At 69.9% G+C, this 56467-nt stretch carries 54 protein-coding genes, 1 pseudogene and 1 riboswitch (1 of these 56 running past the window's edge); of the genes and pseudogenes, 35 read left to right on the top strand and 20 right to left on the bottom strand.

Features of this window, described 5'->3' with window-relative positions:
- Positions 1–22: 22 nt before the first annotated feature.
- Positions 23–2044: a beta-galactosidase gene (locus OP79_RS04080; protein ID WP_033318536.1), complete on the top strand. Its 2022-nt coding sequence runs from the start codon at positions 23–25 to the stop codon at positions 2042–2044.
- A 113-nt stretch (positions 2045–2157) separates the two neighbouring features.
- The gene (locus tag OP79_RS04075) at positions 2158–3720 is read left to right on the top strand and encodes a glycoside hydrolase family 53 protein (RefSeq protein ID WP_033318535.1); all 1563 of its coding nucleotides are present in this window, start codon (positions 2158–2160) and stop codon (positions 3718–3720) included.
- Positions 3721–3784: 64 nt separating this feature from the next.
- Here OP79_RS04075 and OP79_RS04070 read toward each other — a convergent pair whose 3' ends face one another.
- On the bottom strand, positions 3785–4369 hold the full coding sequence (locus OP79_RS04070; protein ID WP_033318534.1) for a PadR family transcriptional regulator: 585 nt from the start codon (positions 4367–4369) through the stop codon (positions 3785–3787).
- Positions 4370–4424: 55 nt separating this feature from the next.
- Between OP79_RS04070 and OP79_RS04065 the strand changes: the two genes are divergently transcribed.
- From OP79_RS04065 to OP79_RS04015, 11 genes are all read left to right on the top strand, one after another.
- A complete protein-coding gene (locus OP79_RS04065; protein WP_033318533.1) occupies positions 4425–4817 on the top strand; it encodes a nuclear transport factor 2 family protein in 393 nt (130 codons plus the stop codon).
- 52 nt (positions 4818–4869) lie between these two features.
- Positions 4870–5343 (top strand): fluoride efflux transporter CrcB, encoded by a 474-nt coding sequence (gene crcB, locus OP79_RS04060; RefSeq protein ID WP_033318532.1) that lies wholly within the window; start codon positions 4870–4872, stop codon positions 5341–5343.
- Complete coding sequence (locus OP79_RS04055) at positions 5340–5723, top strand: DUF190 domain-containing protein (RefSeq protein ID WP_033318531.1); 384 nt, start codon at positions 5340–5342, stop codon at positions 5721–5723. The genes crcB (OP79_RS04060) and OP79_RS04055 overlap by 4 nt, the downstream gene beginning before the upstream one ends.
- Entirely contained in the window at positions 5720–6094 is a 375-nt protein-coding gene (gene crcB, locus OP79_RS04050) for a fluoride efflux transporter CrcB (RefSeq protein WP_033318530.1), read from the top strand. Before OP79_RS04055 ends, crcB (OP79_RS04050) begins: the two co-directional genes overlap by 4 nt.
- Before the next feature lie 71 nt (positions 6095–6165).
- On the top strand, positions 6166–6918 hold the full coding sequence (locus tag OP79_RS04045; protein ID WP_033318529.1) for a FadR/GntR family transcriptional regulator: 753 nt from the start codon (positions 6166–6168) through the stop codon (positions 6916–6918).
- Positions 6915–8357, top strand: coding sequence for an amino acid permease (locus tag OP79_RS04040; RefSeq protein ID WP_033318528.1), 1443 nt, complete (start codon positions 6915–6917; stop codon positions 8355–8357). The genes OP79_RS04045 and OP79_RS04040 overlap by 4 nt, the downstream gene beginning before the upstream one ends.
- Positions 8354–9385, top strand: coding sequence for an asparaginase (locus tag OP79_RS04035; RefSeq protein WP_245685211.1), 1032 nt, complete (start codon positions 8354–8356; stop codon positions 9383–9385). Before OP79_RS04040 ends, OP79_RS04035 begins: the two co-directional genes overlap by 4 nt.
- A gap of 54 nt (positions 9386–9439) precedes the next feature.
- Positions 9440–10849, top strand: a complete 1410-nt coding sequence (gene aspA, locus OP79_RS04030; RefSeq protein WP_033318527.1) for an aspartate ammonia-lyase — start codon at positions 9440–9442, stop codon at positions 10847–10849.
- A 91-nt stretch (positions 10850–10940) separates the two neighbouring features.
- Positions 10941–11882 (top strand): glutaminase, encoded by a 942-nt coding sequence (locus tag OP79_RS04025; protein ID WP_033318526.1) that lies wholly within the window; start codon positions 10941–10943, stop codon positions 11880–11882.
- A 133-nt stretch (positions 11883–12015) separates the two neighbouring features.
- Positions 12016–13413 (top strand): polyprenol phosphomannose-dependent alpha 1,6 mannosyltransferase MptB, encoded by a 1398-nt coding sequence (mptB, locus tag OP79_RS04020; protein ID WP_033318525.1) that lies wholly within the window; start codon positions 12016–12018, stop codon positions 13411–13413.
- Positions 13410–14681 (top strand): glycosyltransferase 87 family protein, encoded by a 1272-nt coding sequence (locus OP79_RS04015; RefSeq protein ID WP_033318524.1) that lies wholly within the window; start codon positions 13410–13412, stop codon positions 14679–14681. Before mptB ends, OP79_RS04015 begins: the two co-directional genes overlap by 4 nt.
- 81 nt (positions 14682–14762) lie before the next feature.
- Here the strand turns inward: OP79_RS04015 and rho are convergent, their stop codons facing one another.
- Entirely contained in the window at positions 14763–15911 is a 1149-nt protein-coding gene (gene rho, locus OP79_RS04010) for a transcription termination factor Rho (RefSeq protein ID WP_033318523.1), read from the bottom strand.
- 283 nt (positions 15912–16194) lie between these two features.
- The gene (locus tag OP79_RS04005) at positions 16195–17025 is read right to left on the bottom strand and encodes a class I SAM-dependent methyltransferase (RefSeq protein WP_425428549.1); all 831 of its coding nucleotides are present in this window, start codon (positions 17023–17025) and stop codon (positions 16195–16197) included.
- Between the two features lie 157 nt (positions 17026–17182).
- Here OP79_RS04005 and OP79_RS04000 point away from each other — a divergent pair, with 157 nt between their 5' ends.
- From OP79_RS04000 to OP79_RS03980, 5 genes are all read left to right on the top strand, one after another.
- The gene (locus tag OP79_RS04000) at positions 17183–17917 is read left to right on the top strand and encodes an SgcJ/EcaC family oxidoreductase (RefSeq protein ID WP_033318521.1); all 735 of its coding nucleotides are present in this window, start codon (positions 17183–17185) and stop codon (positions 17915–17917) included.
- Positions 17914–18255, top strand: a complete 342-nt coding sequence (locus OP79_RS03995; RefSeq protein WP_033318520.1) for a YciI family protein — start codon at positions 17914–17916, stop codon at positions 18253–18255. Before OP79_RS04000 ends, OP79_RS03995 begins: the two co-directional genes overlap by 4 nt.
- A gap of 316 nt (positions 18256–18571) precedes the next feature.
- Positions 18572–19819, top strand: coding sequence for an RNA polymerase sigma factor (locus OP79_RS03990; protein WP_033318519.1), 1248 nt, complete (start codon positions 18572–18574; stop codon positions 19817–19819).
- 281 nt (positions 19820–20100) lie between these two features.
- The gene (locus OP79_RS03985) at positions 20101–20826 is read left to right on the top strand and encodes a class I SAM-dependent methyltransferase (RefSeq protein ID WP_033318518.1); all 726 of its coding nucleotides are present in this window, start codon (positions 20101–20103) and stop codon (positions 20824–20826) included.
- A 43-nt stretch (positions 20827–20869) separates the two neighbouring features.
- Complete coding sequence (locus OP79_RS03980; RefSeq protein ID WP_245685210.1) at positions 20870–21598, top strand: CPBP family intramembrane glutamic endopeptidase; 729 nt, start codon at positions 20870–20872, stop codon at positions 21596–21598.
- 106 nt (positions 21599–21704) lie between these two features.
- Here OP79_RS03980 and OP79_RS03975 read toward each other — a convergent pair whose 3' ends face one another.
- From OP79_RS03975 to OP79_RS03960, 4 genes are all read right to left on the bottom strand, one after another.
- On the bottom strand, positions 21705–22670 hold the full coding sequence (locus OP79_RS03975; protein WP_033318516.1) for an acetylxylan esterase: 966 nt from the start codon (positions 22668–22670) through the stop codon (positions 21705–21707).
- A gap of 104 nt (positions 22671–22774) precedes the next feature.
- On the bottom strand, positions 22775–23359 hold the full coding sequence (locus OP79_RS03970) for an Rv1733c family protein (RefSeq protein WP_033318515.1): 585 nt from the start codon (positions 23357–23359) through the stop codon (positions 22775–22777).
- Between the two features lie 210 nt (positions 23360–23569).
- Positions 23570–24325, bottom strand: a complete 756-nt coding sequence (locus tag OP79_RS03965; protein WP_033318705.1) for a ferredoxin reductase — start codon at positions 24323–24325, stop codon at positions 23570–23572.
- A 25-nt stretch (positions 24326–24350) separates the two neighbouring features.
- Positions 24351–24956: a sulfite oxidase-like oxidoreductase gene (locus tag OP79_RS03960; protein WP_033318514.1), complete on the bottom strand. Its 606-nt coding sequence runs from the start codon at positions 24954–24956 to the stop codon at positions 24351–24353.
- A gap of 121 nt (positions 24957–25077) precedes the next feature.
- On the opposite strand from OP79_RS03960, the gene OP79_RS03955 reads away from it, so the two are divergent.
- The 4 genes from OP79_RS03955 to OP79_RS03940 all read left to right on the top strand — a co-directional run bounded on the left by OP79_RS03955 (position 25078) and on the right by OP79_RS03940 (position 29741).
- Positions 25078–25998 carry a quinone oxidoreductase family protein gene (locus OP79_RS03955; RefSeq protein WP_033318513.1) on the top strand — a complete coding sequence of 307 codons (921 nt, stop codon included), beginning with the start codon at positions 25078–25080 and terminating at the stop codon, positions 25996–25998.
- A 225-nt stretch (positions 25999–26223) separates the two neighbouring features.
- Complete coding sequence (locus tag OP79_RS03950) at positions 26224–27012, top strand: putative protein N(5)-glutamine methyltransferase (RefSeq protein ID WP_033318512.1); 789 nt, start codon at positions 26224–26226, stop codon at positions 27010–27012.
- Positions 27013–27105: 93 nt separating this feature from the next.
- Entirely contained in the window at positions 27106–29121 is a 2016-nt protein-coding gene (locus OP79_RS03945) for an NADPH-dependent 2,4-dienoyl-CoA reductase (RefSeq protein WP_033318511.1), read from the top strand.
- 50 nt (positions 29122–29171) lie between these two features.
- Complete coding sequence (locus tag OP79_RS03940) at positions 29172–29741, top strand: PadR family transcriptional regulator (protein ID WP_033318510.1); 570 nt, start codon at positions 29172–29174, stop codon at positions 29739–29741.
- Here the strand turns inward: OP79_RS03940 and OP79_RS03935 are convergent, their stop codons facing one another.
- The 4 genes from OP79_RS03935 to dhaK all read right to left on the bottom strand — a co-directional run bounded on the left by OP79_RS03935 (position 29742) and on the right by dhaK (position 32633).
- Entirely contained in the window at positions 29742–30317 is a 576-nt protein-coding gene (locus OP79_RS03935) for a hypothetical protein (protein WP_033318509.1), read from the bottom strand. It abuts the gene before it with no gap.
- Positions 30318–30574: 257 nt separating this feature from the next.
- Positions 30575–30985, bottom strand: coding sequence for a PTS-dependent dihydroxyacetone kinase phosphotransferase subunit DhaM (locus tag OP79_RS03930; RefSeq protein ID WP_033318508.1), 411 nt, complete (start codon positions 30983–30985; stop codon positions 30575–30577).
- Positions 30978–31577 carry a dihydroxyacetone kinase subunit DhaL gene (gene dhaL, locus OP79_RS03925; protein ID WP_033318507.1) on the bottom strand — a complete coding sequence of 200 codons (600 nt, stop codon included), beginning with the start codon at positions 31575–31577 and terminating at the stop codon, positions 30978–30980. Before dhaL ends, OP79_RS03930 begins: the two co-directional genes overlap by 8 nt.
- Before the next feature lie 63 nt (positions 31578–31640).
- Positions 31641–32633: a dihydroxyacetone kinase subunit DhaK gene (dhaK, locus tag OP79_RS03920; protein ID WP_033318506.1), complete on the bottom strand. Its 993-nt coding sequence runs from the start codon at positions 32631–32633 to the stop codon at positions 31641–31643.
- Positions 32634–32805: 172 nt separating this feature from the next.
- Between dhaK and OP79_RS03915 the strand changes: the two genes are divergently transcribed.
- Complete coding sequence (locus tag OP79_RS03915) at positions 32806–33177, top strand: four-helix bundle copper-binding protein (protein ID WP_211270730.1); 372 nt, start codon at positions 32806–32808, stop codon at positions 33175–33177.
- Positions 33178–33254: 77 nt separating this feature from the next.
- On the opposite strand, the gene OP79_RS03910 is transcribed toward OP79_RS03915, so the two are convergent.
- Positions 33255–33824: a histidine phosphatase family protein gene (locus tag OP79_RS03910; RefSeq protein ID WP_033318505.1), complete on the bottom strand. Its 570-nt coding sequence runs from the start codon at positions 33822–33824 to the stop codon at positions 33255–33257.
- A 111-nt stretch (positions 33825–33935) separates the two neighbouring features.
- Positions 33936–34096: riboswitch (cobalamin riboswitch) on the top strand.
- 36 nt (positions 34097–34132) lie between these two features.
- Between OP79_RS03910 and OP79_RS03905 the strand changes: the two genes are divergently transcribed.
- The 3 genes from OP79_RS03905 to OP79_RS03895 all read left to right on the top strand — a co-directional run bounded on the left by OP79_RS03905 (position 34133) and on the right by OP79_RS03895 (position 36521).
- Positions 34133–34366, top strand: coding sequence for a CbtB domain-containing protein (locus OP79_RS03905; RefSeq protein ID WP_033318504.1), 234 nt, complete (start codon positions 34133–34135; stop codon positions 34364–34366).
- 25 nt (positions 34367–34391) lie between these two features.
- The gene (locus tag OP79_RS03900; RefSeq protein ID WP_033318503.1) at positions 34392–35156 is read left to right on the top strand and encodes a CbtA family protein; all 765 of its coding nucleotides are present in this window, start codon (positions 34392–34394) and stop codon (positions 35154–35156) included.
- Positions 35157–35342: 186 nt separating this feature from the next.
- The gene (locus tag OP79_RS03895; protein ID WP_033318502.1) at positions 35343–36521 is read left to right on the top strand and encodes an acyl-CoA dehydrogenase family protein; all 1179 of its coding nucleotides are present in this window, start codon (positions 35343–35345) and stop codon (positions 36519–36521) included.
- 144 nt (positions 36522–36665) lie between these two features.
- Here OP79_RS03895 and OP79_RS03890 read toward each other — a convergent pair whose 3' ends face one another.
- From OP79_RS03890 to OP79_RS03880, 3 genes are all read right to left on the bottom strand, one after another.
- Positions 36666–37949: an NAD(P)/FAD-dependent oxidoreductase gene (locus tag OP79_RS03890; protein ID WP_033318501.1), complete on the bottom strand. Its 1284-nt coding sequence runs from the start codon at positions 37947–37949 to the stop codon at positions 36666–36668.
- A 56-nt stretch (positions 37950–38005) separates the two neighbouring features.
- On the bottom strand, positions 38006–38689 hold the full coding sequence (locus tag OP79_RS03885; protein ID WP_033318500.1) for a haloacid dehalogenase type II: 684 nt from the start codon (positions 38687–38689) through the stop codon (positions 38006–38008).
- A 614-nt stretch (positions 38690–39303) separates the two neighbouring features.
- On the bottom strand, positions 39304–40521 hold the full coding sequence (locus tag OP79_RS03880; RefSeq protein ID WP_033318499.1) for a PucR family transcriptional regulator: 1218 nt from the start codon (positions 40519–40521) through the stop codon (positions 39304–39306).
- 298 nt (positions 40522–40819) lie between these two features.
- Between OP79_RS03880 and OP79_RS03875 the strand changes: the two genes are divergently transcribed.
- Together OP79_RS03875 and OP79_RS03865 are read left to right on the top strand one after the other, a co-directional pair.
- The gene (locus tag OP79_RS03875; RefSeq protein WP_157857277.1) at positions 40820–41011 is read left to right on the top strand and encodes a hypothetical protein; all 192 of its coding nucleotides are present in this window, start codon (positions 40820–40822) and stop codon (positions 41009–41011) included.
- Between the two features lie 396 nt (positions 41012–41407).
- Positions 41408–44434: an aminotransferase class III-fold pyridoxal phosphate-dependent enzyme gene (locus tag OP79_RS03865; RefSeq protein WP_033318496.1), complete on the top strand. Its 3027-nt coding sequence runs from the start codon at positions 41408–41410 to the stop codon at positions 44432–44434.
- 132 nt (positions 44435–44566) lie between these two features.
- On the opposite strand, the gene OP79_RS03860 is transcribed toward OP79_RS03865, so the two are convergent.
- Together OP79_RS03860 and OP79_RS58000 are read right to left on the bottom strand one after the other, a co-directional pair.
- The gene (locus tag OP79_RS03860) at positions 44567–45193 is read right to left on the bottom strand and encodes a class I SAM-dependent methyltransferase (RefSeq protein WP_033318495.1); all 627 of its coding nucleotides are present in this window, start codon (positions 45191–45193) and stop codon (positions 44567–44569) included.
- A gap of 541 nt (positions 45194–45734) precedes the next feature.
- Positions 45735–45869, bottom strand: coding sequence for a hypothetical protein (locus tag OP79_RS58000; RefSeq protein WP_281193146.1), 135 nt, complete (start codon positions 45867–45869; stop codon positions 45735–45737).
- Positions 45870–45968: 99 nt separating this feature from the next.
- Between OP79_RS58000 and OP79_RS56770 the strand changes: the two are divergent.
- The 4 genes and pseudogenes from OP79_RS56770 to OP79_RS03845 form a co-directional block, all read left to right on the top strand.
- Positions 45969–46130 (top strand): annotated as a pseudogene (locus tag OP79_RS56770) (IS982 family transposase); the annotation flags it as partial.
- Positions 46131–46776: 646 nt separating this feature from the next.
- Positions 46777–47589, top strand: coding sequence for an oxidoreductase (locus tag OP79_RS03855; RefSeq protein ID WP_211270738.1), 813 nt, complete (start codon positions 46777–46779; stop codon positions 47587–47589).
- A 65-nt stretch (positions 47590–47654) separates the two neighbouring features.
- The gene (locus OP79_RS50330; protein WP_051744399.1) at positions 47655–48173 is read left to right on the top strand and encodes a nuclear transport factor 2 family protein; all 519 of its coding nucleotides are present in this window, start codon (positions 47655–47657) and stop codon (positions 48171–48173) included.
- 200 nt (positions 48174–48373) lie between these two features.
- Positions 48374–49531 carry an L-dopachrome tautomerase-related protein gene (locus tag OP79_RS03845; protein ID WP_051744398.1) on the top strand — a complete coding sequence of 386 codons (1158 nt, stop codon included), beginning with the start codon at positions 48374–48376 and terminating at the stop codon, positions 49529–49531.
- Between the two features lie 130 nt (positions 49532–49661).
- Here the strand turns inward: OP79_RS03845 and OP79_RS03840 are convergent, their stop codons facing one another.
- Positions 49662–50495: a PIG-L family deacetylase gene (locus OP79_RS03840; RefSeq protein ID WP_033318493.1), complete on the bottom strand. Its 834-nt coding sequence runs from the start codon at positions 50493–50495 to the stop codon at positions 49662–49664.
- Between the two features lie 389 nt (positions 50496–50884).
- Between OP79_RS03840 and OP79_RS03835 the strand changes: the two genes are divergently transcribed.
- From OP79_RS03835 to OP79_RS03825, 3 genes are all read left to right on the top strand, one after another.
- Complete coding sequence (locus OP79_RS03835) at positions 50885–51454, top strand: TetR/AcrR family transcriptional regulator (RefSeq protein WP_033318492.1); 570 nt, start codon at positions 50885–50887, stop codon at positions 51452–51454.
- 551 nt (positions 51455–52005) lie between these two features.
- On the top strand, positions 52006–52707 hold the full coding sequence (locus OP79_RS03830; protein ID WP_033318491.1) for an SDR family oxidoreductase: 702 nt from the start codon (positions 52006–52008) through the stop codon (positions 52705–52707).
- Positions 52708–52900: 193 nt separating this feature from the next.
- Entirely contained in the window at positions 52901–53875 is a 975-nt protein-coding gene (locus OP79_RS03825) for an NmrA family NAD(P)-binding protein (protein WP_033318490.1), read from the top strand.
- A 238-nt stretch (positions 53876–54113) separates the two neighbouring features.
- Here OP79_RS03825 and OP79_RS03820 read toward each other — a convergent pair whose 3' ends face one another.
- Complete coding sequence (locus OP79_RS03820) at positions 54114–55796, bottom strand: bifunctional 3-(3-hydroxy-phenyl)propionate/3-hydroxycinnamic acid hydroxylase (protein ID WP_051744397.1); 1683 nt, start codon at positions 55794–55796, stop codon at positions 54114–54116.
- A protein-coding gene (locus tag OP79_RS03815) for an alpha/beta fold hydrolase (RefSeq protein ID WP_033318489.1) crosses the window boundary here: on the bottom strand, positions 55793–56467 show its 3' portion. The gene runs 198 nt beyond the window's last position; 675 of the gene's 873 nt are visible here — the last part of the coding sequence; the start codon falls outside the window, past its right edge; the stop codon is at positions 55793–55795. The genes OP79_RS03820 and OP79_RS03815 overlap by 4 nt, the downstream gene beginning before the upstream one ends.

The raw sequence follows: 56467 nt of genomic DNA, 5'->3' as shown, positions 1-56467 counted from the left end.
ATCGATAAACCGGGAGAGATCCATGCCGGAGACCACCCCCAAGGGCCTCACCAGGCTCGCCTTCGGTGGGGACTACAACCCCGAGCAGTGGCCGGAAAGCGTCTGGCACGAGGACGTCCGGCTGATGCGCGAAGCGGGCGTCACGATGGTGAGCGTCGGGATCTTCTCCTGGGCCCTGCTCGAACCCTCACCCGGGGCCTACGAGTTCGGCTGGCTCGACCGTCTCCTGGACCTGCTGCACGAGCACGGGATACGCGCCGACCTCGGTACGCCGACGGTGGCGCCGCCGGCCTGGTTCTACCGGGCGCACCCCGAGTCGCTGCCGATGGCCGCCGACGGGACGCGGTACGAGTTCGGCTCGCGCGGCGCCATCTGCCACAGCAACCCCGACTACCGCGAGGCCGCCGCCGCCATCACCACCCGGCTCGCCACCCGGTACGCCGACCATCCCGCGCTCGCGCTGTGGCACGTCCACAACGAGTACGGCGTCCCCGTGTCGGCCTGCTACTGCGAGTCCTGCGCCGCGCACTTCCGCCGCTGGCTGGCCGCGACGTACGAGAGTGTCGACGCGGTCAACGAGGCCTGGGGAACCGCCTTCTGGGGCCAGCGGTACGCGGACTTCGACCAGATCAACCCGCCCCGCGTGACCCCCACGGTCGGCAATCCGGCGCAGGCGCTCGACTACAAGCGCTTCGCCGACGCCACCATGCGCGAGAACTTCGTGACCGAGCGCGACATCCTGCACCGCCTCTCGCCCGGCATCCCGGTCACCACGAACTTCATGACCGCCCTCAGCCAGTGCGACTCCGTCGACTACTGGGCCTGGGGCCGCGAGGTCGACCTCGTCACCAACGACCACTACCTGATCACCGACGGCCGCCGTACCCACGTCAATCTCGCCATGGCCGCCGACCTCACCCGCTCCGTCGCGGGCGGCGCCCCCTGGCTGCTGCTCGAACACTCCACGTCGGGCATCAACTGGCAGCCCCGCAACCCCGCCAAGGCACCCGGCGAGATGGCCCGCAACTCCCTCGCACATGTGGCCCGCGGCTCCGACGGCGCCCTGTTCTTCCAGTGGAGGCAGTCGCGGCGCGGCGCGGAGAAGTTCCACTCGGCGATGCTGCCGCACGCGGGCACGGACTCGCGGGTCTGGCGTGAGGTGGTCGAACTCGGCGCGTCCGTGGGCGCGTTGGCGCCGATCCAAGGCACACGCACCGTCGCCGACGTGGCCGTGCTCTGGGACTGGCACTCCTGGTGGGCGCAGACCCTCCAGTGGCGCCCCAGCGAGGACCACGACCCGCGCGAGCGCGCCGACGCCTTCTACGAAGCCCTCTTCGACCGCCACCTCACCGTCGACTTCGCCCACCCGGAAGCCGACTTGTCGGCCTATCCACTCGTCGTCGTGCCCGCGCTGTACCTGATGACGGAAGCCGCCGGGCAGAATCTGCAGGAGTACGTCGAGAACGGCGGCACCCTCGTCGTCTCGTACTTCTCCGGCATCGTCGACGAGCACGACGCCGTGCACGACGGCCCCTACCCGGGCCCCCTGCGGGACGTACTCGGCCTGACCGTCGAGGAGTTCTCGCCGCTGCTGGCGGGCGACCGGGTGCAGATCGCAGGGCCCGACGGCTCCGAACTCACCGGTGACGTGTGGTCGGAGTTCGTGGTGCCGCGCGGCGCCGAGACCGTGTGGACGTACACCGACGGACTCACCGCCGGCCACCCCGCCGTCACCCGGCACCGGCTCGGCGACGGCACGGCCTGGTACGTCTCCACCCGCCTCGGGTCCGACGGCCTCGACGCCCTCGTGGGCTGGGCCGCCGAGGACGCCCGCATCGCGCCGCGCGCCGACCTGCCGCGCGACGTCGAAGTGGTGCGCCGCACCGGCGAGTCCGGCACCTACCTCTTCGCGATCAACCACACCTCGTCGGACGCCAAGGTGCCGCTGGAGGCGCACGGCACCGAGCTGCTGACGGGCGAACGCGCCGCGGGCCGCCTCGCGGTTCCCGCGGGAGCCGTCCGGGTCGTACGACTCGACGGCTGAGCCGACTCCCTCCGCCCGTGCGAGCCGCACGAGCCGCGGGCGGAGGGGCTTCCCCTCCGCCATCAGGAGGGGCACCCCCCATACCCATCACGTCGAAGGGACGACGGACGACGATGTTCCATCCCAGACGCACACTCAAGGCCCTGCTGCTGCCGCTCGCAGCCGGGCTCGCCCTCACCGCCCTGCCCGCACAGTCGGCGGTGGCGGCGAGCACGCTCCAGAACACCGGCTTCGAGTCCGACGGTTCCGGTGTCGCCGCACCCAGCGGCTGGTCGGAGTACGGTTCCACCGGCGCCTCGTTCGTGGAGTCCGGTGGCCGCAGCGGCAGTTACCGCCTGTCGCACTACGCCTCCTCCGCATACAAGGTGGAGACGTACCAGTACCTCTCCGGGCTGACCAACGGGAACTACACCCTCAGTGCCTGGGTGCGCTCGGGCGGCGGGCAGAAGTCCGCGTACCTGGCGCTCAAGAACTGCGGAAGCGCCGAGCAGCGCACCGATCTGCCGGTCTCCAGCAGCGGCTGGATACGCATAGTCGTCCCCATCAGGGTGACGAACAGCCAGTGCACGATCAGCATCAACTCCGATGCGAACGCGGGCAACTGGATCAACGTCGACGACCTGACGTTCACCTCGGGCACGACCAACGGCCTGGCCATCAAGGGCTCCGACGTCTCGTCACTCGCCAAGAGCGAGGCCAAGGGCGGCGTCTACCGGACGAGCTCCGGCAGCACGGGGGACGCCCTCGCCATTCTCAAGTCCCACGGGCACAACTACGCCCGCCTCAAGGTGTGGGTGAACCCGGCCGACGGCTACAACAACAAGGCCCGCGTCCTCGCGATGGCCAAGCGCGTCAAGGCGCAGGGCATGAAGCTCCTCGTCGACTTCCACTACTCGGACTTCTGGGCCGACCCGGGCCGCCAGGACAAGCCCGCCGCCTGGGCCGGACATTCGTACAGCCAGCTGAAGACGGACGTCTACAACCACACGTACGACGTCCTCAACGCCCTGAAGGCGCAGGGCACCACGGCCGACATGGTGCAGGTCGGCAACGAGACCAACGGCGGCATGCTCTGGAACGAGGGCTCCACCGACAACTGGGGCCAGCTCGCCGGGCTGCTCAACTCCGGCTACGACGCGGTCAAGGCGGTCAACTCGTCCACGACTGTGGCGCTGCACCTCGCCAAGGGCGGCGACCTCGCGGGCACCCGCTGGTGGTTCGACAGCGCACGCTCGAACGGTGTGAAGTTCGACGTCATCGGCCTGTCGTACTACGGCTACTGGCACGGCTCGCTCACCGACTTCCAGACCACCCTGGACGACGCGGCGACCCGCTACGGCAAGCCGGTCTACGTCGCCGAGACGGCCTACCCCTTCCGTCTTGGCAGCGAGGACGCGCACGAGGACATCATCAACACGAGCGGTGAGCTGGTGGCCGGATACCCGGCCACCACGGCCGGGCAGACCGCCTGGTTCCGCGACATCATGAACATCGTGGAGGCCGTCCCGAACAACCGCGGCCTCGGTGTCTTCTACTGGGAGTCCACCTGGACCGCGGTCAACGGCAACGGCTGGGACCCGACCGACCCCTCGTCGGGCAACGCCTGGGAGAACCAAGCCCTGTTCGGCTACGACGACCGCCCGCTTCCGGCGATGTCACTGTTCAACCGCCGGTGACGCACTGACGGACACCGGCTGACCGAGGGCCCGCCCGCGCGCGAAGCGTGGGCGGGCCCTTTCGTCACGTACCGCCGCGGCCGTCGCTACTGTCGGCCTTCGCCCGCCGCTGAAGGATCACCAGCACCTGCTCGCCCCAGCGGACGGCGGCCTCCTCGAACTCGATACCGCCCAACAGCGTGAGATAAGGGCCCACACGCTCGGACCGGGTCAGATGCTCGTCCTCGCTGCGACCGTCGAGCAACCGCAGCCGGAGTCGTTCGTACCGGGCCAGTTTCGCCCGGGCCCATTCAATGCGCTCCTCGACGGCAGCGCGTACGGCCGTGCCGTCACCCTCGTCCACCGCCTGCAGCTTGACCAGCAGCTCGTCGCGGATCGCGGTGGGCCGGGGCGGGGCGGCCGTGAAGTCGTACAACGCACGCCGGCCCGCCTCCGTCAGCGCGAAGAGCCGCTTGTCCGGCCGGCATTCCTGGCGTACGACCCTGGCCTCGATCAGCCCCTCGGACGCCATGCGGTCCAGCTCGCGGTACAGCTGCTGGGGCGTAGCCATCCAGAAGTTGGCGACCGACGCGTCGAAGGTCTTCGCCAGGTCGTAGCCGGAGGCCTCGCCGTCCAGAAGCGTGGCCAGCAGAGCGTTGCGCAGTGCCATGCGAGGAGCGTACTGTCCGACACACCTAATCAACAAATTGACTATGAGGTGGACCATGAACCCCTTCCGCAAGGCCGTCGAGGACGGCGACCACGAGGCTGTCGTCGCCCTGCTCGCCGAGGACGTCGTGTTCACCAGCCCGGTGGTGTTCAAGCCGTACGCCGGAAAGGCGATCACCGCGGCGCTCCTGGGCGCCGTCCTGCGTATCTTCGAGGACTTCCGCTACGTCCGCGAGATCGCGAACCCGGACGGCCGCGACCTCGTCCTCGTCTTCGAGACGCGCGTGGGCGACCGGCAGCTCCAGGGCTGCGACCTGCTGCACTTCGACGAGGACGGCCGGATCGACGAGCTCACGGTCATGGTCCGCCCGCTGTCCGGTGCCCAGGCGCTCCAGCAGGCGATGGCGGACCGGTTCGAGAGCATCGAACGAGAGGCGGCGGGCACCTGAGAACCCCGGAGAGTTAGCCTGATCTCCTGCCACGACCAGGAGATCTACGTTCATGACAGCGCTCCGATCCGAGAAGGTGGACGGGCCCGGGAAGCTCCGTGTGCCCGCCGGGCGGCCGTCGCCGTGGCACGGACAGGGACCGGTCGTGGCGGTGGTCGCGGCCGGTGGCGCGCTGGGCGCGGCCGCACGGTACGGGGCCTCGCTGATCTGGCCCACGCAGACCGCCGCCTTCCCCTGGACCACACTCTTGGTCAACGTCATCGGGTGCGCCGTGATCGGCGTCTTCATGGTCGTGATCAGCGACGTGTGGGCGGCGCACCGGCTGGTCCGGCCCTTCTTCGGCACCGGCGTCCTCGGCGGCTTCACCACCTTCTCGACGTACGCCGTCGACATCCAGAAACTGGTCGACGAGGGCCGCCCCAGGACCGGCCTCGCCTACCTCGCCGCCACCCTCGTCGCGGCGTTGGTGGCGGTGTGGCTCGCGGTGGTGGCGACCCGCAGGGTACTGGCATGGAGGCGGCGATGACGACGAGACTGACCGGCGATGCCCTACGGCTGACGATCTTCATCGGCGAGAACGACACCTGGCGCCACAAACCGCTGTACTCGCAGATCGTGCACCGGGCGCGCGCGGCGGGACTTGCGGGCGCGAGCGTCTTCCGGGGCATCGAGGGATTCGGCGCGTCCTCGCTGATCCACACCTCGCGGCTGCTGTCGCTGAGCGAGGACCTGCCGGTGGCCATCGTCATCGTGGACGCGGAGGAACGCGTACACGCCTTTCTGCCGGAGCTCGACGAACTGGTGGGGGAGGGGCTGGTGATCCTCGACGACTGCCAGGTCATCAGGTACGTAGGCCGCGAGGACAGCCCGGCCTCGACAGGTAGGAAAGGCAAGAAGCCCTCGTGAACTGGCTGTTGGTGATCGCCGGCGGCATGGTCGGCGCACCCCTGCGCTACCTCACCGACCGCTCGGTGCAGTCCCGTCACGTCACGGTCTTCCCCTGGGGCACCTTCACCGTGAATGTCGTCGGCTGCCTGATCCTGGGCACACTCACCGGCGCGGCCTCGGCCGGAGCGGCCTCCTCGCATCTCCAACTGCTGCTCGGCACCGGCCTGTGCGGCGCGCTCACCACGTACTCCACGTTCTCGTACGAGACCCTGCGGCTGGCCGAGGACGGGGCCCGTTTCTACGCCGCCGTCAATGTGATCGCGAGCGTGGTCGCGGGGCTCGGCGCGGCCTTTGTGGGGGTTTCGATCGCTGAGGCTCTGTGGGCGTAGCCGATCGAGTCGCGCGGCGGTCCGTCTCGAACCCTTGACAGTCACCTCCCGTTCCCCGCAGGATCACCCCCGTGAACCTGTCAGACAGCCAGACAGGTGGCTCGGTCCCGCGGCGCGTCAGCGCGATGGAAGCGGTGCTCAGTCATCTCCGGAGTGCGATCGAGCGCGGCGAGTACGCCGTGGGGGACAAGCTGCCGTCCGAGGCGGAGCTGTGCCGGAGCCTCGAGGTCAGCCGTCCCGTGTTGCGGGAGGCGTTGCGGGCCCTGCAGACGATGGGCCTGACCGTGTCCCGTACCGGCAAGGGAACGTTCGTCGTCTCGAACGGGCCGGTCGTCGACCCCACCTTCGGCGACTACGCGGCCAGCGACCTGATAGAGGTCCGGCGCCATGTCGAGATCCCCGTCGCGGGCTACGCCGCCGCCCGCCGCACACCCGAGGACCTCGACCATCTCGCCCACCTGCTCGACCGGATGGAGCACGAGACCGACACCACCGCCTGGGTGGCCATGGACACGCTCTTCCATCTCGCCGTCGCGCAGGCCGCCCAGAACCCGGTCTTCCGTCGCGTCATCGAGGAGATCCGTGACGCGCTGGCCCGCCAGTCGGCGTTCCTGAACGAACTCGGCGGCCGTCGCGAGCAGTCCAACCGAGAACACCGGGCGATCGTCGAGGCGTTGATCGACGGCAGCGAGCGCGACGCGACCGAAGCCATGGCCCACCACCTCGACCGCGTCGAGACGACCCTCACCGCGATCGTGCGGCCCGAGGGCACCGAAAACACCGACAGCACAGACACCCCCACAGAAGGCGAGACCCCGGCGTGAGCGAGCAGTCCCTCGACGAAGAGATACGGAAACCGGCCGCTCACGTCGACGCCGGAGACGCGGGATACAGCAAGTCCCTGAAGTCCCGGCACGTCAACATGATCGCCATCGGCGGCGCCATCGGCACCGGCCTGTTCCTCGGCGCCGGCGGACGGCTCGCCGACGCCGGCCCCTCGCTCTTCATCGCGTACGCCGTCTGCGGAATCTTCGCCTTCCTCGTCGTCCGCGCCCTCGGCGAACTCGTCCTGTACCGGCCCTCCTCCGGCGCCTTCGTGTCCTACGCGCGGGAGTTCCTCGGCGAGAAGGGCGCGTACATCGCGGGCTGGATGTACTTCCTGAACTGGGCGACCACCGGCATCGCCGACATCACCGCGGTCGCCACCTACACCCACTACTGGGGCATGTTCTCCGACATCCCGCAGTGGGTGATCGCGCTCATCGCACTCGCCGTCGTCCTCACCGTGAACCTCATCTCGGTGAAGTACTTCGGTGAGCTGGAGTTCTGGTTCGCGATCATCAAGGTCGGCGCCCTGGTCGCCTTCATGTTCATCGGCATCTTCCTGCTGGCCACCCAGCAGCCCGTGGACGGCAACACCCCCGGCCCGTCCCTGATCACCGACAACGGCGGCCTCTTCCCCAACGGCCTGCTGCCGATGCTGCTGATCGTCCAGGGCGTCGTCTTCGCCTACGCCTCCGTCGAGCTCGTCGGTGTCGCGGCGGGTGAGACGGAGAACCCGGAGAAGATCATGCCGAAGGCGATCAACTCCATCATGTGGCGCGTCGGTCTCTTCTACGTCGGCTCCGTGGTGCTCCTCTCGATGCTGCTGCCCTGGTCGTCCTACAGCGGCAAGGAGAGCCCCTTCGTCACGGTGCTGTCCAACATCGGCATCCCGGCCGCGGGCGGCGTGATGAACCTGGTCGTGATGACCGCCGCCATGTCCTCGCTGAACTCCGGCCTGTACTCCACCGGCCGCATCCTGCGCTCCATGGCGATGTCCGGCTCGGCGCCGAAGTTCACCTCGGTGATGAGCCGCAGCCAGGTCCCGTACGGCGGAATCCTGCTCACCAGCGGTATCTGTGTACTCGGTGTCGGCCTCAACTTCGTCGTCCCCGCCGACGCGTTCGAGATCGTGCTGAACTTCGCGGCCATCGGCATCCTCGCCACCTGGGGCATGATCATGATCTGTCACCTGGTCTTCTGGCGGAAGACACAGGAAGGCGAGCTGGAGCGCCCCAGCTACCGCCTGCCGGGCTCGCCCTGGACCGAGCTCGTCACCCTGTTCTTCCTCGCCTCCGTGCTGGTGCTGATGTACGCCGACGGGGGAGCAGGACGTACGACCGTGATGTGTCTGCCGCTGATCGTGGCGGCCCTGGTGGCGGGATGGTTCGCCGTACGGGGCAGGGTGGCGGCCGTACGCAAGTCCGGAGCCGACGCGTGAGCTGCCTCAAGATCCTTGCCGAACAGGGCAGTTCACTGGCCGAGGCGCCCACGATCCGGGAGCCGCTGCACGCGCCCGTCGCCCAGCTCGTACGCGGCGGTGTCATCGAGGGCATCCACTACGGCTCGGTCGTCGTGCTCGGCGCCGACGGGACGGTGGAACTGCAGATCGGCGACATCGAGGCGGCCTTCTATCCGCGCTCGGCGCTCAAGCCCGTACAGGCGGTGGCGATGCTGCGGGCCGGGCTGCCGCTCGACGGGGAGCTGCTCTCGCTGGCCGCGGCCAGCCACTCCGGCGAGGAGCGGCATCTCGCCGGAACCCGGCGGATCCTGGAGCAGGCCGGGCTCCCCGAGGAGGCCCTGCGCAATGTGCCGGACCTGCCGTACGACCCGGTCGTACGGGAAGCCTGGGTGCGCGAGGGGCGGCTGCCGTCGCAGCTCGCGCAGAACTGCTCGGGCAAGCACGCGGCGATGCTCTACACGGCGCACCTGAACGGCTGGTCGCTCGACGACTACCTCGACCCCGCGCATCCGCTCCAGCAGGCGATCGCGGAGATCGTCGAGGACCTCACCGGACAGGCCATCGCACACGTGTCCGTCGACGGCTGCGGTGCGCCCTTGTTCTCCATTTCGCTGCACGGGCTCGCGCGCGCCGCCGCCCGGATCACCACCGCCCCGCCCGGTACTCCCGAGGCGCGGGTCGCCGACGCGATGCGCGAGCACGCCGAAATGGCGTCCGGCTCCGGCCGCGACGTCGCCGCGCTGATGCGGGCCGTGCCGGGGCTGCTCACCAAGGACGGCTTCGAGGGCGTACACGTCGCGGCGCTTCCCGACGGGCGGGCGGTCGCCGTGAAGATCGCGGACGGGGCGGACCGGGCCCGGCTGCCCGTGGTCGTCGCCGCCCTTGCACGCTGCGGCGTCGACCCGGCCGTGCTCGCCGAGTTCGCTCAGGCGCCGCTGTTCGGGGGCGGGGAGGTGGTCGGGAGCGTCCGGCCGGCCCGCGCACTGGAACCGCTGACCGAGTCCTGATCCGCTCACGCAGGCCTGATCCACCCCTTCTCCTGAAAGAAGAGCCGCACCGACATGACCGCCGCCGCAGCCCATCGCAGCGAGCACGACCTGCTCGGCGACCGTGCCGTCCCCGCCGAGGCGTACTGGGGCATCCACTCCCTGCGCGCCAAGGAGAACTTCCCCATCACGGGCACCCCGATCTCCGCCTACCCGCACCTGATCGACGCACTGGCCGCCGTCAAGGAGGCCGCCGCCCACGCCAACGAGGAACTCGGCCTGCTGGAGCCGGCCAAGGCGGCGGCCATCGTCGAGGCCTGCCGGGAGATCCGGGACGGGAAGCTGCACGACCAGTTCGTCGTCGACGTCATCCAGGGCGGCGCCGGGACCTCGACCAACATGAACGCCAACGAGGTCGTCGCCAACCGGGCGTTGGAACTCCTCGGACATCCGAAGGGCGCGTACGAGTTCCTGCACCCGAACGAGGACGTCAACCTCGGCCAGTCCACCAACGACGTCTACCCGACCGCCGTCAACGTCGCCACCATCTTCGCGGTACGCGGGCTGCTCCAGGCCATGGCCGTGCTGCAGGACGCCTTCGCCGCCAAGGCCGTCGAGTTCCGCGACGTGCTGAAGATGGGGCGTACGCAGCTGCAGGACGCGGTGCCGATGACGCTCGGTCAGGAGTTCTCGGCGTACGCGGTGATGCTGGACGAGGACCGCAGCCGGCTCGCCGAGGCCGTCGCGCTGATCCACGAGATCAACCTGGGCGCGACCGCGATCGGCACCGGGCTCAACGCGCCCGCCGGATACGCCGAGGCCGCGCGTCGGCACCTCGCGGACATCACCGGGCTGCCGCTGGTCACCGCCGCCAACCTCGTCGAGGCCACGCAGGACTGCGGGGCGTTCGTGCAGATGTCCGGGGTCCTGAAGCGGATCGCGGTGAAGCTCTCCAAGAGCTGCAACGACCTGCGGCTGCTGTCGTCCGGGCCGCGCGCGGGTCTGAACGAGATCAACCTGCCGCCGGTACAGGCCGGTTCGAGCATCATGCCCGGCAAGGTGAACCCGGTGATTCCCGAGGTCGTCAACCAGGTCGCCTTCGAGGTGATCGGCAACGACGTCACCATCACGATGGCCGCGGAGGCGGGACAGCTCCAGCTCAACGCCTTCGAGCCGATCATCCTGCACTCCCTCTCCGAGAGCATCACGCATCTGCGCGCCGCCTGCCTGACGCTCGCAGAGCGCTGCGTCGCCGGGATCACGGCCAACGAGGACGTGCTGCGCGAGGCCGTCGAGAACTCCATCGGCCTGGTCACCGCGCTCAACCCGTACATCGGCTATGAGGCGGCCACCGGTATCGCGAAGGAAGCCCTCGCGACGGGACGCGGAGTTGCCGAACTCGTCCTGGAGAAGGGCCTATTGCCTCCCGACCGGCTGGCCGCGCTGCTGCGGCCGGAGGTACTGGCGGGCTCGCGGGCCAACTGAGACGCGCGGGTGCCCGCGGTGTGCTGGTCGGGCACACGATGATGGCGCGGGCACCCGTGCCCACCCGCCTCGGCGGGGACCGAACGGCAGAATGGTGATCATGGCAGTGTCTTCGTCGTCCCTCACCTTCCAGCCCGTCCTCGACCGCATCGCCGCCGAGATCGAGAACATACCCGCACGTGGTCGGCCCGCCGACTACATCCCGGCGCTCGCGGCCTGCGACCCGCGTCGGTTCGGCATGGCCGTCGCGGAGTTGGACGGCACGGTGTACGGGGTGGGGGACTGGCGGCAGCCGTTCTCCGCGCAGTCGCTCACCAAGGTCTTCACCCTCGCGCTCGTCCTGGCGGGCGGGGGCGACGCCCTGTGGGAGCGCGTCGGACGCGAGCCCTCCGGCAATCCCTTCAACTCGCTGGTGCAACTGGAGTACGAGAACGGCATCCCGCGCAATCCCTTCATCAACGCGGGTGCCCTCGTCGTCACCGACCGCCTGCACACCCAGACCGGCGACGCGGCCGGCACCCTCCTCGACTTCCTGCGCGCGGAGAGCGGCAACGCGCAGCTCGCCATCAACAAGGACGTCGCCGCCTCCGAGTCCGCCCACGGCGACCGCAACGCCGCCCTCGGCCACTTCATGGCGTCGTACGGAAACATCGGCAACCCGGTCCCGGCGCTCCTGGACCAGTACTTCCGGCAGTGCTCCATCGAGGCGTCCTGCGCCGACCTCGCCCTCGCCACCGGATTCCTCGCCCGCCACGGCGTACGGGCCGACGGCACGCGCCTGCTGACCCGCAGTCAGGCCAAGCAGGTCAACGCGGTCATGCTGACCTGCGGCACGTATGACGCCGCGGGCGAGTTCGCGTACCGGGTCGGCCTGCCCGGCAAGAGCGGCGTCGGCGGCGGCATCATCGCCGTCGTTCCCGGCCGCTGCACGCTGTGCGTGTGGAGCCCGGGCCTGGACGAACGGGGTAACTCGGTGGCGGGCGTCGCGGCCCTTGAGCGTTTCACGACGCTGACGGGATTGTCCGTGTTCTGAGGCGGTTGTTCTCAGGTGGATTTGAGGGGTGGTCGCCGTTCGGTCAGACGGCGGTCACACGGCGGCTGCCGATCAGAGAGACGCATGTCGCTTTCCGGCCACCCGGCGTTGACACGCTTCCCGAGTGTTGGCCATGGGTTTCTCCGTCGATCTGCGTCGCTGTCAGGTGCTCGGACTTGTGGGTTCGGGCTTTCTCGCGGCGGGGGGTGAGACGGCCGGGGCCCTGCCGGTGCGGGAGCTGCTGGCCCCGGCCTCGGCGCGGGCGGCGCTCGGCCTGGTCGGTGTGTACTTCGGGGTGGTGCTGCTGATCGCCGCCTGGGCCCTGCTGGGGCGGGTGATCCGAGGGCCCGAACCGCCAACTCCGCGCGCTCTGTTGGTAGTTCTCGGCGTGTGGGCCGCGCCGTTACTGCTCGCGCCGCCGCTGTTCAGCCGGGACGTGTACAGCTACCTCGCGCAGGGCGCCATGGTCGACGCGCACATCGACGTCTACACCCACGGCCCCGCACGGCTCGGCGGGCCGCTCGCCGACGAGGTGGCGCCCGTGTGGCAGCACACCGCGACGCCGTACGGTCCCGCCTTCCTCGCCGTCGCCTCCGCGCTCTCCGGGCTGACGCGGGGCGAAGTACCGGCCGGGTTGTTCGGGATGCGGGTGGTCGCACTGCTCGGCGTGGCGCTGATGGCCGCCGCCCTGCCGAGGCTCGCCCGGCACAGCGGCGCCGACCCGGCCGCCGCGCTGTGGCTCGGAGCGCTCAACCCGCTCGTGCTGCTGCACCTCGTCGCCGGCGCACACAACGACGCCATCATGCTCGGGCTCCTCGGCATCGGACTGGTGGCCGCACTCGGCCGATGGCCCCTCCTCGGCGCCGTGCTCGTCACGCTCGCCGCCCTGGTCAAAGTCCCGGCTGTACTCGGTCTCGCGGCCGTCGTAGCTCTCCAAGTGCGGGCAGGGCGCGGCCTGTTGAAGGCCACGGTGACCACCGCGGCCGCCGCGCTCGCCACCACCGTCGCCGCCACCGCCGTCGCCGGTACGGGATACGGCTGGATCAGCGCCCTCAAGACACCCATCTCACCGCACAACTGGTCACCCACCAGCGTCCTCGGCCGCGCGACCGGGTCCCTCCTCGAGGACCTGGGCAGCGACCTCGCGCCCCTCGCCCTGCCCGCCTGGCACGCCCTCGGACTCGTGGCCACGGTCGTCGTCATACTCGCCATATGGCTGCGCCGCCCCCGGCTCAGCCCCGTCTACGCACTCGGCCTCAGCCTGGCGACGGTGGCGGTCCTCGGTCCGGCCATCCGGCCCTGGTACGCCCTGTGGGGCCTGTTCCTCATCGCCGCCGCGGCACCCAGCACGTCGGTACGCCACCGGGTCGCCGCCGTGACCGGAGTGCTCGCGCTCGGCGTCCTGCCCAGCGGCAGCCCACCGGACCTCGAACAGTTGGTCCTGGCCGTGTCGGGCGGCGTGCTCGCGGTGGTCGTGCTCTGGCAGGCCCACCAGACGTCGAACGCGCCGGTCCTGGAGCGCACCGCATGAGGCTTCCGCGTACGGAACGGGGGCGGCTCGCCTTCGTACTGGTCCTCGTCGCCGCCGTGACGCTGTTCACCGCGACCGTGCCGCTCCTGCGCGGCTGGTTCGACCTGCGGGTGTACCACGGGGCCGTGGACGCCTGGATCCATCACGGCGGCCGTATCTACGACTACCACGTGCCGGGGACGACGTACGGCTTCACCTACCCGCCCTTCGCGGCGGTCAGCATGGTGCCGATGGCGCTCCTCGGACTGCACGCCGCGATCGCCGTCGGACTGCTCCTCAACCTCGCGGCGACAGCCGTGGTCCTCGGGATTCTGGTCCCGCGCGAGCTGCGTCGCCGGTACGGCTGGTTCGGCTTGGCCCTGGTCGTCTGCATGCTGGCGATGTTCGAACCCGCCCGCGACACCGTCAGCTTCGGCCAGGTCAACCTTCTGCTGCTGGCCCTCGTCCTCGGCGACGCCTGGCTGCTGTCCACCGGGCGCGGTCGCTGGGCGGGCGTGGGCATCGGCCTTGCCGCAGCGATCAAGCTCACGCCCGCGATCTTCATCGTTCTGCTGCTGCTCGCCAGGCGCCCCCGCCCCGCCGCGCTCGCGGCGGCCGTCGCCGCCAGCGCCACCGCCCTCGCCGCCTGGGCGGCACCGGAGCCCTCCCGCTTCTACTGGACCGAGGCCGTCTGGGACACGACCCGCATCGGCCGCCTCGACTACGTGTCCAACCAGTCCCTGCAAGGCGTACTGGCCCGGCTCGCCGACCCCGCCGAACCGAGCCGTATCGTCTGGGCGTTGGCCGCTCTCGCCGTCCTCGGAGTCTGGGCCTGGCGCACCCACCGGGCCGTCGCCGCCGACGACCTGATGGCCGCCTTCGCCCTGACCGGGCTCGTCGCCTGCCTGGTCAGCCCGATCACCTGGGTGCACCATCTCGTGTGGCTGCTGCCGTCCTTCGCGATCCTCGTCGAGAAAGGACTGCGGCGCCGACGGCTGCTGTGGGCCGCGGGCGTGTCGTACGTGCTCTTGTGCAGCAGCGTGGTGTGGCTCTGGTTCGACGACGCGTCCGGCATCGACGGCTTCCTCGGCAGCAACCTCTATGTGTGGATCACCCTCGGCCTGCTGCTCGGACTGCCCGTCGGTCAGACGCGAGTGAACCATCTGCCGCGCAGCACCACGGCCATGACACCAGCCCCCAGACAGGCCGCCCCCGAGATCGCCCCCGCCACCGCCCACCGGTCGGAGCCGCCGGCGATCACCAGCCACGACCGGGCGGAGAGGCCGTAGGGCACCTTGGGTGCCCCGGCCCTGAGCCGTACCTGCGTCAGCGGCTCATCGAGCGTCGGGCAGGGCCATACGGACAGAGGCTCACCGACCGCCGGGCACAGTCGGCTGGACCTGGCGCAGAAACGTGGCGTTGTCCGGTGTCTCCCGCATCCGCTCCAGCAGGGTTTCCAGCCCCGCCTGCGTGTCGCCGCGGGAGTGCAGGGCGCGCCGCAGCCCGCGTACGGCCGCCAACTCGCCTGAGGGAACCAGGAGTTCCTCACGGCGGGTACCGGACGGGGTGATGTCGACGGCCGGAAAGATCCGCCTGGACGCGAGCGTGCGGTCCAGACGCAGCTCCATGTTGCCGGTGCTCTTGAGCTCCTCGAAGTAGAAGTCGTCGGCACGCGAGCCCGTCTCCACCAGCGCCGTGGCGAGGATCGTGAGCGAGCCGCCCTCCTCGGCGAGGCGCGCGGCACCGAAGAGCCGCTTGGGTCCGTGGAGCGCGGCGGCGTCGACACCGCCGCTGAGGGTGCGGCCACCGGAGGCGGCAGCGTTGTTGTGCGCCCTGCACAGCCGGGTCAGCGAGTCCAGGAGGATCACGACGTCCTGGCCCGCCTCGACGAGCCGCTTGGCCCGCTCCACGGCCAGCTCGGCGAGCGCGATGTGCTGCTTCGGCCCCTGGTCGAAGGTCGAGGCCAGCACCTCACCGCGTACGGAACGCCGCATGTCGGTGACCTCCTCGGGACGCTCGTCGAGCAGCACCACCATCAGATGGCACTCGGGATGGTTGCCGGCCACGGCGGCGGCCAGCTGCTGGAGCAGCACCGTCTTGCCGGTCTTCGGCGGGGCGACGATCAGGCCGCGCTGACCCTTGCCGATCGGCGAGACCAGGTCGATGACCCGGGTCGTCAGGCCGCCCGCCGGGTGTTCGAGCCGCAGCCGCTCGCGCGGGTGCAGCGGGGTGAGGTCACGGAAGTGCGGGCGGGAGCGCAGCTCTTCGGGCCTGCGGCCGTTGACGCGCTCGATCCCGGTGAGGGCGCGCTGCTTGCCGCGTACGGTTACGCCTTCGACGAGGTCGCCCTTGCGCAGGCCGTACCGGCGGATCAGCGCGGCGGAGACCTGGAGGTCGGTGGACTCGGGCAGGCAGCTTGCGGTGCGCAGCTGGCCCTGCCCGTTGGAAGTGATGTCGAGTACGCCGGTGGCCTGCTCCTGCGTGTGCGAAGTGGGCGGGCGTTCGAGTGTGGTGGTCATGTGGGTGGGTCCTTTCGCGGACGAAACCATGAGGTCATGGGGTCATAAAGGGGAGAGGCCGAAATGGCGGGGCGGCATGGGCACGCCCCGTACGGCGGAGACATCACCTCTCGTGCGGCGGGCGGAACGCCCATGGCCGTACGTGAAGAGAGGTGGTGCGGAGAAGCTGCTTCGCCGGTCGGAAAGAGACGGGCGGATCAGCTGACTGAGATGAGACAGGCACCGGCGCCCGAGAAGGGGCGTACACAAGTGCTAGAACAACCCTAGCACAGAGGGATTTTGATCAGCGGCGGGCCAGGAGCCCGTACAGGAGCGGGATGCGCGGGGAGCTGTCCGGCAGGCGCCACCAGCCGGAGGGGGCGCGGTTCATCTCGGGCCAGCGTGGCCAGGGCAGTTCGTCGCTCTCCCGCAGCCGCTCGATCCGCAGACCGGCTCCGACCAGGGCGCCCACGACCTCGCCGAGGCCGTGCATCCACTCGTAGCTGTCGGTCGCGCCCTGAACGGGCGGGCCGTCCGTGTACGTGTACCTGCCGCTGCGGTGCACGGCCGCCCCGCGCCCCAAGTAGTCGTGCCGCAGCAGGAGTTCGGAACCCTCGCCCTCGGCGGGCTTGGGGCCCAGGGAGTTGAGGAGGGGATGGAACTCGGCGATGTACAACCGGCCTCCCGGACGCAGGAGTTGGACGACCGTCGCCGCCCAGCGGTCCAGGTCGGGCAGATAGCACAGAGCGCCCTTGCCGGTGTAGACGACGTCGAACCGCCGCCCGCCGAGGGCCTCGACGGCGTCGTACACATTGGCCCGTACGTACTCGACGTCGGCACCCGCCCGCCCGGCGATGTCGGCCGCGGCCTTGACCGACGCCTCCGAGATGTCGAGGCCCACCGCCCGGGCACCGCGCCCGGCGAAGGCGATCGTCTCGGTGCCGAGGTGGCACTGGAGGTGGAGCACGTCGCGGCCGACCAGTTCGCCGAGGTCCTCCCACTCCCAGGAGGCGAACCAGCGCTCCGGGTCGAGGGAGGTGTCGAGGCCGTAGAACCGGCTGGCGAGGTGGACGGGGGTACGGGCGTCCCAATTGGCCTGGTTGGCGCGCATCATCCGCTCGTGCTCGTCGGTCATGGTCATATCCAACCGTGGACGGGCGCCGGGTGGGAAGGACGCCCGGATGCTCCCGGATGTGGCTGCCATCCGGCAGGACAATCATGGGGAGGTGTCGATTCGGCGCGGGCCCGTTCGTCGGTGGGGTGTCAGGACCTCATGAGTACCAGGAGGAACCATGAAGTACATGCTGCTGGTCTGCGGTGACGACACCGCCGACGCCTCCGGCATGGCACCCGTCGAGCCCTGGGTGGAGGAGCTCGGCGACCGCGGTGTACGGCTGCACGGCCACCGGCTGCGGCTCCCCGCCGAGGCGGTCACCGTTCGGGTGCGCGGCGGCGAAGTGCTGCGCACCGACGGGCCGTTCGCGGAGACGAAGGAGTACGTCGCCGGGTTCGACATCCTCGAGTGCGACACCATGGAGGAGGCCATCGAGGCGGCCGCGAAGCATCCCGTGGCCTCCATCGGGGCCATGGAGGTGCGCCCGTTCTGGGAGGACGAGGACCCGGAAGGCGAGATCCGCCGCCTCGACGACGAACTCACCCGGGCCACGCGTGAGCGCGACATCGACCTGATGGCGGCCTGTTACGCGCCCGATGTCGAAGTCTTCCACCCCATGAGCGGTCTGGAGCAGCACGGGATCGACGCCTTCCGCAAGGCCCAGGAGTGGTGGTTCTCCACCGTCACCGGACCCGTGAGCCGTGATGTGCTCGACTTCCGTGTCCGGGTGGACGAGAGCGTCGCGTTCAGTCACGCGCTCGTCCGGATGCGCGCCACGCTGACCACCGGTGAGCCGCTGGACAGCACGGTACGGGTGACCACCGGCTACCGCGCAGCGGGCGACCGCTGGCTGATCGTCCACCAACATCTGTCGGTCCCGTTCGACGCAGGCGTAGAGGAGACCCGGTCATGAAGTACGTGATGTTCATCTGCACTCCGGTCGGTGGCCCGGAGCTCAGTCCCGAGGAGCTCGCCGAGCACCCGGACTTCACCTCGTACATCGACGAGGTGCGCTCCAGCGGTGTGGTGAAGGGCGGCGCGCGGCTGCGGCCGTCCACCGACGCCACCACCGTGCGCGTCCAGGGCGACGAAGTGCTGCTCAGCGACGGGCCGTTCGTGGAGTCCAAGGAGTATGTCGCGGGCTTCGACATCGTCGAGGTCGCCGACCTCGACGAGGCCATCGCGCTCGCCTCCAAGCATCCCGCCGCACTCGGCGGCGGATCCGTCGAGGTGCGGCCGGTCTGGGATTGAATCCTCCCCCAGCTGAAACAGGGGGATTCCTGGCTCACGATGCCTGCGGGTCAGCGACCCGACAGGTCTTCCACGATCAACACCAGCCGGGTTGAAACCAGCCCTGGTTCGTACCGCAAAGCCTGGAGGTGCATGTGCCGTCTTGGTTTTCGATCAGCACGGCGTACGCGCTTGGTTCTCGCAACGCACGGCAGGCAGTTTACCCGACCGTGAGGGCGGTCTTTCGCCCTGAGGGCGAAACCCCGCTCCCTGCCCTGCTCCGCAGGAGTCCGAGTCCTCCCCGGCCTGAAGACCGGGGCATCCTCGGAGGAATCAGGTGAACGATGTCGAGGAGGCGGTGGCCGCCGCCTTCCGTGAGGAATGGGGCCAGGTCGTCGCCACCCTGATCAGGGTGACCGGCGACTGGGACCTCGCCGAGGAATGCGCGCAGGACGCCTTCGCGCAGGCCCTGGACCGGTGGCGGCGCGACGGAGTCCCGCGCCGCCCCGGCGCCTGGCTGACCACGACCGCGCGCAACCGCGCCCTGGACGTGCTGCGCCGGGAGGCGGTGGGGGCGGCGAAGCTGCGGGAGGTGGCGGTGCTGGCGCGGGACGACGGGCCGTACGACCCGGACGACGAGGACGACAGCGGGGTGACGGACGACCGGCTGCGGCTGATCTTCACCTGCTGCCATCCGGCGCTGCCCATGGAGGCGCGGGTCGCCCTGACCCTGCGCACCCTCGCGGGGCTGACCACGCCCGAGATCGCCCGGGCCTTCCTCGTGCCCGAGGCGACCATGGCGCAACGCCTGGTGCGGGCCAAGCAGAAGATCCGCAACGCCGGAATCCCGTACCGCGTACCCCCCGCCCACCTGTTGCCCGAGCGCACCACAGGTGTACTCGGCGTCGTGTACCTGCTGTTCAACGAGGGGTACGCCGCCACTTCCGGCGCCGATCTGGTGCGTACGAACCTGTGCGCGGAGGCCATCCGCCTCGCCCGCGTGCTGGCCCGGCTCATGCCTGACGAGCCCGAGGCGCTCGGCCTGCTGGCGCTGCTGCTCCTGCACGACGCCCGGCGCGGCACACGCGTGGACGCGGCGGGTGAGCTGGTGACCCTGGAGGACCAGGACCGCACGGCATGGGACCGCGCCGCGATCGACGAGGGCGCCGCCCTGCTGGAGACCGCCCTGCGCCGCGGTCGGCCAGGGCCGTACCAGATCCAGGCCGCCATCGCCGCCTGCCACACCACCGCCGCCACTTCCGAGGAGACCGACTGGGCCGATATCGCCGCGCTGTACGGGGAGTTGAGGCGCTTCGTGCCCTCCGCGGTGGTGGAGCTGAACCGCGCGGTGGCGGTCGGCATAGCCGAGGGACCGGAGGCCGGCCTGGCGCTGGTGGCCGAGCTGGAAAAGGCGGGCCAGCTGGCCGGTTACCACCTGCTGCCCGCCACCCGCGCGGATCTCCTGCGGCGTATGGGGCGGACGGCGGAGGCGGCCGAGGCGTACGCGCGTGCGCTGGAGCTGGTGGAGAACGACGCCGAGCGGCGTTTTCTCGAGAAGCGGCTCGCGGAGTGTCGATCGGCGTAGGGGTGTTCGTCGGTGGAGCGAAAGCACCCACACGACACTGGAGGGTCCCATGACCGCCACCGTTCCCACCCGCCGTACCAAGAAGATTCGCTCTCTCCTCCGTCTGCGCCGCCCCCTGCCACCCTGTGCACCCGGCGACCGAGGGCCGGGCGGGCCCGACATCTGGCTCGCGGGCCTCCGCCTGGGGAGCTGAGGGCTTCAGCCGAGCGCGCTGTGGTTCACAAGGGGAGAAGCTCCCCTTGTGAACCACAGCGCGCTCGCGCCTGACTAAGCTGACCTCGATGTTCACCCCGCAGGGCCCCACGTTCCGCGAGCTCGCCGTTCAGGCGCTGTCGTCCGTCGAGCACGGCTACGACCTGCTCGCGCCGAAGTTCGACCACACTCCGTTCCGTACACCGGACCCGGTCCTGCGCTCTGTCGCGCGGGAGCTGGAGCGGATCGGACCGTTCGACAGCGGGCTCGATCTGTGCTGCGGCACCGGCGCCGGTATCGACGTGCTGCGCACGGTGTGCCGGGAGCGGATCACCGGTGTCGACATCAGTGCGGGCATGCTCGCCGTGGCCCGCGAACGGACGCGTGCCGCCGGGCCGCCGGTGGCGTGGGTACGCGGCGACGCCCGAGCCCTGCCGTTCGCTCCGGTCTTCGACCTGGTGGTCAGCTTCGGGGCGTTCGGCCACTTCCTGCCGCGTGAACTGCCGGGCCTGTTCGCCCAGGTGCACTCGGTGCTCCGGCCCGGCGGACGGTTCGCCTTCCCCGTCGTGGCCCCGCCCCGCCCCGGTTCTCCCGGCTACTGGGCCCTGCTCGCCTTCGACACGGCGATGCGTGTACGCAACGCGGTGTGGCGGCCCCCGTTCGTCATGTACTACCGCGCCTTCCGCCTCGGCGACGTACGCCGCGAACTGATCCGCGCCGGCTTCGTCGTGGACCTGCACACACTCCCCGAGTTCGGCAGCAGAGACGACGGCAGCCCGCGCTGCCGGATGGTGGTGGCGACGCACCAGGGGTAGCCGAAACCTGGAGGATCAGTGCTTCCCATCGAGGACGACTGAGGTGACAGAGCAGCTTTCGCATCGCATGCGCAGCGGCCGGACGTCCACCGTGACAGCGCTCGTGGGCGCTGTCACGCTGCTGGTGCTCACGAACCTGGTCAACAACCGGTGGGCGCCGTCCTGGGTCGTGCTCAGCTCAGCGATCGCCTCCGCCGCGCTGATCGCGATCATGTTCCGGGCCGGTGGCGGCTGGGCCGACCTCGGACTTTCCCGGGACACGCTGGGCCGCGGACTGCGCTGGGCGCTCGCCCTGGCCGGGATCGTCGCGGCGGTGTACCTGTGCGCGGCGGCACTGCCCGTCACACGCGGGCTGTTCGAGGACGAGAGGGCGAGCGGGCTGAGCGGCGCGGAGGTCGTCGGCCGGGTGCTGATCAAGGTGCCGATCGGCACGGTGCTGCTGGAAGAGGTCGCCTTCCGCGGGGTGCTCTACGGACTGGTGCTGCGCGCTCGCGGCGCCGTCGCGGCCACCGTGTTCTCCTCCGTGCTGTTCGGTCTCTGGCACATCCTCCCGTCGCTCCACCTCACCGACTCCAACCAGGCCGTGGGCTCGCTCTTCGGGCAATCGCCTCTCGGCACCGTCCTGGCCACCGCCGGTGCCGTGCTCCTCACCGCCGCGGCAGGTTGCCTCTTCTGCTACCTGCGACACCGCACCGGCAGCCTGCTCGCCCCCATGGGACTCCACTGGGCGACCAACGCATTCGGCTACGTGTTCAGCTCCGTACTGGCCTGAACACAGAACCGGAACGGCGGCGTCCACGCCGTTGCTCGGAAACAACGGGTCCTCGCCCACCTCGGCGAGGACCCGTAACTCCGCGACCGGAACGCAACCGCTCCTTCTACAGGCGCTTCGGCAGCCACGCCAGCTGGGCCGCCTCCTGGTAAGGGCCGCCGCCCTCATGGTCGTTGAAGTCGTACACCTCGATCGTCTTGTCCTCGTGCGGCCAGGCGTTGAAGGCGGCGAACACCGTCGACGGCGGGCAGGTCTGGTCCTCCAGGGCCGCCGAGAACAGGGCGGGCGCCCGGCCGCGCGCCGCGAAGTGCACGCCGTCGAAGTAGGACAGCGTGCGCCGCACCTGCTCGCTGCGGCCGCGGTGCGTCTTGAGGTAGTTGCCGATCTCCCGGTACGGATCGCGGTCCGTCAGCGTCGTCGCGCGCGGGAAGTCGCACAGGAACGGCACGTCCGGGGCGATCGCCGCCAGGTCCGGTACGAGACCGCCGACCGCGATCGTGATGCCGCCGCCCTGGCTGGAACCGACCGCCGCGGTGCGCGAGGCGTCTATCAGCGGATGCGAGCGGGCCGCCTCCACGGCCCGTACCGCATCGGTGAACAGCCGCCGGTAGTAGTAGCTTTCGGGATCCTCGACCCCTCGGGTCATGAAACCGGGATACGCGGGCGCGCTGCCCACCGGGTCCGGTGTGTCACCGCCTCCCCAGGCACTGCCCTGGCCGCGGGTGTCCATCACGAAGTGCGCGAAGCCCGCCGAGGCCCACAGCAGATGCGTGTGCGGAAGGCCGCGCCCGCCGCCGTACCCGACGAACTGGACGACCGCAGGGCGGGGCGTGTCGGCCCAGGCGGGCAGCGTCAGCCAGCCCTTCACCGGGTGACCGCCGAACCCGGCGAACGTGACGTCGTACACCTTCACGGTCTTGAGATGCGTCTCGACCGGCTCGAAGGAGGCGTCCAGGTCGTGCTCGCGCGCCTCCTGAAGCGTCTTGGCCCAGAAGGCGTCGAAGTCCTCGGGCTCGACGGAGGCGCTGCGGTAGCTCCGGAGCTGGTCGAGGGGCAGGTCGAACAAGGCCATGGATGACCGCCTTTACGGGATCACGGGTCAGGGTGCGGATGATCACACCGTACGGGCGCCGTCGGCGGGCCGCCAGGCCCTTTTCACGCACCGGCCGGGCCCGGTCATGCCCAGCGTCGGCTCCACTCAGGACCCGTACGGGCCCACTCGCGTTCCCACTCGGTCATGCGGCGGTGGAGGGCGACCCGGCGTACGACGAAGTGCCCCACCAGGACGACGGTCGCGGCGCCGCCCGTGGCGCAGCCTCCCACCGCGAGCGCCTGCTGCCAGATCGCCGTGCTGTCCGCCGGGGCGGCGACGACCCGGCCCGCGTCGTCCAGCCACACATGGGTGCGCTCGCCGGGGCGGGTGCCTGCCGGGACCCGGGCCTCACCCGTGCGTGCCCGTTCGCCGGGCTCGGTCCAGCGCACGGCGACCCAGTAGGTGGGTTGCTTGCCGCCCGTGGCGGTGGGTGGCGCGGCGGGCGCCTGCTCGGTGACCTCCGCGCGCACCCGATGGCGTTCGGCCCGCTGTTCAGCGGCCGTGTCCCGCGCCGCGTCGTATGCCTGCCAGCCCGTGACGAGCCCGGCCAGCGGGGCGCCGAGGCACAACAGGACGGCGACGACCAGGGCCGTCCACGCCTCCACCACGTCACAGTGCCTGCGCAGCGAATTGGGCCGCCAACGCCAGCCGCGCACCCGCGTGCCCATGTCCACGCCTCCTCATCGCTCGCGTCCGGCGGTCACCGTCCGGTCCCGGAGCGGCTGGTCACCGTCGTACGCCGCCCGAGTTCCCCGTCGGCGCCGGATGGACCCCGTGAGGGGCCATCTCGTGGCGGTGATCTCGTGGCGGTGAGTGCCCACACCGCCGGATCCGCCCGCGCACGACTGAGGCCCCGCGGAGCGGAGTGAGGAGCAGCGTCAGCCGAAGCGCTCGATCCGGATGCGGTCCACCGGCTGTCCCGCGTCGACGAGGAGCCGCGAGGCATGCTCGGCGAACCCGTTGGACCCGCACACGTAGGCCTCCCACCCGCCGTCCGGGCGGTCGGCCAGGAGCGCCGCCACATGCGCGGCCGACAGCCGCCCCACGGGCACACCGGGCGGCGCACTACGCGTGAACACGGGTGTCGTCTCGGCGCCGTACTCCGACGCGTAGATCAAGTCCTCGGGCCCGCGCGCCGAGACGAGCAGGCGCAGCGGTACGGACAGTCCGCGCGCCCGGTGGTGGCGGACCATCGACATCAGCGGTACGACACCGGAGCCCGCGCCGACGAGCAGGGCGGGCCGGTCGCCGGTCCAGGCGAAGAAACCGCTGTTCGGGCCGCGGACTTCGACCTGGTCGCCCGGCTCGGCGACCGTGTGGAACCAGCCGGACACCTCGCCGCCCTCGACATGGTCCAGCGTGAGCTCGATGTGCCCCGAGTCGTCGGGCGGCGACGCGATCGAATAGTGCCGCTGGGCGGTGTAGCCGTCCTCCGCGGTGAGCCGCAGCATCAGGTGCTGGCCGGGCACATGGCCGCGCCAGCCGGGCACGGCGAACCGGAAGGTCGCCGCGCGTGGAGTCTCGCGGCGGATCCCGGTGAGCGTGGCGCGCTGCCAGGTCGTCGCCGTGTCGTTGTTCACGGCGATCCGGCCGGGCACGGCGAACCGGGTCGGGGGCGTGAACGTCCCGCTCATGTGCAGGTCTTCGGTCAGCGGAGTCTCAGTCACCGGAGTAACGCTGCTCTTCCCAGGGGTTGCCGCGGTGGTGGTAGCCGTTCTGCTCCCAGAAGCCCGGCTCGTCGTGGTCGAGGAGTCTGAGGCCCGCGATCCACTTGGCGCTCTTCCAGAAGTACAGATGTGGCACGAGCAGCCGCGCCGGACCACCGTGTTCCGCGGGCAGCGGCTCGTCGCCGTACTCCCAGACGATCCAGGCGCGCCCGCCGGTCAGATCGGCCAGCGGGAGGTTGGTGGTGTACCCGGTGTGGGAGTACGCGACCGCGTGCGTCGCCTCCGGTGCCGGGCGTACGAGGTCCAGGAAGGCGTCCAGCGACACACCCCCGAAGCGCACCCCGAACTTCGACCAGCTCGTCACACAGTGGATGTCGCCCTCGTACGCGGACGCCGGCAGCGCGTGCGCCTCGTCCCAGGACCAGGTGCGCGGCTCGGCCACCAGCCCGTCGACGGTGAACGTCCAGTCCGCGGGCGCCAGTTCGGGCGTGACCTCGGCGGACAGGACCGGCCAGTCGTCGCCCGCGTCGTACTGACCGGGCGGCAGGCCGGAGTTGGGGACGCGCGGACGTCCGGTGAAGCCTCGGGTGACATGCATCGGGTCCACGGTACCCGGCGCCTGCGCGGGGAGTTGTCGGGGAATAGCCGTCCGGCGATCTTCCTTACACGCTGAGCAGGCGCAGCCCGGTGGGGAATCCCGGTGGAGAAAGAGGAAGCAGATGCCCAAGGCGTACGTCTTCACGCGGTTCGGCGGTCCGGAGACCGAGGCCCTCGTCGACCAGGACCGGCCGAGTCCCGGTCCCGGTCAACTCCTGGTCGCCGTACGGGCGGCGGGCGTGAACCCCGTCGACTACAAGCAGCGCAACGGCTACGCCCGCCCGGGCCAGACGGCGCGCGAGCTGCCCGCGGTGTTCGGCAACGAGGCCGCCGGAGTGGTCGAAGAGATCGGCGAGGGAGTCACCGGCTTCGCGGTGGGCGACGCGGTGTTCGGCAATCCGGTCGGCGGCGGCTACGCCGAGTACACCCTGCTGCCCGTCGCCGTGACCGCGCACAAGCCCGAGGCGATCTCCTTCACGGACGCGGCGGCTCTGCCGGTCGCGGGGGCGACGGCGTACGACGGCATCCGTCAGCTCGACCTGCCGGCCGGTTCGACGCTGCTGGTCACGGGCGCCGGCGGTGGCGTGGGCGTGGCGGCCACCCAGATCGCGCGCGCCTTCGGGGTGAAGGTCATCGGCACGGCCAGTGCGGGCAAGAAGGACTTCGTCGAGTCGCTCGGCGCCGTGCATGTGCCTTCGGGCCCGGACTTCGTGGCCGGCGTACGGGCCGCCGCCCCGGACGGCGTGGACGCGGTCTACGACCTGATCGGCGGCGAGGTCCTCGAAGCCGCGGCCGAACTCCTCACCGACCGCACGAAGTTGATCACCGCGGGCGGCAAGGACATCGTGGGCCACCTCGGCGGCGCCCCCGTCGCCCGGGCCCGCAACGCCGCGATCCTCGACGAGGTAGCCCGCCTTGTGGCCGACGGCAAGCTGAACCCCCTGGTCACGCAGACATTCCCCTTGTCCCGCGCCGGGGAGGCACTGCGGCTGGTGGAGGATGGCCATGCCCGCGGAAAGATCGTCATCGACGTCACCGGCTGAGCATCCCGTGGGGAACGGCCGGGTCACAGGGCGTCCCGGCCTCGTGGAGGCAGCCGGAGGCCATGTAACGTTGCCGTCCGGCTGCGGACCGCCCCAGCCGTGCAGGGACCGAGGAGGTGAGCCCCATTACCGCTGTGTCGGCTCGGGTGCTCTCGCCTCAGGGGTTCACCGCCATCAGGTGACCGGGAGAGCGCCCTTCGGGTTCCCGAAAGGCTCTCGGCTTCCATGCCCTTCTCCTCCGTCCCTTCCGTTTCGTACGCCGCTGTCGTCGCCGCGCTCCGCTCCGCGGGCTGTGTCTTCGCCGAGGACGAGGCGCGACTGATCGTCTCCACCGCCCGCACCCCAGTCGAACTCACCGCCATGGTGGACCGCCGCTCCGCGGGCCTGCCCCTCGAACACGTCCTGGGCTGGGCCGAGTTCTGCGGTCTGCGTATCGCCGTCGAGCCGGGCGTCTTCGTGCCACGCCGACGTACCGAGTTCCTGGTACGGCAGGCTGTCGAGGTGGCTCCCGAAGCCCCCGTCGTCGTGGACCTCTGCTGCGGCTCGGGCGCGGTGGGCGCCGCCCTCGCCGCGTCCCTGCCCGGAGCCGAGCTGCACGCCGCCGACATCGACCCGGCCGCGGTGCGCTGTGCCCGCCGGAACGTCGGCGAGCGCGGCCATGTCCACGAGGGCGACCTCTTCGAGCCGCTGCCGCACACCCTCTGCGGCCGGGTCGACGTCCTGGCAGCCAACGTGCCGTACGTCCCCACCGAAGAGGTCGGCCTGCTGCCCCCGGAGGCCCGCGACCACGAACCCCTCGTGGCGCTCGACGGAGGAGGAGACGGGCTCGACATCCTGCGCCGGGTGACCGCCGAGGCCCCGCAATGGCTGGCCCCCGGCGGCTCCCTCCTGGTCGAGACGAGCGAACGCCAGGCGCCCACGGCATTCGAGGTCTTCGCCGACAGCGGGCTGGTTCCGCGCCTGGCCGTGTCCGATGAGCTGTACAGCACGGTCGTCATCGGAACGAGGTCCTAGTCACATCGGCCCCTCCATCTTTGTGCAACTAGTTGCATAAAGCTCGGTCCCTCGTCTACAACAGACGTGACGACGCCGCGCATGGAGGGGCCGATGAGCCGTTACCCGCACCTGCTGACCCCGCTCGACCTGGGCTTCACGACCCTGCCCAACCGCGTGCTCATGGGCTCCATGCACGTGGGCCTGGAGGAGGCGGAGCGCGGCTTCGAGCGCATGGCGGAGTTCTACGCGGCCCGGGCGCGCGGGGGAGTGGGGCTCATCGTCACGGGCGGCATCGCGCCCAACGAGGCGGGACGGCCGTACGAGGGCGGCGCCAAGCTCACGACCGGGGCGGAGGCCGAGCAGCACACCGTCATCACCGAGGCCGTGCACCGCGAGGGCGGCAGGATCGCGATGCAGATCCTGCACTTCGGGCGGTACGCCTACCACCAGGACCTCGTCGCGCCCAGCGCCCTCCAGGCCCCGATCAGCCCCCATGTCCCGCACGCGCTCACCGACGACGAGGTCGAGCGGACGATCGACGACTACGCCCGAGCCGCGCGCCTGGCCCGGCAGGCGGGCTACGACGGCGTCGAGATCATGGGCTCCGAGGGCTATCTCATCAACGAGTTCATCGCCACGCAGACCAATCACCGCGAGGACCGCTGGGGCGGCTCGTACGAGAACCGCATGCGCTTCCCGGTCGAGATCGTCCGCCGCGTACGGGAGGCGGTCGGCGAGGACTTCGTCATCGTCTACCGGCTGTCGATGCTGGACCTGGTGCCCGGCGGATCGACGCTGGACGAGGTGATCACGCTCGCCCGGGCCGTTGAGGCCGCCGGAGCGACGATCATCAACACCGGTATCGGCTGGCACGAGGCGCGGATCCCCACCATCGCGACCTCGGTGCCGCGGGGCGCGTACGCCTGGGTGACCAAGAAGGTCATGGGTGCTGTCTCGATTCCGCTGGTGACGACCAACCGCATCAACACCCCTGAACTCGCCGAGGAGTTGCTCGCCGAGGGCTACGCCGACATGGTGTCCCTGGCCCGCCCGATGCTCGCCGACCCCGACTTCGTCAACAAGGCGCGGGACGGGCGCCCCGACGCCATCAACACCTGCATCGGCTGCAACCAGGCCTGCCTCGACCACACCTTCAGCGGCAAGATCACCTCCTGCCTGGTCAACCCACGCGCCTGCCACGAGACCGAGCTGGTCCTCGCACCGACCCGGCGGCGCAAGCGCGTCGCCGTCGTGGGCGCCGGGCCCGCCGGGCTCGCCTGCGCCGTCTCCGCCGCCGAACGGGGCCACGACGTCACGCTCTACGACGCGGAGAGGGAGATCGGCGGCCAGCTGAACGTGGCCCGCAAGGTCCCCGGCAAGCAGGAGTTCGACGAGACGCTGCGCTACTTCCGTACGCAGCTCGAACTGCGGGGAGTGGAGGTGCGGTTGGGTACATACGCGACGGCGGACGACCTTGCCGGCTACGACGAGACGGTGATCGCCACCGGCGTCGGCCCGCGCACCCCCGACATCCCCGGCGTCGACCACCCGAGCGTCGTCGGCTACCTCGACGTGCTGCGCGACAGCGTGCCCGTCGGCGACCGTGTCGCGATCCTCGGCGCGGGCGGCATCGGCTTCGACGTCGCCGAGTACCTGACCGACAGCGGCGACAAGGCGAGTGAGGACCCGGCGACGTACTTCCGGCAGTGGGGCGTCGACATGGACCACCGGACGCCCGGCGGCCTCGCCGCGCCCGAGCGGCCCGCCCCGCCGCGCTCCGTCCACCTCTTGCAGCGCAAGCCGTCCAAGGTCGGCGCCGGGCTCGGCAAGACCACCGGCTGGATCCATCGCACAGAGCTCAGGCACCGCGGGGTCACCATGATCCCCGGAGTCCGGTACGACCGGATCGACGACGAAGGCCTGCACGTCACCGTCGACGGGCAGAGCACCGTCCTGCCGGTCGACGCGATCGTGCTCTGCACCGGGCAGGAGCCGCGCCGCGACCTGTACGACGAGCTGCGCACCGCCGGTCGCAGTGTGCACCTCATCGGCGGCGCGGACGTGGCCGCCGAACTGGACGCGAAGCGCGCGATCAAGCAGGGCACGGAGCTGGCGGCGGCGCTGTAGCCCGGGGAGCAGCATGGGCCGGCTTTCGGCGGCGTACTTAGGATGAGTTCATGTCACTCCCGCACGCCATCCTCACCGCCCTCCTCGAGAAACCGTCGTCGGGCCTTGAGCTGACCAGGCGTTTCGACAGGTCGATCGGCTACTTCTGGTCGGCGTCGCATCAGCAGATCTATCGCGAGCTGGGAAAACTGGAGGCCGTCGGCTACATCCGGGCCCTCCCCGCCGAGCAGCCGACCCGCGGGCAGAAGAAGAGCTACGAGGTCCTGCCCGCGGGCCGCGCCGAACTCACCCGCTGGACCGCAGCCTCCCAGGACCCCAAGCCCCTGCGCGACCCGCTGCTGCTGCGCCTGCGGGCCGCAGCCGTGGTCGGCACCGCGGGCATCGAGGAAGATCTGCGCCGCCATCTCGACCTGCACCAGCGGCAGTTGGCGGAGTACGAGGAGATCCAGCAGCGGGACTTCCCGCCCGGCAGACAGACGCCCCAGGACCGGCTCCAGCACCTCATCCTGCGTGCCGGGATCGACCTGGAGACCTTCTGGACCCACTGGCTGACGCATGCGCTTCAGGAGTTCGGGCGACTGCCCGCCGATGACTCGGCTTCCCGGGAGTCAACGGTGTGATCAGAGCCGGTTGGGCTTGGAGCGGCGGCGCAGGACCCAGGCCGTGGCCCCGACGCCTGAGGCCACCAGGACCCCGCCCACCGCGTAGGTGACGGTGCTGTAGTCCTCGGTGGAGCCGCCCGCGCCGCCCATGACCCCGCGTGTCGGCGAGGGCGAGGGGGTGCGCGTGGGCGTGGGTGAGGGCGATCGGGGTGGGGAGGTCGTCGTGGAGATCGTGGGGCCCGAGCCCGTGGACACGGTGACGGACTGGGTGCCCGCCGTCGAGCCGTTCGCGCAGACCACGATGACGGTGTACGTGCCCGTGCTGACGCCCGACCAGGAGGCGCTCTGGCTGCCCGTGCTCCTGGTCAGCGGCACTTGGCGGCCCTGGGCGAAGTTGGCCTGGCCGCTGGAGAGCAGCGAGGCGTTGCCGCCGGTGGGGCACGCGGTGGTGTTCACCTGGACCGTGGACCCACTGGAGGTCACCGTGATCTGCGTGTTCACTGCCGCAGCGGGCCCGGCGGTGAGGGCCAGCGGCAGCGCGGCGGTGGCCGCCACGGTCAGACCGGTGCGGACGAACATCTGAGTGGTACGCATTGACTGCCCTCCGGCGGCACGGTTGGCGGTACATCCCATGCGCCGCCGAGGGTTGGGAAACGCCCGTGCTGCCCTGGGACGAGCCAACGTGCCCCGCACCACCCCCGCACGCGGGCCGAGCCCGATCAGGTGACGGATTCCGCCGTGCGGCGCGCCATGGCGTGTCGCCGGACCGGCGGCCCGATCCATCCGCATGCCTCCGCCACCGCCCGGCCGCCCTCCGTGGTCACCATCGCCCGACCGTGGCCGTGGCCGTGTCACACCTTTCGGTACGTGTACGCCTCCGCAGCCGCCGCCTCCACCGCCGTGAGGTCCGCTCCGGCCGAGGCGGTGACGACCGCGGCCACCGCGCCCTCGACGAAGGGGGCGTCCACGAGGCGGGTGTGGGCCGGGAGCTCGTCGCCTTCGGCGAGAAGGGTCTTCACGGTGAGGACCGCGCTGCCGAGGTCGGTGAGTACGGCGACACCGGCGCCGCGGTCCACGGAGGCGGCCGCGGCGGAGATCAGCTCGGCGCTGGTGCCGAGGCCGCCGTCCTCGACCCCGCCCGCCGGAGCCACCGGCGCGGTCGTGCCGCCGCCCGCGAGCCCTACCGCCAGCTCGGCGACCGAGGTGGCCACCTCGGCGCTGTGCGACACGAGCACGATCCCCACCAGCTTCTCGTCACTCACCGGCCGCCTCCTCGAGGGCCGCGATCAGCAGGGCGGAGGAGGTGGCACCTGGATCCTGGTGCCCGATGCTCCGCTCGCCCAGATAACTCGCCCTGCCCTTGCGGGCCTGCAAGGGCGTGGTGGCGAGGGCGCCCTCCTCGGCGGCGGACCGTGCCGCCGCGAAGGACTCGCCGAGCGCGTCGACCGCGGGCACCAGCGCGTCGATCATGGTCTTGTCGCCGGGCGCCGCCCCGCCGAGCTGCATCACCGCGTCCACGCCGGTGCGCAACGCGTCCGTGAGCTGCTCCTCGCTGACCTCGGCCGCGTCCCCGAGCGCTTTCCCGGTACGGCGCAGCAGTGTGCCGTACAACGGACCCGACGCACCGCCCACCGTCGAGATCAACTGGCGTCCGGCGAGCATGAGGACGGCGCCCGGCGTGCCCGGCGCCTCCTTCTCCAGTGTGGCCGTCACGGCCGTGAAGCCGCGCTGCAGATTGCTGCCGTGGTCGGCGTCGCCGATCGGCGAGTCGAGGGCGGTGAGCCGCTCCGTCTCGCGGTCGACGGAAGCGGCGGTCGCCGTCATCCAACGGCGGAAGAAGTCGGCGTCGAGCACAGGATCTCCTCGCATGGTGCTTGCGTAGTCATCGTGCTTGTCAGGTAAGGGAGTTGACCGGTCTCACATGCCCCAGCGCAGGCCCGCCGTACGCACCGGAGCGTCCCACAGCCGCAGCAGCTCCTCGTTGACCTGACACAGCGTCACCGAGGCTCCTGCCATGTCGAGCGAGGTGACGTAGTTCCCGACGAGGGTGCGCGCCACGGCGACACCACGCTCGGTCAGCACGCGCTGCACCTCCGCGTTGAAGCCGTACAGCTCCAGGAGCGGCGTCGCACCCATGCCGTTGACCAGCACCAGCACCGGATTCCTGGGGTTCAGGTCCTCCAGGACCGCGTTCACCGAGAAGTCGGCGATCTCCCGCGACGTCATCATCGCGCGCCGCTCGCGGCCGGGCTCGCCGTGGATGCCGATGCCCAACTCCAGCTCGCCGGGCGGGAGATCGAAGGTGGGGCTGCCCTTGGCCGGAGTCGTACAGGCGCTCAGTGCGACGCCGAAACTCCGGGAGCTCTCGTTGACCTGACGGGCCAGCGCCTCGACCCGCTCCAGCGGCTGGCCCTCATGGGCGGCGGCGCCCGCGATCTTCTCCACGAACAGCGTCGCGCCGGTGCCGCGCCGCCCCGCCGTGTAGAGGCTGTCGGTCACCGCCACGTCGTCGTTGACGAGCACCTTCGCCACCTGGATGCCCTCGTCCTCGGCGAGCTCCGCCGCCATGTCGAAGTTGAGTACGTCCCCGGTGTAGTTCTTCACGATGAACAGCACCCCGGCCCCGCTGTCCACGGCGGCGGCCGCCCGCACCATCTGGTCCGGCACCGGGCTGGTGAACACCTCTCCCGGACAGGCCGCCGACAGCATCCCCGGACCCACGAACCCGCCGTGCAACGGCTCGTGCCCCGAACCGCCACCGGAGACGAGCCCCACCTGCCCGGCCACCGGAGCGTCCCGCCGAACGATCACCCGGTTCTCTACATCCACGGTCAGCTCGGGGTGCGCGGCAGCCATGCCCCGCAGCGCGTCCGCGACAACCGTCTCCGCGACGTTGATGAGCATCTTCATTCCGTACCTCCGGGTGAGGTGAGCAGCCGTGGCCGCGTCCTGGATCTCTCAAAGCCTGCGGGTCAAGTATCGATCGCCGAGTGCGGTTGGGCACGGGTGGGAACGGCGGATCTCGTGCCCGCTTGGTGACGTCACCGGGTTTGGCGTGACGGTGTCCGGCTACTCGGACAGCGTGTCAGCGACAGATCAGCAGGAACTCGTCCGTTTCCTCGAGGACCGGTTCGCCTGTGCGCAGGCGTGTACCGAGTGCGCGCGGGTGTGTGCGCTGCGCGCGAGTCTCGCCGATCTCGACGGTCCCGAAGATCAACAGGAGCTGCGGCGCAAGAGCATCATGTGCGCGGAGGTCTGCGACGCGACCTGCCGCGTGCTGGCCGAGCAGACCTGGCAGGACGAGGCCGCGACGCGCGCCCAGGTCGAGTGGTGCCGCGGCGTCTGCCTGGAGACCGCGCACGTCTTCGACCGGAACCCCGGCGCCGAGGAGGGCGCGCTGGCCTGCCGGGACTGTGCGCGCGCCTGCACGGAGTTCCTCGCCCTGCTGAGGTGACGGGTTTGCTGGGGTGACGGTCCTGCCGGGATGTCGGCCGCCCTGAGGTGACGAGCAGCCGCCCAGGCCTCGGCCCGTCAGTCCCCGAGCCCCCGCCCCACCCGTACGTTCCAGCGTCCGGCCCGACCGCTGAGTTCCGTCGCGGTCAGCGGCGGTACGTCGATCCGCCAGAACGTCGGCTCCGGAGCACCGAGCGCCCGTACCACCACGGCCCGTACGATCTCCGGCTCGACGACGGCGAGGGTCCGGCCCGAGAACTGCCCGGCCGAATCGAGCCACTTGGCGACCCGGTCGCACAACTCGCGTACGGATTCACCGCCGTGCGGGGCGCAGGACGGATCCGCCAGCCAGCGCGCGACCGCCTCCGGCTCCTCGGCGCTCACCTCGGCCAGGCTCGCGCCGCGCCAGCGACCCACGTCCAGCCCCGCCAACTCGGGCTCGTCCGTGGCGTCGAGACCGAGCGCGCCGGCCGTCTCGCGGCAGCGCACGCCGGGGGAGACCAGGGCCCGGTCCACAGCGGGCAGCGCACCCGCTGCTGCCTCCGCGAGCCGCAGCCCGGCGGGGTCGAGAGGGCATCCGTCGTCGAAACGCGCCTCCCGCAGTGCGGCACTGATCGCTGGTGAGATCAACATCACTCGGCTGGTCATCGGCCCACTTTCGTACTCGAACGCCCGCTCAAAGCCCTTGCCCACACCGGGAATTGGCGCATGACCAGGGCAACGGCGCACTCTCCTGCACCGCGTGCGCCCTTGGCCGCCTCCCCGCTTCGCGGTACGGTCACGTCGATATTGACGACGGTTCGACGGAAGCCGGTGAGAATCCGGCACGGTCGCGCCACTGTAAGCCCGTAGCGACCGCCTCCCACCAGGGGCGGTGCAGTCCGGGCAAGTCAGACCCGTGGCCGTCGTCCTGTGCACCACCAAGATGGGACGCGAGTTCCCCAGGAGGTTCTGCCATGGCCCAGTCCGTCGCTCAGCCGACCGTGACCAACCCCGCTGTACCGGCCGCCGTGCCGGCCAAGCTGCCGATCGGCGCGATCGTCCCCTGGGCGGTCTTCTTCGGCATCCTGATGCTGGTCCTGCTCTACTTCGTCGGCGCCGAGCAGGGCGCCACCTCCGTGGTCTCCGGCGAAGGCGTGCACGAGTGGGTGCACGACGCCCGCCACCTCCTCGGCTTCCCCTGTCACTGACGGCGACGAGGAAGCGTACGAGCACATGGACTCAGCAACCGTCAGAAACCTCCTGGTGCGTGGCATGCTCGCGGGACTCGCCGCGGGCCTGCTCGCCCTGGTCGTCGCCTATTTCCTCGGCGAACCACGTGTCGACGAGGCCATCGCCTTCGAGGAGGCCCACGCCCACGAGCACGGCGGCGAGGAACTCGTCAGCCGCACCATGCAGTCCACCGCCGGTCTGAGCACCGGCGTCCTCGTCTACGGCGTCGCGTTCGGCGGCATCGCCGCCCTCGCGTACTGCTTCGCACTCGGCAGGATCGGCCGCTTCGGGCCACGCGCGAGCGCGCTGCTGCTGTCGACCGCGGGCCTGCTCGCGGTCTACGTCGTCCCGTTCCTCAAGTACCCCGCCAACCCACCCGCCGTCGGCGACCCCGACACCCTCAACCAGCGGACCACGCTGTACTTCCTGATGGTCGTACTCAGCGTGCTGCTGGCCGTCGGCACGGTGATCCTCGGCAAGCGCCTCGCGCCACGCCTGGGCAACTGGAACGCAACCCTCTCCGCGGGAGCCTTCTTCGTGCTCGTCGTCGGCCTGGCGTACGCGGTCCTGCCGTCGTACAACATGGTCCCGGAGGGCTTCCCCGGCACCCTGCTGTGGCAGTACCGGCTCGCCGCCCTCGCCATCCAGGTGACCCTGTGGACCGCGTACGGCCTGGTCTTCGGGTACCTCGCGGAGCGCGTGCTGGCTCCGCGTACGGCTGCTGCCCAGCGGGGGAGCGCCACGCAGGCAACTCCCGTACCGCAGTGAACAGTTGAGTCAAGCGATGGGCCCCCGGACAACCGGGGGCCTTTCCTTGTGCCACCCACGTGCCATCCACGTGTTACCCACTCCCGCGTGTTCCCAATTTCTGGAACACGTTCTACGGTGTGCGCCGTAAGACAGGGCGGCCGGAGCAGCAGGCCAGTAGGAGCCCCGTGGGAGCCAGGAGGCGCCGTGCATCTCGAATACACGCCGGAGCAGCAGGAGTTGCGCACCGAACTGCGCGCCTACTTCACCGAGTTGGTGCCGGAGAACGTCCACGCCCGGTACGCGGACCCGGCGGCGCAGAAGCGGTTCTACCGCGAGACCATCCGCCGGCTCGGCTCCGACGGCTGGCTCGGGGTGGGCTGGCCGAAGGAGTACGGCGGGCGCGGGCTGAGTCCGATGGAACAGTTCATCTTCTTCGACGAGGCCGCCCAGGCGGGCGTACCCCTGCCGCTGATGGCGCTGAACACGGTCGGACCGACGATCATGCAGTTCGGCACCGAGGAGCAGAAGGCGTACTTCCTGCCGAAGATCCTCTCCGGCGAGATCGACTTCGCGATCGGCTACAGCGAGCCCGACGCGGGCACGGACCTGGCCGCGCTCAAGACCAGGGCTGTTCGGGATGGCGATGAGTACATCGTCAACGGCCAGAAGATCTGGACGACGAACGGTGATACGGCGGACTGGGTGTGGCTGGCCGTCCGTACCGACCCGGACGCACCCCCGCACAAGGGCATCACCATGCTCCTCGTGCCGACCTCCGACCCCGGCTACTCCTGCACCCTCATCAACACCCTCGCCTCGCACGACACCACCGCGAGCTACTACGAGAACATCCGCGTCCCCGTCTCCCGCCGCGTCGGCGAGGAGAACAAGGGCTGGCGGCTGATCACCAACCAGCTCAACCACGAGCGCGTCACCCTCGCCGCGCACGGCACCATGGCCATCCGCGCCCTGCACGACGTACAGCGCTGGGCGCTGGAGACCAAGCTCGCCGACGGCCGCCGCGTCGTCGACCTCCCCTGGGTGCGCCGCCGCCTCGCCCAGACGCACACCAGGCTCGACGCGATGAAGCTCCTCAACTGGCAGATGGTGAACGCCGTCCAGGAAGCCACCCTCACCCCGCAGGACGCCTCCGCCGTGAAGGTGTACGGCTCCGAGGCACGCCGGGACGCGTACGCCTGGCTCATGGAGATCGTCGCGGCGGCGGGCGTCCTCAAGGAGAGCTCGGCGGGCGCGGTGCTCCACGGCGATCTGGAGCGCGGCTACCGCTCGGCCGTGATCTTCACCTTCGGCGGCGGGAACAACGAGATCCAGCGCGAGATCATCTCGTGGATCGGGCTGGGGATGCCGCGGGTACGGCGTTAGCGAGTTTTGTGACCGTCACGCCGACCATGACTGGCCCCAACCCACCCGCACCGGCGTCCAAGCCATCCGCATCACACGACCCCAACCTGCCAACCCATAACGCAACGGGGCATTGACCCTAGCCCTTCCGTGAATCGCTGTTGGTCAGCGCAGCCGGTCCTTGGCCTTGTAGTACGCCCCGGCGAAGGGCAGGAACCAGGCGGTGCCGTTGTAGAACGGCACCGGAACCTTGGGGAAGCCGAAGCCGCGCAGGGGGTTGGCCTCCGGGTGGCCGTCCATTACCTCGGCCATGGCGCGGCCCATGTAGGTGGCCATCTGGACGCCGTGGCCGCAGTAACCCATTGAGTAGTAAAGGCCGTTGGCCTCGCCCGCGTGCGGAACGCGGTCGTAGGAGAAGCCGACACTGCCGCCCCACACGTAGTCGATCCGCACGTCCGACAACTGCGGGAAGATCTCCGCCAGTTCCTGCTTCAGGACGTCACCGCTCTTGACGTCCGAGGCGGGGTTGGAGGGGGCGAAGCGGGCCCGGCCGCCGAAGGCGAGGCGGTTGTCCGGGGTGAGTCGGACGTAGTGGCCGATGTTCTTGGAGTCCACGACCACGCGGTTGTTGGGGATGAGCTGCCGGGCCCGCTCCTCGCCCAGTGGCTCGGTGACGATGACGAAGCTGCCGACGTTGATCAGCCGCTTGCGGAACCAGGGCATGGCCTTGTCGGTGTAGGCGTCGGTGGCCGCCATGACCTGCTTGGCGCGGATGGTGCCGTGCAGGGTCTCGACGAGGAAACCGCCCTCGGGGATGCGGTGCAGCGCGGTGGCGGCGTTGCGTTCGTGGATCTGAGCCCCGGCGCGTTCGGCGGCCTCGGCCAGACCATGGACGTATTTGCCGACGTGAAGGTGCGCGCTGAGCGGGTCGAGCAGGGCTCCGTGGTAGTAGTCGGAGCCCAGCTCGGCACGCAGATCGTTCTTGCTCAGCAGCGTGGTGTCGTGGCCGAAGTTGTCGGCCAGGTCGCGCTGCTTGGCCCGCATGCTCTCGAAGTGCTGCGGCTTGAACGCGACTCCCAGACGCCCTACGCGGTGGAAGTCGCAGTCGATCTGCTCCTTGACCGTCAGCTCCTCCACAACGTCCACCGCCTCGCGGAAGGCGTCGTACAGTTCCCGGGCCCGCGGCTGCCCGTAGCGCTTGCGCGCCTCGGCGGGGCTGATGGTGATGCCCTGGGTGCACATGCTGCCGTTGCGCCCGGAGGCGCCCGAGCCGACCTTGTCCTTCTCCACGAGGACGACGTGGGCGCCCTTGCGTGCCGCGTGGTAGGCGGTGGACAGGCCGGTGAGGCCGCCGCCGATGACCACCAGGTCCGCCTGCTCGGGCAGGGGCTTGCCGGTCCGGTCGGGGAAGGCAGGGGCTGTGTCGAGCCAGTAGGGGATCTGCTTCATGACGTACGTCCTCGGGTCTTCCTGGTCGTTCAGGGGTGTTTTTCTGGGTCCCGGCCTCAGCAGCCGAGCAGGGCCGGCAGGCCGGACAGGTCGGGCAGCTCGTCGAAGGGCTGGTAGTCGGCGCTGCCGCGGGCGCCGTAGCAGCCGTCGTGGCCGTAGCGGTTGATCCACACGCGGCGAGCGAGGCCGAGGTCGCGGGTGGGGATGAGGTCGTACTCCCAGCCCTGGGCGACGTGGATGACCTGGGCGGGGTCGATGTCCATGGTCTGGAAGGCGTACTCGAAGGCCTGCCGGGACGGCTTGTACGCCTTGGCCTGCTGGGCGGTGATGACATGGTCGAACTCGACGCCGATGTTGGCCAGGTTCTGGGCGATGAGGTCGTCGTCCGTGTTGGAGATGATGGCGATCTCGTACCGGGACTTCAGCGCCTGCAGGGCGGCCGGGACCTCGGGGTGGGGGCCGAAGGTGGGCACGGCCGCGACCAGGGCCTCGCCGTCGGACTTCCGGTACTCCAGGCCGTGCAGACGCATGGCTATCTCCAGGCTGGAGGGCAGCACCTCGTGGAAGGGGCGGTAGGCCTCCAGGACGGCGTGGAACCGCATGATGCGGAAGTCGTCGAGGAACTCGTCGACGTTCAGGCGGTCCAGGTCCAGCCGGTCGGCCATGACCTTCAGGGTGGTGGGGCCGAGCTGGAAGTCGACCAGGGTGCCGTAGGCATCGAAGGTGACGATCTGACGCATGGTGTTCAACCTCTTTCCGGGCATATTGGACACGCCGTTCACCGGGAATCACGATCTCGTCGAGTGCGGCCAGGTCCGCCGCATCGGGGGTCCAGGAGGCTGCCGCGGCGTTGGCGGCGACCTGTCTAGGGGGCATGGGGGCATGGGGGCTGAGGGGGTGCCCGAGGGGCCGCCGCTGGAGGACGAGCCCCCCGGACAGGGCCGGGGACGGCGAATGCTGATCAGGTGGTCGGCGGCAGCACCATTGCTGCTCCGAGTGCGATGAGCCCCTCTCCAACCCGAGGTGATGCGTCAGTGAAGCACCGTGGAGAATCCGGCAACAAGGGACGCGAGGCCGCGACATCGACCGCGCATTTTGTGCCTGTGCACAATTTCCTGTCAGGGACCCGGTGCAGTTCCTGCCCGAACCGAATGAGTCTCTGAGAGGTACCGCGAGCGGCTCCGGCGCGAACTGCGGCCGCTTCGCGCCGCTGCCCGGCAGCGTGACCGGGCTGTCGGCCGACAAGGCTGCCGTCCCCATGAAGGGCATTCGGCCTCTGACCGCCACGCTTTGGCTCCAGCTCTCTCGGTCGCGGCCCCGGCCGGTTGCCACAACCCGTCCGGCAATCGGTGGATCAGGACACCGTCGCCCGGAAGCGGGCGCCCGCGTCCGTCTCCAGCCAAGCCAAGGCGAGGACCAGCCGGGCGGCGTCGTGCGGCCTGGACAGCTTCAGCCCGGTCGCCTCTTCCGCGGCCTGCAGGCGATTGCCCACCGTGTTCCGGTGACGGTAGGTGCGTGCGGCCACCTCAGCGACCGAGCCCAGGTCGAGGTACCAGCGCAGGGTCTCGACGATGCTGTCGCGGTCGCGCAGCTCGAGGAGTGGGCGCAGCACGCCAGTGGCCATCGCACCGGTGAGCTCCTCCTGCGCCGACATGATCGCCCCGACCCAGTGGCCCTCCACGTGCCGCACTCCGGGCTGCGCGGAGCTGCGGATCGCGGCACGTGCGAACCGGATGCCCCGCGCCGTCAGCGCCAGCCCGGGGACTTCCGCGACACCGCAGCGCCACGGGGCGAACGGCCGGAGCATGGCAAGCATGGCCTCTTCATCGCACCGTCCGTGACCGATGATGCCGAGGAGCTCGTCACCCATCCATCCGAAGTGACGCAGCAGGCCGCCCCGACGCAGCGCATCGTCGACCTGGGACAGAGCCGGGTCCCCGGTAGGAACGGATTCGACCACGACCACGGTCAGTGCGACGTGCTCGGAGAAGCCCAGCAACGTCGAGGCCTCGGCGACCGTGGAGGGATCCTGCTCCCCTTCCAGGACGAGGCGACTGAAGGCGCGGTTGCGCACCTCCGTACGACGGCTCGCCAGGTCGCGCTCGGTGCGGCGGTAGGCGTCGACGACCTCGACGCTGTTGGCGTCCGTCGCCTCCCAGACGCGGATCAACCCGTCGAGGAAGTCGGGATCGGCGCTGATGCCACGTGCTCGCCCCTCCGCGAGCACGGCCTCCCACAGGGTCCTGAGGTCCAGCTGGAAGGAGTGCATCAGAGCGGTCAGGGGAAACGCCTGCTCCGCTCGCTCGCGCCCCACGTCCTCGGTGGCGCGCGAGACCGTCCGGGGCACGGGACCGCCGGCCAGCCGGGTCAGGGCGAGTTCGAGGGTTCGTCGCATCCCCTCCCGTTTCTGGACCGGGTCCAAGTCCCCCGACGCGTAAGCGGCCTCCTCGGCTTCCAACTGTTCGAGAGCACGAGAGGTCAGTTCGTCGAGTCGTTCCTCGAGGAGCCGGCGCGCGATCGCCTGCACGGCGTCGTGGCGGGCCCCACCCTGACGGCGTCCCGGGCCGCTCACGAGGACCGCCTCTCCCGACAACAGCCGTCACCGGACGGATACCGGGCCGTCTCCGGGAAGCGCCGCTGACATGCCGGCGGGGCTCCCTGACAGAAATTGTGCACAGGCACAAAATACGGGGTCGATGTCGCGGCCTCGCGTCCCTTGTTGCCGGATTCTCCGCGGTGTTTCACTGACGCATCACCTCGGGCTGGAGACGGCTCGTGACATGACCACGCACTTGGAGCAGCTATGGCGCTTCCGTAAGCACCTGATCCCCAGTTCGTCACCTTCAGTAGGCGTTGCTGAGGGGCGCCGCGTGCCTCGGGTCAGTCTCAGCCTTCCGCTATGGGGCCCACGAGAGGGCGATGACCAAGGCGGCCGAGCCGACCGGTTCGCCAGGCAGAGCGGGATCGAGATCATCCAGGACTTCCCCAGAGACTACGCCGAGCGCAAGGCGAGGGTCGAGGACCAGAACGTCACCTGGGACGTCATGACCGCCGCCGCGTGAGCTGATGACCGGTCTCGATGAGCGCTCTGCCTTTGAGGGACGGCCCACCTCGGACCTGCTCGCCGACCAGGTGTTGGAGCGCGTCCTGGGCCGGGCCCCTGTAGCCGTCGGAGTGGGGCATCGAGGGGAAGTATCAAACGGGGAGTTCGCACTGGACCTGTCGGTCGTCGACGTGGTCGAGATCTGCGGAGCCCGTGAAGCGATCGAGACACAGCCGCGGCAGCCCCGCCCGCCTCCTCCCGGGAACCGCATCGATCGGACCGTCCGGGAGCTGACTGACAGCGTCGGGCAAAGGTCCGACACGGGTGGCGGCGGGGGACTGGCCACGACCTGAGCGTCGTGACGCAGGCCCACGGTGAGTGATGAGCGACCTGACGACGAGAGAGAGAACGCACGATGACCTCAGCGACCACCACCGGCCAGGACGGCAGGACCATCCCCGGTCACACCGGCCAACTGCCGGGCTCGCTCCTCGATCACGTGCTGCGGCAGTCCTTCGGACTCGAGGGATATGTCCAGCACCCACTGGGAGGGGAGGTCGACCAGAACGTCCGGATCACCGGCGATGACGGAATGCGCTACTTCGTACGGGTCACCCGCGCGGAGCCGGACTCAGCCGACGTCCTCTGGCAGAACTCGCTCCTCCAGCATCTGGCCTCCACCGTTCCCGACCTTCCGGTGCCACGACTGGTCCCGACGCACGAGGGGAAGGGCCTTGCCGCCGTCGTCCACGAGGGCCGAACGCACGTGGTCCGCGTGATGAGCTGGATCGAGGGCCGGGTCCTGGCGGATCTCGATGACCACTCCGCGGCGCTTCTGCGTCAGCTGGGAGAAGCCGCCGGGCGGCTGAGCCTCGGACTCTCCAGCATGGAGCCACCGGTGGGTCTGGAACCGCACGACTGGGACATGCGCCGGGCCGCTGAGATCGTCGAGGCGTCGCTGCACGCTGTACAGGACACGGACCGGCGGGAGTCGGTGCGCACGATCATGGGCTGGTACGACGATCTCCTGCCGGCATGGGACCGACTGCCGCGGAGCGTCGTACACCAGGATCTCAATGACGCCAACGTTCTGGCCGACGCCGACGAGGACGGGGTGCTGCGGATCTCGGGCATCGTCGACCTGGGCGACTCGCTCTACAGTGTGCGCGCGGCAGAGGTGGCGATCGCGGCAGGCTACGCCATGGTCCGCAAGGCCGCCCCGCTCGCTGCGGCGGCCGAAGTCGTGGCCGGCTTTCACTCGGTGCTTCCCCTCACGGCGGAGGAACTGGCGGCGGTCTATCCGTTGGCGGCCGCCCGGCTGTGCATGAACGCCGTGACGTGGACGCGCCGGGTCGCCGAGAGCGGCACGCCATACGGGCAGACCCGCGTGCAACACACCTGGCCGGCGATCGCGCAGGTGGCCGAGGTCTGCCCCGACGTCGCCGAGGCGACGTTCCGGGTCGCGTGCGGGCTCCCCCGGACGCGGGAGCAGCGGAGTTTGGAAGAGGTCTTGGCAGAGGCGGCCCGAGACGGTGCCCCGCACACACCGGCCCCGCAGCTGCTCGACCTGCGACCGGAAAGTGATCTCTACGACGACATCGACTGGCACGACGCGAGGGCGGTGCGCGCGAGCATCGACGACGTCCTCGACGGACGGCGGCGGAAGGGCTACGTGCCCCACCTCAGCGCATCGCTGCTCCTGGGGGGCCGGCGCCGCCCAGGAGCCGACGAGCCCGCGACGGTTCAGGTCGGCGGCTTGCTGATCGTGGCCGATGCCGAGGAGGTTGCCAGCCCGCTGTCCGGTGTCGTCGAGGCCCGCGGTGGCGCCGGTATGCCGTTGGTGCTGCGACATGCGGTCGAGGGGCTGGAGTTCTGGACGTGCTGGTGGGGACTCGACGACTCGCCGCCCGTCGCGGCGAGAGTCCCGGCCGGGGCGCCGTTGGGACGCGCAGGCGCGAGCGACGAGGCGGACCCGCTCGGGCCCTGCGTCCAGGTGCAGGTCCACCGCACCGCACGGATGGCCACATGGCCGCCGCCTCGTGTCGTGCCGCCCTCCGCACGGCAGGTGTGGAGCCACCTGTCACCCGACCCCGCCCGGCTTTTCGGGTTCACCGAGTCCCCCGCCGCGGTCCCCACCATCGACGACGTCGTCTCAGTGCGCCGTCGCCACATCGCTCGCTCCCAGCGCAACTACTACCGCAACCCTATGAACCTTGTGCGTGGGCGGGACGTGTGGTTCCACGACGAGGACGGCCTGGCCTATCTGGACTCGCTGAACAACGTCACCCACGTCGGCCATGCCGAGCCACGGGTGACGGCCGCCGCCACCCGACAGCTGCGCAAGCTCAACACCAACAGCCGTTTCGTCTACCCGCAGATCGCCAGTTACGTGCAGAAGCTGGTGGCCACGCTGCCCGACCCGCTCGAGGTCGTCTTCCTCGTGTGCACGGGCAGCGAGGCGAACGACCTGGCGCTGCGGATCGCCCGCCAGGTGACAGGTCGTCAGCACATCGTCAACATCGACGGCGCTTACCACGGAAACACCGGCGTGGTGACCGGGATCAGCCCGAACCGTTACAAGGGCCCCGGCGGCGCCGGTGCCCCCGCGACCACCCACGAGGTCGTCATCCCGGACCGCTACCGCAGCACCTACGGGTACGACGACGCGGACGCCGGAGTCAAGTACGCGCGCGACGCCGCGGCTGTCATCGAGCGGATCGCGGCCGACGGCCGACCCCCAGCCGCCTTCATCGCCGAGTCCCTGATGGGATCGGGTGGGAACATCGTGTTCCCCGACGGCTACCTCGATGGCGTGTTCACGGCTGCCAGGCGGGCGGGTGCCCTGTGCATCTCCGACGAGGTCCAGGTCGGCGTCGGACGACTCGGGCCCTGGTGGGGTTTCGAGCTCCAGGGGGTGGTCCCGGACATCGTCACCATGGGCAAGCCGCTCGGGAACGGGCATCCCCTCGCGGCGCTGGTCACGACTCGGGAGATCGCCGACGCGTTCGACACGGGCATGAAGTACTTCAACACCTTCGGCGGCAACCCGGTCTCCTGCGCGATCGGCGAGGCCGTGCTCGACATCGTCGAGCAGGATGGGCTGAGGGAGAACGCCGTGAGCGTGGGCGGGTACTTCGCCCAGTCGCTGCGCGAGCTCCAGCAGCGCCAACCGCTCATCGGTGACGTGCGGGCAGAAGGGCTCTACCTCGGCGTCGAACTGGTCCGCAACCGCACCACCAGAATGCCGGCCACCGAGCAGGCCTTCATGGTCACCGAGCTCATGAAGGAGCGAGGCGTCATCGTCTTCCCCAACGGTGTGCACGACAACGTACTGAAGATCAAACCGCCCATGACTTTCCGCCGGGAGCACGCGGATCTCTACGTCGACGCGCTGGACGAGGTCCTGTCCCTGCCCGAACTGCGCTCGGCCGTTCAGTCCTGAGACGGGCAACCGTCCACTGAGGCAATGGACGAGAGTGGCCCGCGAAAACGCGAGAAGTGCTTCTGGCCTGCAATGCCGGTGATTCAGCGCATAGCTGCAGCTAGAGCGTGTGCTGGTGACTGGGGCGCGGATTCAGGTGGTGGGGCGGGAGTGCACGCTGACGGCATAGCCGCCGCCTTGACGGTAGGGATCGCCGCCCCAGGTGGCGTAGCGCTGGCGCAGGATCAGTCCGGCCTGGGTGCACCAGTGATCGAACTCCGTCAGAGTCACTGGAGGTTCCGGCAGCGGCAGGTGTGCCGCGTCCAGCCCCATGCCCGTGACCAGCAGTCCACCGGGACGCAGGACGGCAGCCAGTTGTTGTACGACGGCTGATTCGGTGCCGGAGGCCAGCAGGGGGATGACGTTCCCGGCGGCAACCACCAGGTCGAAGCCCGGTTTCAGGCCGAGGTCATCCAGGTGCGCCAGGTCGCCGTGGAGCCATTCCAGCGCGGGGGCGTCACCGCGGGCGACAGCGAGCATGGAAAGGTCGGTGTCCACGCCGGTGCAGTGGTGGCCCAGCTCGGCGAGCCGGATCGCGACCCGGCCGGTGCCGCAGCCGGCGTCGAGGATCCGGGCGGCGGGCTTCAGCAGTGCGGCGCAGAAGGCGGCCTCGCCGTGGATGTCATGGCCCGATTCGGCCAGCCGCGCGAAACGCTCGGCGTACTTCTCTCCGGCTTGTCCGCCTGTCAGTTCCGCCCAGCGGTCGCGTTGCCTGCTCATGTTCTGCGTGCCTTCCGGTCAGCCTCGGTAGCAGAGGCGAGGACGCTGCCATAGCGCTTGATCGTGGGTGAAGACCTCGGATCCTGCTACGAAGGTACGCGGGCGCGGCTCGTCTCAGCGAGCAGTGGCGAGCAGTGAGGGCCAGTACGTCTGCGGACGCGGCGAATTCGATGTCGTAACCCATCACCGGGATGACCGCGCGTTCGTCGACGCGGGCCGAGTTTCGCCGTCCGCCTCGGTCTGATGCCCGTGGAGTCCCTGGCCGCCGCACGCGCACATGCCGCCGTCGCCGAACGGCACGGAGCTGTCCCCACGAGCAGGAGCGTCTCACAGTGAGACTCCTCCCTTCGATGCCCTCCTTACTCCCGCGACTGGAAACAGCCGGACGTCGAGGCCCAGTTCGACGCTGTCATGGAGCTGGTGGTGCAGGGGTTGCGGGGCTGAGGTCGCCGCCCAGGCAACGGCCGGGTACCCCGCCCCGGGGAGCCGCAGGGCGGCGGGAGCTGCTCGATGACCATGGCGACCACGGCAGTCCCCGGGTTCACAGTTCCCGATCGGCCACGCCTGCGAAATCGAGCGGCTCATGTCCGAGCAGGTGCTCGAGAACCGCTGGATTACCCCGGAAGCCGTGGCCGTCGTAGTGCGCGAAGGCGGAGATCATGTCGGACGCGGCCATGAGGTGCCGCTGTGCCTCGGGCGGCAGGGACACCGGGGGTGCTTCTATCTGTTCGGTGAAGGTCTGTGGGCAGGCTGTTGTTCGTGCCCGGGTCGGTACTCCACCCCTGTGGAATGCGCCCGCTCCCGCGAGACCGTCAACCGCTCCGACCTGGCCGACTGGGCCAACTACGGCTACTGCCGCTCCCACTCCCGCTTCTACTGGGGCCTGAAACTGCACCTGGTGTGCACCCCGGCCGGCCTGCCTGTCAGGCCTGGCATCAACCGCACTGCTGGACCTTGCTCCCCGGTACTCGGGGCGATGCCCGGTGATCGTAAGGGAATTGATGAGCAGCCGGGTGTGGGGAAGGCTGTGGTCTTGTTGGCATCGGCGCCCAGCGGCAGGGCGTGGTTTCCCGGGGCCTCGTCCAGCCGGCCCGGACGCTCGCCGGTCTGGTCGTCGCCCCGTGCGTCGGTGGCTGCCGCGGCGGCGTATCCCTGCATCTGCGTCTGGAGCGTTTTGGCCGCCCTCCCGAAAGCCGGGCGGGCGTCTTCCGTGCTCCGCGTCGAGGCGGCGGCGACGATCGCCTTCTTGCCCAGGAAGAGTCGGAAGAAGTGCGGCTGCGTGACGCCGGCACGCGCTGTGTGACACCGGCACGCTTGGCAATCGCCTCGGCGGAGGTGCCGAAGTAGTCCTTGAGCGCGAACTCGGCGATCGCAGTGCGGGGATGACGCTCTCGTGTCTGTCCTGCCTGCTCATCCAGCCCGTTCCGCCATGTCGGCGGGCGCCGGTCGGCTCAGTCTGAAGACGGCCGGTGGCGCGGGCCCGGAATCAGTTCCCCGCTTGAGCTTGTGCATTGGAAACCGATCGGTTTACAGTGACGCCAAGAGAAACCGATCGGTTTCCAAGGTGAGTTCGGGAGTGCATGATGACGACAAATCGACCGGTGGCCCTCGTGACGGGCGCGTCCTCCGGCATCGGCAAGGAAGCCGCGCTCGCGCTGGTCGCAGCGGGTTTCGACGTGGCCGGCACAGGCCGCGACACCTCACGCGTCACCCCGCTCCACGGGGTGACGTTCCTCGACCTCGACGTGGCCAGTGACAAGTCGGTCACCGCCGCCGTCCAGCAGGTGATCGAGAAGTTCGGGCGGATCGACGTCCTGGTCAACAACGCCGGCATCGGCTCGATCGGTGCGGCCGAGGAAACCTCCATCACGCAGGCCCAGGGCGTCTTCGACATCAACGTCTTCGGGGTCATGCGCATGGTGCAGGCGGTCCTGCCGCACATGCGTGCTCAGGGACGCGGGCGCATCATCAACCTCTCCTCCGTGCAGGGGTTCTTGCCCGCTCCCTACATGGCCGTCTACGGCGCCTCCAAGCATGCGATCGAGGGCTACTCCCAGTCCCTGGACCACGAGGTCCGCCAGTACGGCGTCCGCTCGCTGCTCGTCGAACCCGCCTACACCAGGACCGGATTCGAGGCCAACAGCGCCAAGCCCGACACGTCCCTGCAGACCTACGCCGACCAGCGGCGCGTCTTCGACCGCCTGATGACGGAGGCGATCAAGGGCGGTGACGACCCGGCCGTGGTCGCCAAGGCGATCGTCACGGCAGCGACCGACGCGAAGCCGAAACTGCGCTACGCCGCCGGACCCCTGGCCGGGCGCGCACGCATGCTCCGCTTTGTTCCCGCCTGGGCCCTGGACAAGCAGATCCGCAGCATGAACAAGCTCGCCGGCTGACACCCGCCACCCGCGCATCCCGCCACCCACAAACCCGTTCGCGCCGTTGATACCGGGAGAGACCCGTGTCCGAGACCCTGCACTCCGCCGCCACTACCATCGCGCGCTGGCGCTCCGCCGAGGAACGCGGTGATGTCGAAGCCGCGGTCGCGTGCCTGAGCCCGGACGTCGTGCTCAGCTCGCCGCTCACCGACCAGTTCTCCTTCGAGGGGTCTGACCAGCTGCGCGACTTCCTGACCGTGGCGTTCGCGGCGGTCAAGGACGTCCACTACCACACCCAGACCGGCGAGGGCGACACGTACGCTCTGGTCTACCGGGCGCGGGTGGGTTCCCAGTCGTTCGAGGAGGTGCAGATGCTGCGGCTCGACGACCAGGCACGCATCACGGAGATCACGCTCTTCGGGCGTCCGATGCCGGCCCTCACCGCCCTGATGCACCTCATGGGTCCGGCGCTCGCTCGCCAGCAGGGCCGCCGGGGCCTTGCGACGCTCATGAGCGTCAGCACCGTACCCATTCACGCGATGGTCTCCTCGGGGGACCGCAGCATGGTCGCGAAGACCCGCCCGGCAGCCCGGCGGACCTGAGAGCACCAGGTCCACCGGCCGTTTGACCCCGTTCCCCTTCCAGGAGTTGGCGGTAGCCGCAGGCGATGTCCTCGGCGGACAGCGCTCCTGGTGGCGGCCTCCACCAGCCACGGCAGCGTCCGGCCATTCCCCCCACGCGCCGAGGTGCTGCGGCAACTCGCCGCGCCCTCCAGTGACTTGACCCGACAGGAGACGCTCTCATGAAACGACGTACGTTCCTTACGGCGACCACCGCGTCGCTGGCCGCCACCCAACTCGCCGGACCCGCCTACGCCTCCGCATCCCCCTCCGGTTCAACAGCCCAAAACTATGAGGTCGTTGCCCGCTTCTGGGGCGCGATGCCGACGGGGGTCACCGTCTCGCGCCGCGGCCGCATCTTCGTCAACTTTCCCCGCTGGGGCGACGACGTCCCGTTCACCGTCGCCGAACTGCGGGGCGGCAAGCCGGTGGCCTACCCCGACGCCGAGGTGAACCGCGAGGACGCCTCCGACCTGGCCGGGCACTTCCAGTCGGTGCAGAGCGTCGTCGTCGATGCGGCCGACCGGCTGTGGATCCTCGACACCGGAAGCCCGCTGTTCGCCGGGTCCTCCTACGGCGGCCCCAAGCTCGTGGCGGTCGACCTGCGCACCGACCGGATCGTACGGAAGATCCTCTTCCCGCCCGAGGTGGTGCCGGCGAACAGTTACCCCAACGACGTGCGCTTCGACCTGCGGCGCGGCGCCGAGGGCATGGCGTTCATCACCGACTCGGGCGGCTCGAACGGCGTGATCGTGGTCGACCTCGCCAGCGGCCGCTCCTGGCGGCGGCTGGCCGGGCACCCCTCGGCGCTCCCGGACCAGCAGTTCCTTCCGGTCATCGAGGGCGAGCCCTTCATGGTCCGCCCCGCGGGCGGCGAGCCCACGCACTACGAGACCGGCTCCGACGGCATCGCTCTCAGCGCCGACGGCACGCGCCTGTACTACTGCCCGCTGTCCAGCCGTCGGCTGCACAGCGTGTCCACCGACGCCCTCGCCGACCCGGACGCCACGGACGCCGAGGTGGCGGCGACGGTCGAGGACCTCGGGTTCAAGCCGATGGCCGACGGCCTGGAGAGCGACGACAAGGGGCGGCTCTACGGCGGCGACCTGGAACACAACTCCCTCTGGCGCAGAAGCCCGAACGGCACCTACCGGACCCTCGCCCAGGGCAGCGACCTGCTCTGGATCGACACCCTGTCCGTCGCCTCGGACCGGCACCTGTACGCCATCGCCAACCAGCTCAACCGCCTTTCGCCCTTCCACGAGGGCAAGGACCTGCGCCGCAAGCCCTATCTCCTCATCCGCCTGCCGATCGACGCCGGGCCGGTCAGGATCGTGTGACCTCCTCTGCGGGAGCTTCGGGCGGCTCACACTCGACGAGACACTCCATCTGGCCGCCGAACTGAGCCTGGACTGCGTGGAGTTCGCCACCGGCGCCTGGTCCACGGCCTCGCATGTCGACGTCGACAGCTCAGCGCAGGCCGGCGAAGAGGTCGTTCTCGGGCAGGGGCGCGCCGGTGGTGTCGTGGACCCGGACGAACGTCTCCACGCCCATGAGCTGCGTGAACCTCTCCTTGCCCATCCGCAGGAAGAAAATGTTCTCACCCTGGCTGGCATGCGCGGCCAGCGCGTCGAACTTCTGGCTGCCGAACTCAGTGGTGTCCACCCACGTGGTGATCTCCTCGTCGGGCAGGCCGATTTCGGGCCCCTCTCCGGCCTCGGACGGATCCGGCTCCTCCCAGTCCATGCCGAACTCGCGCATGATCTGACCGAACTGCGTCATCATCGAGCGCGGCGCCGTCGTCCAGTACACCTTCGACGTCATCCCGGTCAGCGACAGCGCTGCCATCGTGATCCGGTTCGCCTGGATGTGATCGGGGTGGCCGTAGAACCCGTTCTCGTCGTAGGTCACGACGACATCAGGCTGGTAACGCAGCATCAGTTCGGCCAGCCGAGCGGCTGCCTCATCCACGGGCGTACTCCAGAACGATCCGGGCGCGGTGTTGGCCGGCCAGCCCATCATCCCTGAGTCGGCGTACCCGAGCAGCTCAAGATGACCGACCCCCAGGACGTCACAGCTCACTTCGAGCTCGCCTCGACGCAGCGCGGCAACGGCAGCCGGATCATGCCCGGGGTCGCCCGGCTTGGCGCCCCCCGGACCGTCACCGCAGCTACCGTCGGTGCACGTGACGAGCACCGTGCGGATGCCCTCCGCCGCATAACGCCCCAGGACACCCCCTGTTCCTGTGGCTTCGTCGTCCGGGTGGGCGTGCACTGCCATCAGCGTCAAAGGCCGGTCAGCCATGAAATCCATCCTTTGGGTGGTCAAGCGATCAGTGCCAGTCTGCGGCACGGCGGTACGTGACCGCCCGCAGTCCGCCGAGTCCGTCCGGTCATCCCAGGAGGGGCTGCACCGCCTCCCCGCCGAGACGGAGCCCGAGAAGACCGCTGCCCCGGTGCAGCGGGACGCGGCTCACCCGGGGCGGGGCCATTACCCGGAGTCCCGCCGGTGTGTGTCGCCCCGCGGGGAGGAGGGGCGCGCACAACGTCACGGCTCGGCGACGGCCTCTTCCCCGAGATCGTTGCCGAGCCTCTGAGTGGCCTTCAGGCGTCCGCGCGGCGCCGGGCGTCTCCCCAGCACCCCCTGGAAACCGATCGGTTTCTATTTTGTCCGATTCGAGTTAACCTCGCGGTATGACCACCAAAGTGAAGCCAAGTCCCCGGGAGCGGCTGCTGGAGGCGGCGGCCACGCTCACCTATCGAGACGGTGTCGGCATCGGCGTCGAGGCGCTGTGCAAGGCGGCGGGGGTGTCCAAGCGCTCCATGTACCAGCTTTTCGAGAGCAAGGACGAACTGCTGGCGGCGAGCCTGAAGGAACGCGCCGCCGGCTTCGTGGCCGGACTCCTGCCGGCGGCGGACGATGGCCGCTCACCCCGCGAGCGGATCCTTCATGTCTTCGAGCGGGTGGAGTCGCAGGCGGGTGTCCCCGAGTTCCGCGGCTGCCGGTACCTGGCTGTGCAGATCGAGCTCAAGGATCAGACCCACCCCGCGAGCCGGGTGGCCCACCAGATCAAAGCGGACCTGACGGCCTTTTTCCGTTCCGAGGCCGAACAGGGTGGCGCGAGCGATCCCGACCTGCTGGCCCGGCAGCTCATCCTGGTCTTCGACGGCGCCAACGCCCGCGCGGGCATTCAGGCCGACAAGCTGACCGGGCTCATCGCACCCACGGTGACCACCCTGCTCGATGCGGCAGCCATGCGCTGACGCGCCCCGTCTTCGAGCAGGCCCGGCGACCGAAGCGCTCTTCAGGGTTGATGCCCGTCTCCGGCGGCCGGTGCAGCGCCCACGGCTTCACACCCCTGCTCCCCGGCAATCGGAGGGAAGTTCGCCGGCCCCCGCGGGCTGGGCCTCTCGTCGCGAGGCCGCGTCGCTGCAAGGGCCGTCGGGGCCGTCGAGCCTGTCTTCCCTGTCGTCGCGCGCCTCGCCGACACGCCCGCAGTACTTGAGCGGCCCTTGCACCGCCGGCAGTCGGCCGCCCTTGGTCGCCGACCCCAGGCCGGCTCGCAGGGGGCGCCGGCCGGGCACGCCCAGGCCACGTCGATCACTGTCGGCGGGCTCGCGGCTTCACCGGCCTGCGCCGGGCGAGTACGGACTCCGCCGATGGATGCGAAGCCGGCCCCCGAAGCCTGAGCTCCGCCCGACTCCACCTCGACACCGCGCGCCGTAGTCACCCGCCACTCAACCGACTTGCATGACGAAACCGATCGGTTTACGGTGGTGGAAACCGATCGGTTTTCATCTTCGCGGAGGTAGTCATGACAGCAATCAAGGGCGCCAACGTCTTCGTCACCGGAGGCAGCCGGGGCATCGGCAAGATGCTGGTCGAGGAGCTCTACGCGCGCGGCGCCGGCAAGGTCTACGCCACGGCCCGTGACCCGCGCTCGGTGACGCACCCCGGTGCGGTTCCGCTGGCGCTCGAGGCCACTGACCCGGCATCCGTGGCAGCCGCAGCCGAGCAGGCCCAGGACGTCACCGTCCTGATCAACAACGCCGGGGCCTCCGTCCGCGCTTCGTACCTCAACTCCCCGATGGACGACGTGCGCCGGGACCTGGAGACCAACTTCTACGGGCCGCTGCTGGTCACCCGGGCCTTCGTGCCGATCATCGAGCGCAACGGCGGGGGCCACATCCTCAACGCCCACTCCGCCCTGTCCTGGCTGGCCGACGGCACGCCCTACGGCGCCTCCAAAGCCGCCCTGTGGTCGCAGACCAACTCCCTGCGCCTGGAGCTGCAGCCGCGCGGCATCGCGGTGACCGGGCTCCACATGGCCTACGTGGACACCGACATGACTTCGGGCGTCGACGCGCCCAAGGCCGACCCCCGCGACATCGCCGTGGCCGCACTCGACGGCATCGAGGCAGGTGCGCACGAGGTGCTGGCCGACGACATCACCCGCTGGGTCAAGTCCCAGCTGTCCGCCGACCTGGAAGCCATGTACGCCCAGCTGAAGCAGTAGCACGCACTCACGTAGGTCAAGGAGATCCTTGTTGCGGCCACCGGACACAGCAGGAGTGTCCCGCCGAGGTCAACGCCGCACTCCTCGACTTCCTCACCCGCATCGACGGCCCCGCGTCCCGATGACGCTACGAGGCATCCGCCTCGTGGCTTTCTCAACAGCTGACTCCCCCCACCAGACAGAGGACACCTTGATGCCAGAGCGCAACCCCATCCTGATCACCGGTGCCGCCGGCGAAATCGGCGGCGTGAGCCGCACCATGGTCGACATGCTGCTCGAACAAGGGCACCCGGTGCGCGCGTTCGTGCGCCAGGACGACGAACGCGCCCACGCACTGCGCCAGGCCGGAGCCGAGGTTGTCGTCGGTGACCTGCTCAACATCGCCGACGTGAGCGCCGCACTGCAGGGCGTCCGCCGCATCTACTTCAGCATGAGCCTGTCGCCGTACTACACCGATGCCGTCAGCCTGATGGCTGCGGCGGCACGGGCCCAGGGCGACATCGAGGTCTTCGTCAACATCTCCGAGTACGAGCAGTCCTTCATGACGTTCGAGAAGATGACCGCGCCGGAGGAAGAACGGCGTGCCTGGCTCGGCGGACTCGTCGCGCAGTGGTCGCCGCAGCAACGGGCCCACTGGATCGCCGAGCAGGTGCTGGACTGGTCCGGCCTGCCGACCGTCAACATACGGGCCGCCATGTTCGTCGAGAACCCCCTGATGACCTGGCTGGCGCTGGGCCCGCTGAGCAACGGTGAACTGCGCCTGCCCTTCGGCCACCACCGGCTCGCGCCCATCGCCGGTTACGACGTGGCGGAGCTGTGCGTGCAGATCCTCACCGACCCGGCACCGCACATCTCCAAGTCCTACGACCTCAACGGCCCGGAACTGAAGGACATGCACGGCTTCGCGGAAGACTTCTCGGCCGTACTGGGACGCCCGGTCACCTACGTTCCCGAAGACGTCGAAACCTGGAACGAGACCTACGTGGACAGTGCCCTGGCCGCGTTCCCGCACACCGCGGAGCACCTGAAGACCCTGACCCGGCTGATGGGCGGCGGCGGATACCGCGGCACCACCGACCAACTGGAAACCCTCCTCGGACGCCCGCCGAAGACCGTGCGGTGGGCGCTGGAGAGCCACCCGCGCATCCGGAAACTGGCGGCCGCCTGAGCCACCGAGCGATCCGGGCCACCTCTCCGGATCGTCGGATCCCGCCTTTTGACGCGTGTAGGTGACCGAACGCACCTGGGGCCATCCACGTCGACCTCGAGCTCCGTAGCGGGCGTGGTCCTGCGCTGTACCAAAGTGCCAACCATCTCTCTGATTCGAGCCTCCAGTCGTTGAAGCTACCTGGCATCAGTGCAGGTCACGAAGATTGCCTGATGCCAACTAGCGATTTGCTCGATGATCACGACGCCTCTTCCTCCGTGACGGGCATCGAGCGCCAGGCGTCCTTGAACTCCGTGGACCGCGACGGCGCGACCAGTCGTTCGAAGGCGTCGGTCACCGTCGCCAGGTCTCGGGGCTCGGTCAGGGCCGCGAGATACCGGTCGGGCCGGACGACGGCGACGCTGCCCTGGTGCTGGGCGAACCAGTCCCGCAGCGTGCCGTCGATGTCCTCCACCGTCACCGAGTCGGTCATCGACGTGCGCCGCTCGGTACGGGACCGACCGGAGCGGGATTCGACGACAGTGATGTAGCGAGTGCCGATGCGGTCCCAGAAGGCACGGGAGTCAGCATCCAGATGTACGAGCGGATCAGTGCCGTAGCCGACGAGGGCGAACCACTCGCCGAGTGTCTCGTCGAGCGGCAGCACCCGCCCTTCGGCGGTCTCGACCCTGGGCTGGATGATCATCCGGCCCGCCGGTGAACTCTTCCGCACGGTCCCGTGGCGGTGCAGCATGATGCCCTCGCTGTACCGGGGCACGGGCTTGAACCGCATCTGTATGACCCAGTCGCGCACTGACGGTGCCACCGTGAGTCCGCGCAACAGGGTGTCGCGCGCGCGGGCCACCGTGGTGCTCGTCGGTGAAAGGAACCGGCCGAGGGCGTCCGACAGTTTCACCATCGTCTTGGCGTGCTCGCGCCGCTCGGTGTCGTATGTGGCGAGAATCCTCGAATGGGCGCGGCCGGTGACGACCGCCGCCAGCTTCCAGGCGACATTGGTCGCGTCCCGTATACCGGTGTTCATGCCCTGCCCTGCCCATGGGGGCATGAGGTGGGCGGCGTCGCCCACGAGGCAGATCCGGCCGTCCACGAAGCGGTCGGCGACCCGCGAATGGTGTGTGTAGACGCGGGCTCGGATGATGTTGAGCGCCGTGGGATCGGGCACGTGCCCGCTGAGGAGTTCGCGCACCTTCTCGGGCCGGAGCATGGCCTCGGCGTCCTCGCCGGGGAACAGCATGAACTCCCAGCGGCGGTAGTTGTAGGGCAGGTCCAGGCAGACGTACGGGCGCTTCGGGTCGCCGTGCAGCCCCGTGTACGGGGCGTCGAGCGGATCGTTGTCGCACTCGATGACCACCCACTTGCGGGGATGGGTGTCGCCGCTCAACGGGATGCCGAGTTGCTCGCGTACGGTGCTGCGGCCGCCGTCGGCGGCGACCACGTACTCGGCACGGACGAGTACGTGGTCGCCCTGGGGGTCCCTGACGTGGAGCCGTGCTTCGGTGCCGTCCTGCTCCACACGTACGAGTTCGTGCCCCAGCAGAGGCCGGACGTGGGGATAGCGTTGGAGGCCTACGCGCAGCGTCCGCTCGGCGAGTTGCTGCATGAAGATGTTGCGCCGGGGCCAGCCGTACTCCTTGGTTTCCGGCCGGATGTCGGCGAGACAGAAGCCGTTCGCGGCGAACATCCTCAGCGGAACGTTCTGGATCATGTCGGCCAGCATCTCGTCGGCGAGCCCGATGCCCTGGAAGCTGCGCAGGCATTCGTCGTCCATGCCGACCGCGCGCGGGTAGTCGACGATCTCCTCACTGCGGTCGATCAGCAGGGTGCGCACACCGTAGAGGCCGAGGTAGTTCGCGACCGTCGCTCCGACGGGCCCGGCGCCGACGACGGCGACCTGGGTGCGGTGTTCGACGGGTTCGGTCATCGGACAACCTCCGAACTCCTGAGGAATCTTGTGAGGTGGTGATGGAAGAGATCCGGGGCGTCGTCGTGCACGTAGTGGCCCGCCCCGGGGATCTCCACCGTCTGGATGCGCGGGTTGCGCTGCGCCATCGCGGCCATGGTGGCGGCCGGGAGGAAGTCCGACTCCCCGCCCCGGACGACCAGGGCCGGGCACCCAAGGGCCTCGACGTACGGCCACAGGTCCACCTGCCGGGCCGGATCCGGGTCGAGGCGGGCTGCCGAGATGCCCGCCAGGTCGAACTTCCAGCGCCACCGTCCCTCGCCGTCCGGAGCGAGCGTATGCCGCACCCTGGATTCGAGGGCGTCTTCGGAGACGTGCGGACGGATGCCGCGCCAGTACGCGCGGGCCGCCTCCCGGCTGGGGAAGTCGCGGGGCGTGTTCGCCACTTCGTGTTTGATGCGCTCGGCTCCCTCGCCGGACAGCGACGAGCCGGGTCCGATGTCCTCGACGACCGCTGCGCCGACCCGCTCGGGGTGACGCGCCGTGTAGACGTACGTGGTGGTGCCGCCCATGGAATGGCCCAGCAGCACGAACCGGTCCAGGTCGAGGCGGTCGGCGAACTGCTCCAGATCGGCGACGTAGGACTCCGTGTAGTACTCGCCTCGCGGATCCCAGTCGCTGTCACCTCGCCC

Origin of the sequence: Streptomyces yerevanensis (assembly GCF_000716805.1) — a bacterium.
GTDB classification, from domain to species: domain Bacteria; phylum Actinomycetota; class Actinomycetes; order Streptomycetales; family Streptomycetaceae; genus Streptomyces; species Streptomyces flaveus.
This window is presented reverse-complemented; position numbering and strand designations above follow the sequence as displayed.

Bases quoted from the DNA above. Each gene is read 5' to 3' on its own strand.
- OP79_RS04080 (WP_033318536.1), top strand. From the start codon at position 23: ATGCCGGAGACCACCCCCAAGGGCCTCACCAGGCTCGCCTTCGGTGGG.
- OP79_RS04075 (WP_033318535.1), top strand. From the start codon at position 2,158: ATGTTCCATCCCAGACGCACACTCAAGGCCCTGCTGCTGCCGCTCGCA.
- OP79_RS04070 (WP_033318534.1), bottom strand. From the start codon at position 4,369: ATGGCACTGCGCAACGCTCTGCTGGCCACGCTTCTGGACGGCGAGGCC.
- OP79_RS04065 (WP_033318533.1), top strand. From the start codon at position 4,425: ATGAACCCCTTCCGCAAGGCCGTCGAGGACGGCGACCACGAGGCTGTC.
- crcB (WP_033318532.1), top strand. From the start codon at position 4,870: ATGACAGCGCTCCGATCCGAGAAGGTGGACGGGCCCGGGAAGCTCCGT.
- OP79_RS04055 (WP_033318531.1), top strand. From the start codon at position 5,340: ATGACGACGAGACTGACCGGCGATGCCCTACGGCTGACGATCTTCATC.
- aspA (WP_033318527.1), top strand. From the start codon at position 9,440: ATGACCGCCGCCGCAGCCCATCGCAGCGAGCACGACCTGCTCGGCGAC.
- OP79_RS04025 (WP_033318526.1), top strand. From the start codon at position 10,941: ATGGTGATCATGGCAGTGTCTTCGTCGTCCCTCACCTTCCAGCCCGTC.
- mptB (WP_033318525.1), top strand. From the start codon at position 12,016: ATGGGTTTCTCCGTCGATCTGCGTCGCTGTCAGGTGCTCGGACTTGTG.
- OP79_RS04015 (WP_033318524.1), top strand. From the start codon at position 13,410: ATGAGGCTTCCGCGTACGGAACGGGGGCGGCTCGCCTTCGTACTGGTC.
- rho (WP_033318523.1), bottom strand. From the start codon at position 15,911: ATGACCACCACACTCGAACGCCCGCCCACTTCGCACACGCAGGAGCAG.
- OP79_RS04005 (WP_425428549.1), bottom strand. From the start codon at position 17,025: ATGACCGACGAGCACGAGCGGATGATGCGCGCCAACCAGGCCAATTGG.
- OP79_RS04000 (WP_033318521.1), top strand. From the start codon at position 17,183: ATGAAGTACATGCTGCTGGTCTGCGGTGACGACACCGCCGACGCCTCC.
- OP79_RS03995 (WP_033318520.1), top strand. From the start codon at position 17,914: ATGAAGTACGTGATGTTCATCTGCACTCCGGTCGGTGGCCCGGAGCTC.
- OP79_RS03985 (WP_033318518.1), top strand. From the start codon at position 20,101: ATGTTCACCCCGCAGGGCCCCACGTTCCGCGAGCTCGCCGTTCAGGCG.
- OP79_RS03975 (WP_033318516.1), bottom strand. From the start codon at position 22,670: ATGGCCTTGTTCGACCTGCCCCTCGACCAGCTCCGGAGCTACCGCAGC.
- OP79_RS03970 (WP_033318515.1), bottom strand. From the start codon at position 23,359: ATGGGCACGCGGGTGCGCGGCTGGCGTTGGCGGCCCAATTCGCTGCGC.
- OP79_RS03965 (WP_033318705.1), bottom strand. From the start codon at position 24,325: ATGAGCGGGACGTTCACGCCCCCGACCCGGTTCGCCGTGCCCGGCCGG.
- OP79_RS03960 (WP_033318514.1), bottom strand. From the start codon at position 24,956: ATGCATGTCACCCGAGGCTTCACCGGACGTCCGCGCGTCCCCAACTCC.
- OP79_RS03955 (WP_033318513.1), top strand. From the start codon at position 25,078: ATGCCCAAGGCGTACGTCTTCACGCGGTTCGGCGGTCCGGAGACCGAG.
- OP79_RS03950 (WP_033318512.1), top strand. From the start codon at position 26,224: ATGCCCTTCTCCTCCGTCCCTTCCGTTTCGTACGCCGCTGTCGTCGCC.
- OP79_RS03945 (WP_033318511.1), top strand. From the start codon at position 27,106: ATGAGCCGTTACCCGCACCTGCTGACCCCGCTCGACCTGGGCTTCACG.
- OP79_RS03940 (WP_033318510.1), top strand. From the start codon at position 29,172: ATGTCACTCCCGCACGCCATCCTCACCGCCCTCCTCGAGAAACCGTCG.
- OP79_RS03935 (WP_033318509.1), bottom strand. From the start codon at position 30,317: ATGCGTACCACTCAGATGTTCGTCCGCACCGGTCTGACCGTGGCGGCC.
- dhaK (WP_033318506.1), bottom strand. From the start codon at position 32,633: ATGAAGATGCTCATCAACGTCGCGGAGACGGTTGTCGCGGACGCGCTG.
- OP79_RS03910 (WP_033318505.1), bottom strand. From the start codon at position 33,824: ATGACCAGCCGAGTGATGTTGATCTCACCAGCGATCAGTGCCGCACTG.
- OP79_RS03905 (WP_033318504.1), top strand. From the start codon at position 34,133: ATGGCCCAGTCCGTCGCTCAGCCGACCGTGACCAACCCCGCTGTACCG.
- OP79_RS03900 (WP_033318503.1), top strand. From the start codon at position 34,392: ATGGACTCAGCAACCGTCAGAAACCTCCTGGTGCGTGGCATGCTCGCG.
- OP79_RS03890 (WP_033318501.1), bottom strand. From the start codon at position 37,949: ATGAAGCAGATCCCCTACTGGCTCGACACAGCCCCTGCCTTCCCCGAC.
- OP79_RS03885 (WP_033318500.1), bottom strand. From the start codon at position 38,689: ATGCGTCAGATCGTCACCTTCGATGCCTACGGCACCCTGGTCGACTTC.
- OP79_RS03865 (WP_033318496.1), top strand. From the start codon at position 41,408: ATGACCTCAGCGACCACCACCGGCCAGGACGGCAGGACCATCCCCGGT.
- OP79_RS03860 (WP_033318495.1), bottom strand. From the start codon at position 45,193: ATGAGCAGGCAACGCGACCGCTGGGCGGAACTGACAGGCGGACAAGCC.
- OP79_RS58000 (WP_281193146.1), bottom strand. From the start codon at position 45,869: ATGGCCGCGTCCGACATGATCTCCGCCTTCGCGCACTACGACGGCCAC.
- OP79_RS03855 (WP_211270738.1), top strand. From the start codon at position 46,777: ATGACGACAAATCGACCGGTGGCCCTCGTGACGGGCGCGTCCTCCGGC.
- OP79_RS03845 (WP_051744398.1), top strand. From the start codon at position 48,374: ATGAAACGACGTACGTTCCTTACGGCGACCACCGCGTCGCTGGCCGCC.
- OP79_RS03840 (WP_033318493.1), bottom strand. From the start codon at position 50,495: ATGGCTGACCGGCCTTTGACGCTGATGGCAGTGCACGCCCACCCGGAC.
- OP79_RS03835 (WP_033318492.1), top strand. From the start codon at position 50,885: ATGACCACCAAAGTGAAGCCAAGTCCCCGGGAGCGGCTGCTGGAGGCG.
- OP79_RS03830 (WP_033318491.1), top strand. From the start codon at position 52,006: ATGACAGCAATCAAGGGCGCCAACGTCTTCGTCACCGGAGGCAGCCGG.
- OP79_RS03825 (WP_033318490.1), top strand. From the start codon at position 52,901: ATGCCAGAGCGCAACCCCATCCTGATCACCGGTGCCGCCGGCGAAATC.
- OP79_RS03820 (WP_051744397.1), bottom strand. From the start codon at position 55,796: ATGACCGAACCCGTCGAACACCGCACCCAGGTCGCCGTCGTCGGCGCC.